The sequence below is a fragment of the Achromobacter sp. K91 genome (assembly GCF_003576205.1).
Taxonomy (GTDB): Bacteria; Pseudomonadota; Gammaproteobacteria; order Burkholderiales; family Burkholderiaceae_B; genus Achromobacter; species Achromobacter aegrifaciens.
On sequence record NZ_QWFB01000030.1, the window covers coordinates 55,967 to 111,161 of the forward strand.

Here is a 55,195-nt window from a genome sequence, read left to right on the forward strand (position 1 = left end):
TAGATCTGCGTGGTGGAGATGTTGGCGTGGCCCAGCATTTCCTGCACCGCGCGCAGGTCCTGCGCGGATTGCAGCACGTGGCTGGCGAAGCTGTGGCGCAGCACGTGCGGGTGCACGTGCGTGGGCACGCCGGCCTGCTGCGCGATGCGCGCGAGCTGCAGTTGCACCACGCGCGGCGAGATGCGCCGACCGCGCGCGCCCAGGAACAACGCGGCTGCGTCCTCGGGCTGCGCCGTGAAGGGCGTGAGCTGCGGGCGCGCCGCGATCCATTTGCGCAGGGCGGCCAGAGCCGCCTGGCCCACCGGCACCGAGCGGCGCTTGCCGCCCTTGCCCAGCACGATGACCTCGGCCTCTTCCAGGCTCAGCCAGCCGCGCGATTCGTAATTGCCGGAGCGTTCATAGCGCAGGTCCAGCCCGACCAGCTCCGACAGCCGCAGGCCGCTGGAATAGAGCAGTTCGAACATGGCCTGGTCGCGCAGCGCCGCGGGTTCGTTCGCCACTTGCGCGGGCGCGCGGTCCAGCAAGGCCTGGGTCTGCTCCACGGACAGGGCCTTGGGCAGGCCGCGCGGCGCCTTGGGGGCGCGCACGCCGGCCACCGGATTGCCGGCCAGCTCGATGGCCGGGGCCCACCATTGATAGAAGCCACGCCAGGCCGCCAGCGTGCGCGCCAGGCTGCGGGGCCCGCGGCCCTGGGCATGCAGGCGCGCCACGAACTGGCGGATGTGGCCGTTGCCGATCTTGTCCAGCGGCAGCTTGGCCTGCTCGGCAAGTTCGCGCAGGAAATGCAGTTCGCGGCGATAGCCGTCCAGTGTGTGGGGCGAGTAGCGCCGGTTGGTTTCCAGATGGCGCAGCCAGGCGCTCATGGCGTCCGGCAGGGGAGTATCGGGCGGGGCCGCGTCTTGCGCTTGCGTGGCTGTCGGCATGGCGTCCGCCCGTGTCACCGCTAGGCCTTGGGCGAGGCCGGATTCAGGCGATGCAGCGCCGCGGAAGCCAGCTGGCCGATGGATTCCAGGAAGGTCGTGCCCATTTCAGGCGTGAAGCGCTCGGCGTCGTCCGAACCCAGCACCAGCAGGCCGACGGCGGGGCCGTCCGCTTCCAGGCGCAGCGGCACCAGCGCCAGCGACTTGGGCTTGGCATCCAGCCAGCCTGCCGCTTCGAATTCGGTGTCGGTGCCGCAGTACGGCGTCTTCAGGCTGTCGGTAAAGGTGCGTACGTCCTGCGTGACGGGTTCGCCGTAGCCGGTTGCGGGTAGCTCCGACAGGTCCCACAGGCGCAGCGCCACATGGTTCAGCTCGAATTGTTCGGCCAGCCCCAGGGCGATTTCGCCTGGTACATGCTGCGGATCGCATTCGGACAGCAGGCGGCAGCACCACTTGGCCACATGGGTGCCGATGCTTTCGTTGGCGGTGGCATTGCGCACGAGTTCGTTCAGGCGCCATTCGAGTTCGCGGTTGCGCTCGCGCAGCGTCAGGATCTGGCGTTCGCCCAGCGAAATGGCGCGCGAGCCATGCGGATGCGGCACCTGCAACGTGGCGAAGACGTCAGCGTGATCGTCGAAGAAGCCGGGGTTCTCTTGCAGGAAATCAGCGACGTCCTGAGCGGTAATAGCGGTATCAGTCATGGCTTATCGGTTCAGCCCCATGGAGAAGACGAGCTTGTCGATATCGACCTGCCCCGTGAAGACGGACTCGGCAGGGCCGGTCATGCGCAATTGCTCGCCGTTCCAGGCGACGGTCAGCACGCCGCCGCGCGCTTGCACGCGCACCGGCGAGTCCAGCAGGCCGCGGCGGATGCCGGCCGCGACGGCGGCGCAGGCGCCCGTGCCGCAGGCCAGGGTTTCGCCGGCGCCGCGTTCGAACACGCGCAGGCGGATGTTGTTGCGATCCACGATCTGCATGAAGCCGGCGTTGACGCGGCGCGGGAAGCGCGGATGGGTTTCGATCAGGGGACCGAGAACGGACACGGGCGCGGTGTCGACGTCGTCCACCACCTGCACGGCGTGCGGATTGGAAATCGCCACGGCGGACAGCGCAACGGTGCGCGGCAGGCCGGCGGGCGCGTCCAGTTCCAGTTCCCACAGCGTGTCCTGGCCTTCGACCCGCGAGGCGAGGCCAGCGGTGTCGAACGGCAGCGCGGCGGGCTCGAAGCGCGTGCTGCCCATGTCGACGGTGACCTGCTCGTCGTCGCCCTGATCCAGCACCAGGATGCCGGTGGCGATTTCGGCGCGCAGCGGGTTGCGGTCGGACAGGCCCTGCTCGTGCACGAAGCGCACGAAGCAGCGCGCGCCATTGCCGCAGTGCTCGACCTCGCTGCCGTCGGAATTGAAAATGCGGTAACGGAAATCGGCATCGGGCCGGGTCGCGGGTTCGACCAGGAGGATCTGGTCGGCGCCGATGCCGAAATGCCGGTCGCCCAAGGCGCGGGCGCGCTCGGGCGTCATTTCGATGGTCTGGCGGACCCCGTCGAGCACGACGAAATCGTTGCCCGCGCCATGCATTTTGGTGAAGTTCCAGTTCATCACTGAATTATCGCCCATATTGGGGCGCGAGCTGCGGACTCAGTAGAGTTTGGGTTCGCCCGGCGGACGGGTCTTGAAGCGGCGATGGACCCAGTAGTACTGGCTGGGGCAGCGGCGCACCCAGGATTCCAGCTCGCGGTTCAGGCGCGCGGTGGCGTCTTCCAGCGATTCGGTCCCGGGGAAGTCGGCCAGCGGCGGCAGCACTTCGACGTGGTAGCGCCCGGTATCCGGGTTCCAGAAGTCCAGGATGGGCAGCACGGCGGCATCCCATTTCTTGGCCAGCTGGGCGGTGGCGAGCAACGTCGCCGCAGGCACGCCGAAGAACGGCGCGAAGGTGGCGCCCTGGCGGCCGAAGTCCATGTCCGGCAGGTAGTAGACGGGGCGGGGCTCACGCAGGTGGCGGATCAGGTCGCGCACGCCGTCCTTGCGGCTGACCAGAAAGACCTCGTTGAAGCGCTTGCGGCCGGCGGCCACGATGGCGTCGACCTGGGGGTCGCTTTGGGGCGTGTACATGGTGGCGGCGCTGGGCACCTCCATGGTGAGCCGCGTCGCGGCCGCGTCCAGCCCGATGAAATGGGGCGCCAGCAGGATGACCGGGCGGCCCTGCGCGGTCAGCGCGTTGATGCGGTCCGCGCCAGTTTGCGTAACCATGTCTTTGATGGCTTCGGGCGTGCCGTACCAGAGCACGCCGCGGTCGACGATGGATTGCGCCAGCGCGCGGAAATGGTCCGCGACCCACTGTTCGCGCACGTGTTCCGGCTGGTCGGGAAAGCACAGTTCCAGATTGCGGCGCACGATGCGGGCGCGCGACTTGGCCAGCCGCGGGGCCAGCCAGCCGAGGGTTGCGCCGATGCGCTGCCGGGTCGACGGCTTGATGCGGCCGAACCATTTCAACAGGGATGTCAGCGCGCGCGTTTTGAAATCAGTCATGGTCGGTAATAGGGAGCGGACAGGGCGCGGCGGTTCAGCTTGCCGGAGTAGCAGCGTCGGCGGCGGGAGCCGGCGGCGCGCCGCGCGGCGTCTTGTAGCGGTTGTAGCTCCAGAGGTATTGCTCCGGGCAGCGGCGGATCAGCGTTTCCATGGCGGCGTTGAGCAGCGCGGCCTGCTCGGCGGCGTCGGCGGGCAGCGGCTCGGGCACGCGCACATAGTGGATGCGCCAGCCCCGGCCTCCCGGCAGTCGTTCGCCTGCGGTCAGGATGATGGGTACGCCCGTCTGCGTGGCCAGCTTGCCGGGCAGCGTCATGGTGTAGGCCATGCGCCCGAAGAACGGCGCCCAGACGCCGTCGCCCACGCTGGGCGCCTGGTCGGGCAGCATGCCGACGGATTCGCCGCGGCGCAGGGCGCGCACGAATTCGCGCACCCCCTGCATGGTGGCCGGCACGGCGTTGACGGCCGAGGTGTTGCGCGCGGTTTCCAGCAGCGGGGCCAGGACGTCCTTGCGCGGCGGCCGGAACATGACGGTCATGGGCATCTGGCGGGCCAGGTAGCGCGCGGTGATCTCGAAGCAGCCCAGATGCGGCGTCAGGAACAGGATGCCGCGGTTCTCGGCGCGGGCCGCGCTGACCACGTCGTTGTCGTCCGAGATCACCTGGGCCAGGCTTTGTTCATTGCGGAACCAGACCCGCGGGCTCTCCAGGATCATGGCGCCGATTTCGCCCGCCGCGCGTCGCGCGAAGGCCGGATCGGGGTAGCCGGCCTGGGCCGCGTTGGCCTGCAGCCGCCGGCGGTACTTGCCCGGCCAGGCGTAGATCGCACGCCCGGCCAGCCGCCCCACGGCGTGCGCGACGGAAAGGGGCAGGGCGGCGAATGATCTGAACAGGAAGAGCAGCATGCGGCAGAAAAATGGGACGGACAGAAAGTGCGCCTGGGTCTGGGGCTATATGCATACGTCCCCCAGCTTTGGCGGCAGAACCGCATTTTCGCTTAAAATAGCGCAGTCGCCGAGTTAACCGACAACTTGCGGGGCGACGGCAAGGGTACAGCGCTTTGCGCGCCTCTTGCCAAATCCGCTAAAGCGTCGCGCCCAGATTTGCGTATGTCTTGCGGTCAGGGGTGCAACGCGCCTCGTGAACCTATGCGCCGGCAACGCCGGCCACCAAGGACGCATCTGTGGCCAACAACGACTTTCTCTTTACTTCCGAATCCGTCTCCGAAGGGCACCCCGACAAGGTTGCCGACCAGATCTCCGACTCGATCCTGGACGCGATCTTCACGCAGGACCCGAATGCGCGCGTCGCAGCCGAGACCCTCTGCAACACTGGTCTGGTAGTGCTGGCTGGCGAAATCACCACCACCGCCAACGTCGACTACATCCAGGTCGCGCGCGACACGATCCGCCGCATCGGCTACGACAACACCGAATACGGCATCGACTACAAGGGCTGCGCGGTGCTGGTCGCCTACGACAAGCAGTCGCCGGATATCGCCCAGGGCGTGGACCGCAGCTCCGAGGACTACCTGAACCAGGGCGCGGGCGACCAGGGCCTGATGTTCGGCTATGCCTGCGACGAAACCCCCGACCTGATGCCGGCCCCGATCTGGTACGCGCACCGCCTGGTGCAGCGCCAGAGCGAACTGCGCAAGGACGGCCGTCTGCCGTGGCTGCGTCCCGACGCCAAGTCGCAGGTGACGTTCCGGTACATCGACGGCCGCCCGGCTGAAGTCGACACCGTTGTGCTGTCGACCCAACACGCGCCCGAGGTCTCGCAAGAGACCATCCGCGAAGCGGTGATCGAAGACATCATCAAGCCCAGCTTCCCCGAAGGCCTGATCACGCCGCAAACGAAGTTCCTGGTCAACCCGACCGGCCGCTTCGTCATCGGCGGTCCGCAAGGCGATTGCGGCCTGACCGGCCGCAAGATCATCGTCGACACCTACGGCGGCGCATGCCCGCACGGCGGCGGCGCGTTCTCGGGCAAGGATCCTTCCAAGGTCGACCGCTCGGCCGCCTACGCCGCCCGCTACGTGGCCAAGAACATTGTGGCCGCCGGCCTGGCGCGCCAGTGCCAGGTGCAGGTCAGCTACGCCATCGGCGTGGCCGAGCCCATCAACATCACCGTCTACACGGAAGGCACGGGCGTCATCCCCGACGACCAGATCGCCAAGCTGGTGCGCGAGCACTTCGATCTGCGTCCGAAGGGCATCGTCAACATGCTGGATCTGCTGCGCCCGATCTACGCCAAGACCGCGGCCTATGGCCACTTCGGCCGTTCCGAGCCGGAATTCTCGTGGGAAGCCACGGACAAGGTGCAGGCGCTGAAGAAGAGCGCGTAACCTTCCTGGCGCTTGAATAAGAAAAGCCCCCGCGAAAAAACGCGGGGGCTTTTTCATTGCGGCAGGGACCTTACAGTCCCCAGGCCGACAGGTCGGGACGGCGCAGCTTTGGCGCCAGCACCGGCTCCAGCGCCGCGGCGCAATCCAGCATGGCAGCGTCGCCGCCTGCCGGCGCCAGCAACTGCACCGCCATGGGCATGCCTTCGGCATCGATGCCCACGGGCAGCGAGATGGCGGCCGCGCCCAGGAAGTTGGCGGGACGCAGCAGCTTGCCCAGTCCGGCGTGGCGCGTATCGTCGGCGTCCAGCGCTTGCGCGGCCTGGTCGCAGGCAGGCATCAGCAGGGCGTCCAGGCCTTGCATCGCTTGCGCGAACGCGGCCATGTCGGCGGCGCGGCGTTGCAGCGCGGCTTCGTAGTCGGCCTGCGCGATCCGGCCGCCGGCCGCGATGCGCTTGCGCACCACTTCCCACAGCGGCGTGGCCGGGTCTTCGGCCAGCGCGCCGTAATAGCGGTAGGCCTCATAGGCCAGCACCAGCGAGTTGTCGTCGGCCATGCGGGCAAAGGACAGGGCCGCGGGCGGATGCCAGGGCGTGGGCGTGTAGCCGGCCCGCGCCAGGTTTTCCTCGGCTTCGCGCCAGGCCCGCAGGCCGGCGTCGGCCAAGGAAGCGGGCCAGGCGTCGGGCGCCAGCACCGCCACCGGACCGGGGGCGCGCGCGGCGGGCTGGCGCAAGGCGGCGATGGCGCTTGCGGGAAATTCCAGCGTGGCCGCGTCGCCGATGTCGGGGCCGGCCAGCAGTCGGGTGAGCAGCCGGGCATCCGCCACCGTGCGTGTGATCGGACCCAGTACGTCCAGCGTGTCCGACAAGGGCAGACAGCCGGCGCGGCTGATCACGCCGGTGGACGGCTTGTAGCCCACCAGGCCATTCAGAGCCGCCGGCGCGCGCACCGAGCCGCCGGTGTCGCCACCCAGCGCCAGCGGCGCCAGGCCCGCGGCCACGGCCACGCCGGCGCCGCTGGACGAGCCGCCCGGCGCGCGCGCCGTCTGCGCGTCCCAAGGGTTGCGCGCCGTGCCTTGGGTGGGGTTCTGGCCCGACAGGCCAAAGGCGAACTCGGTCATGCGGGTCTTGCCCAGCACCACCATGCCCTGGGCGGCCAGCTTGTGCAGCGGCACCGCCGTTTCACCGCTGATCCGGCCTTGCAAGGCAAGCGAACCCAGGCTGGCGCTGACGCCGTCCCATTGCACGCTGTCCTTCACCGCCACGGGCACGCCGTGCAGGGGACCCAGCACAATGCCCGCGGCCAGCAGGCGGTCGGCGGCGTCGGCCTGGGCCAGCGCGCGCTCGGCCGTGACTTCACTGTAGGCGGCCAGCGCGGGGGCGCGCTCGATGCGGTCCAGGAAGTGGGTGGTGACCTGGCGCGAACTCAGTTCGCGCCGGCGGATGGCGCCGGCCAGGGCCTGGGCGTCTTGGAAGTGCAGGGCGGTGTCTAGTGCTGGCATGGGTCTCATCGGAAAAGAAAAAGCTTTCCGGTCCCGCGGGAACCGGAAAGCGCTATTGCGTGACGTTCGTTCTCTCTGCTTACTTCAGGCTCTGGCCCTTGGTTTCCGGCATGCGGATGAAGGTGATCAGGGTGATCACGGCGCCCGCCAGCACGTAGTAGAAGAACCAGCGCTCCATGCCCTTGCTTTGCAGCCAGGTCAGCAGGTAGGGCGTGGTGCCGCCTAGCAGGGCCACTACCAGGTTGTACGGCGTGCCGATGCCGACGGCGCGCACGCTGGTGGGGAACTGTTCCGACATGATGGCCGGCGCGATCGAGGTGTACATGGCGTACAGCACCAGGCCGAACAGCTCCACCGCCAGGATCGAACCGAACGACGGGCCCAGCGTGGTCATCAGCGGATAGAAGAACACCAGGTAGCCGGCGGCGAAGAAGATCAGCTGCGGCTTGCGGCCGATGCGGTCGGACAGGATGCCGAACAGCGGCTGCACCAGCATGAACACGATCAGCGCGACGGTGTTGGCGGCGAACGCGGTCTTTGGGTCGGCATGCACCTGGCGGATGGCGTAGGTGGGCACGTAGGCCACGAAGATGTAGAACGCGAACGTGGTCAGGATGGAGAAGCCCACGATGCGCAGCACTTCACGCGGATGGTCGCGCAGCAGCGTGCGCAGCGGCTGCTTTTCGACGCCAACCTTCTTGGCGTGCGAGAACGCTTCGGTCTCCGGGATCGAGCGGCGGATCCACATGCCGGCCAGGCCGCCCAGCGCGCCCAGGAAGAACGGAATGCGCCAGCCCCAGGCGGCCATCTCGACCTTGGTCAAGGTCGAGGTCAGCACCCAGCCGATGGCCGAGGCGGCCAGGATGCCCACGGCGGCGCTGAAGAACACGAAGCTGGAATAGAAGCCGCGCTTGTTGGGCGGCGCCATTTCCGCCAGGAAGGTCGTGGCCGAGGCATACTCTCCGCCCAGCGACAGGCCTTGCAAGAGGCGCGCAGCGGTCAGCAGCAACGGAGCGGCCAGGCCGATGGAGGCGTAGGTGGGGGTGACGGCGATGATCAGCGAGCCGCCGGCCATCATCAGGATGGTCAGGCCCAGCGCGGCCTTGCGGCCGTAGCGGTCGGAGAAGATGCCCAGCAGCCAGCCGCCGACTGGACGCATGAAGAAGCCCACCGCGAAAATGCCGAAGGTCGCCAGCAGGGCCGTGGTTTCATTGCCTTCGGGGAAGAACTGGCTGGAGAAGAAGATGGCGAAGGACGCGTAGATGGTCCAGTCGAACCATTCGACGGCATTGCCTACACTACCGGCCAGAATGGTGCGCGAGCGGGAAACGGGCGCGGTGCCGGCCGAGGCGGCTGCCCCCTGCGGCTTGCGCAGGGGCGCTGAAGTGCTGCTCATGAAAACCTCAAATAAGAATTTATTTTTGGTCAAAAAGACCGTTTAATTTTGTGTTTTTATCAATGCGCGAACGTTAATTTAATGAATATGGACACGTCAAGTAAGGGTAAGCCCCTAGCTCCGGGGCTGGACGACACCGATCTCGCCTGTCTCATCGCGCTGCAGGCGGACCCGCGCGCGTCCTGGCGCGAGTTGGGAGCCGCCACCGGCATTCCCGAGCGCACTGTCGCGCGCCGCATCAAGCGCCTGATGGATGCCGATGCCCTGCGTGTCATCGCGGAACCCGATCCCCTGGCCACCGGCCGCGGCGTGGTGCTGCACGCCTGGGTGCGCTGCCGGTCGGGCCGCGTGCCCGAGGTGGCCGATCAGCTGGCGCGGCTGGACCTGAGCCAGCTGGTGGTCACGCTGGCCGGTTCGGCCGACCTGATGGCCGAGCTGACGCTGGCGGACGCGGCCGACATGCCGGACGTGGTCACGCGTGTGCTGCCGTCCATCGACGGGGTGGAGCACGTGGAGGCGCGGCTGGTGCTGCGGCCGTTCCGGCGCGCCGGCCAGTGGCGCATCCAGGCCTTGCCCGACGCAGCGGCGGCCGAGTCCGCCATGGCGCAGCCGCCCGCGGCGTTGACGGACGCCGAGCAGCGCATAGTGGCCTGGCTGATGCGTGATGGCCGCGCCAGCCTGGCCGAACTGGCCGAGCAGGCTGGCGTCAGCGAGCCCACCGCGCAGCGTCTCTTGCACAACATGGTGGAGCGCCGCGCGCTGAGTTTCCGTGTGGAAGTGGAGCCGGCGCTGGTCGGCTTTCCGGTGGAGGCGGTTATCTCCGTGCAAGTGCGCCCTCAAGCCGTGGACGCGCTGGCCGCGCATCTGGCGCTGGATCCCAACACCCGCTGCCTGTTCGGCACCAGCGGCGCGTCGCAGCTGTTCTGGCACGTGCTGTGCCGCGACAGCCTGCACTTGTGGGACGTGGTGACGCGCCGCCTGGGCGAGCTGGATGGCGTGTTGAACAGCGAAGTCGGCGTGGTGATGCGGGCGCACAAGCGCTGCGGCATCGTGCGCGCCGGCGCGCGGCTGGGGGTGGACGCGTAGCGTTGCGTCCCCGTCAGTGCGGAATATGACGCGGCGTGTTCACCAGACCGCGTCGTCCGAACCCGGCGCGCGCAGATGCCGGGCGAAGCGCTGCGACAGGAACTCCACGAAAGCGATCGTCTTGGCCGGCAGGTTCAGGCGTTCGGGATACAGCGCGTGGATGTCCGCGGGCGGCGTGCGCCAGTCGGCCAGCACCGCGCGCAGGCGGCCGGCGCGCAGGTGCTCGGCCGTTTCCCATTCCGAACGCATGACGATGCCGTGACCGTCCAGCGCCCATTCCAGGGCGCTTTGCCCGTCGTTGGAACTGAGCGGACCGCGCACTTTCACGGTCTCCGCGCGCTGGCCCGATTCCAGCCGCCAGGTGCCGTAGGCCACGTCGTTCTCGCGCACCACGATGCAGCGGTGGCGTTGCAGGTCGCCCGGCGCGCGCGGCTCGCCATGGATTTCGAGGTAGCGCGGCGACGCGCACAGCAGCCGCCGATTGGAGGCGATCTTGCGCGCGGTCAGGCGCGCATCGGGCAGGTCGCCAAAGCGCACCGCCACGTCGAAGCCTTCCTCGATCAGGTTCAGCGGCCTGTCGGTCAGCCGCATCTGCACTTCCACTTCCGGGTACTGGCGGGCGAAGTCCGACACGGCGGGCACGATGTGGGCGCGGCCGAAGCCGAACGTGGCGTTCAGCCGCAGCAGCCCTTGGGGACGGGCGCGGGCGCTCGATACGGAACGTTCCAGCGCCTCCAGGTCCGTCAGGATGCGTGCGCCCTCGGCCAGATAAAGCTCACCTTCCTGCGTGACGCTGACCCGGCGGGTGGTGCGGTTCAGCAACCGCACGCCCAGGCGCTGCTCCAGCTTGGCCAGGCGCGTGCTGACCGCGGGCGGCGTCAGGCCCAGTTCGCGGGCGGTGGCGGACAGATTGCCGTGCTTCACTACCAGTGAGAAGAAGGCGAGATCGGAGAGGGCGTCCATGCGCTTATTTATAAACTGAATTTAATAAAGCTTTATCTGGATTAGCAATTATAAGAAGAAGACCCGCTTATACACTGGCCTCACCACTAAAGAGCCGCCTGCGCGGCCAACCGAGGAGACCAGGAATGAAGATCAACAAAGCGGCCGGCGTTCTATGCGCGGCCATTGCCGCATCCTGTTGGACCCAACCGGCCGCCGCCGCCGACGCCTTTCCCCAGCGCGCCGTGACGCTCATCGTGCCGTTCGCGCCCGGCGGCAGCGTGGATATCGCCGCGCGACTGATTTCGGACGCCTGGGGCCGCGCCCTGGGGCAGAGTGTCGTGGTGGAGAATCGCGCTGGCGCTTCCGGCAACATCGGCATGGCCGCAGTGGCGCGCGCCGAGCCCAACGGCTACACGCTGGCCGTCAACACCATGTCGCTGGCGATCAACCCGGCGCTGTTCCAGAACATGCCGTTCGACACAGCCAAGGACCTGCGTTCGGTCGGCACGATAGGAACGTCGCAGCATGTGCTCACGGTGACCAACCAGTTGCCCGTGGCCAATGTGAGCGAGCTGCTGGCCTATGTGCGCGCGCGGCCAGCCAACGACCTGAGCTTCGGTTCGGCAGGCACGGGCAGCACGTTCCACATGGCCGCGGAACTGTTCAAGTCGGTGTCCAAGACCCAGATCCTGCACGTGCCCTACAAGGGCGGCGGCCCGGCCATGGTGGACACCATCAGCGGCCAGGTGCAGATGAGCTTTCCGGTGCTGTCCGCAGCCAAGCCACAGGTCGACGGCAAGAAGCTCAAGGCGTTGGGCGTGACCGGCACCACGCGTTCGCCGCTCTTGCCCGACGTGCCCACCATCGCCGAGTCCGGGCTGCCCGGCTACGAGTTCAACACCTGGTTCGTGATCAGCGCGCCCGCGGGCACGCCGCAAGCCGTGATCGACACGCTGAACGCCAAGCTCGAACAGGCCCTGCGTTCGCCGGAGCTGGCGCAGCGCATGGGCCGCGAGGGCTTCGATCCGCTGATTTCCTCGCCCGCCAAGACGGACGCCATGGTAGCCGCCGAGATGACGCGCTGGGCCGGCATCGTCAAGGACGCCGGCATCCAGGCCAACTGACCGGGCCGCAAGACCCAACTACGAAGGACGCAAGACATGCCCGGCAAGACGCTGTACGACAAACTGGTGGCCAGCCATGAGGTGGCCCGGATCGACGACGAGCACATCCTGCTCTACGTCGACCTGCACATCATGAACGAATACACCAGCCCGCAGGCCTTCAGCGGCCTGGCCGCGCGCGGGCGCGGCGTACTGCGCCCCGGACAGCAGATGGCGGTGGTGGACCACATCATCCCCACGCATCCGGTGCCGGCGGCACTGCGCGTGATCGCCGACGACGCTTCGTCGCGCCAGGCGCTGAACCTCAAGCGCAATTGCGACGAGCAGGGCATCGCGCTGTTCGACACCACCGATCCGCTGCAAGGCATCGAACACGTGATCGCGCCCGAACATGGCATGGTGCTGCCGGGCATGGTGGTGCTGTGCGGTGACAGCCACACCACCACCTATGGCGCGCTGGGCGCGCTGGGCTTCGGCATCGGCACGTCCGAGGTCGAACACATATTGGCCACGCAGACGCTGGCGTACCGCGTGGCGCGCAACATGCGCATTCGCGTCGATGGCGCGCTGCCGGCCGGCGTCACCGCCAAGGACCTGGTGATCTGCGTCGTGCACCGCATCGGCGCGCAAGGCGCGCGCGGCCATGCGGTGGAGTTCTGCGGCGAGGCCATCGCCGCGCTGTCCGCCGAGGCCCGCATGACCTTGTGCAACATGACGGTGGAAGCCGGCGCCCGTGCCGCGCTGATCGCGCCGGACTCCACCACCGAGGCCTACGTCGCCGCGCATGCGCCCGAACTTCAAGGCGAGACGCTGGCCCAGGCCCGCGCCTATTGGGCCACGCTGCGCTCGGACGGGGACGCCGTGTTCGATGCCGAGCACGTGCTGGATGCCGCCGCGATCGCGCCCTTCGTCACCTGGGGCACCAGCCCGGACCAGGCCATGCCGGTGGATGGCGTGGTGCCGGACCCGCAGGCCGAGCCCGACGCGTTGGCCCGCCTGGCGCTGGAGAAGGCCATGGACTACATCGGCCTGGCGCCGGGTACGCCGATAGCCGGCGTGCCGATAGACCGCGTGTTCATCGGCTCCTGCACCAACGGACGCATCGAGGATCTGCGCGCGGCGGCAGCCGTGGTGCGCGGCCGCAAGGTAGCGGCCGGCGTGCGGGCCATGGTGGTGCCCGGATCGGGTGCGGTGCGCGCACAGGCCGAGGCCGAAGGCATTGCGGCGCAATTGATCGAGGCCGGCTTCGAATGGCGCCAGCCTGGCTGTTCCATGTGCCTGGCCATGAACGACGACGTGCTCAGCCCGGGCGAGCGCTGCGCCTCCACCACCAACCGCAATTTCGAAGGCCGGCAGGGGCGCGCGGGCCGCACGCACCTGATGTCTCCGGCGATGGCCGCCGCCGCCGCGCTGGCCGGCCGCATTGTCGACGTCCGCGTCTGGGAGCAACACGCATGACCGCAACCATCGAGGGCGTTGCCGCGCCGCTGCCTTTTTCCAATCTGGACACCGACCAGATCATGCCCAAGCAGTTTCTGCGCATCATCGACAAGGCAGGGCTGGACCGCGGCCTGCTGCATGACCTGCGCTTTGATGCGGGCGGCGCGCCCAGGCCCGATTTCGTGCTGAACCAGCCCGCCTATGCCGGGGCGTCCATCGTGGTCGCGGGGCCGAATTTCGGCTGCGGCTCCAGTCGCGAGCATGCGGTGTGGGGCTTGCAGCAGTTCGGCATCCGCGCGGTGATCGCGCCCAGCTTCGGCGAGATCTTCTACTTCAATGCCGTAAACAACGGCCTGCTGCTGATCAGCCTGGCGCCGGCCGAGATCGACGCCTTGCTCGCCAGGGTGTCCAATACGGCCACCAACCGCGTCAGCATCGATGTGGCGGCAGGGAGCGTCACCGCCATGGACGGCTGGACAGCGGCGTTCACGCTGCCAGAACGTCACCGCCGCATGTACGTGCAGGGGCAGGACATGGTGGGCGCCTCATTGCAGCAGCTGGACGAGGTGGAACGTTTCGAGGCCGGGCATTGGGCGCGGCACCCCTGGATGAAAGACCTGGCGCGCCGCGTGCGCGACCGCCTGGACCGAGAGGCCATATGACCGCATTCTTCGACCTGCCCGTGCGCCGCATCGCGGCCAACGGCATCGAGATCGCAGCCCGCGTCGACGGCGCTGGCCCGCCGTTGCTGTTGCTGCACGGCCATCCCCAGACCCACGCCATCTGGCATCGCGTCTGGCCGGAACTGACGCGCCACCGCACTTGCGTGGCGGCGGACCTGCGCGGCTACGGCGATAGCGACAAGCCTGCCGCATCGCCGGACCATTCTGCCCATTCCAAGCGCGAGATGGCGGCCGACATGATCGAGCTGATGCGCGCCCTGGGCTACGAGCGCTTCGAGGTGCTGGCGCACGACCGCGGCGCGCGCGTGGCGCACCGGCTGGCGCTGGACCATCCCGCCGCCGTCAGCCGCATGATGCTGCTGGACATCGCGCCCACGCTGGACATGTACGAAGGCACCACGCGCGCCTTCGCCCAGGCCTATTTCCACTGGTTCTGGCTGATCCAGCCGGCGCCGCTGCCCGAAACCATGATCCAGCGCGACCCGGTGTTCTACCTGCGTTCCGTGATGGGCGGACGGCCTGGCGGGCTGGCGCACTTTTCCGCCGAGGCCATGGCCGAGTACGAACGCGCGGCGCAACTGCCCGGCTGGGCCACGGGCATCTGCGAGGACTACCGCGCCTCCGCCACGCTGGACCTGGAGCACGACCGCGCCGGCCGGGAGGCCGGCGAACGCCTGCGCATGCCACTGCGTGCGTTGTGGGGCGAGCGCGGCGCGGTCGGCCGGAACTTCGACGTGCTGGCGCTGTGGCGCGCGATCGCCGACGAGGTGTCCGGAGGCCCGTTGCCGGGCGCGCACTATCTTGCGGAAGAGTGCCCGGACGCGCTGCTGGCGCAGGCCGGAGAGTTCTTCGGCTGGCGCTAGCGGCAGGGCTCGGCCCGCATGTAGCACCCCGCGCGCGGACAGGCATTTAAGTCCGGGCGGGGCATAGGGCCTTCTAAAAGGGGACGCACTGCCGGTGTTAACCTACGCCCGATGAATCAGCACCACGTCGACCTCTCCAAACTCCCCGACGCCGAAGACGCGCAACGCGCCTTCAAGGCTTCGGATTCGCCCTGCGTGGCCGTCTGCTCCACGCTGTTTGACGACATCTGCCGCGGCTGCGGCCGCACCGCCATGGAAGTCGCCAACTGGGTGTTCATGACGGAAGAGGAAAAGCGCGAAGTCTGGGTGCGCATCACGGCGCAAGGGTATCCCCGCCGCAACAACTAGCCGGCGGCCGCGCAGGCCGTCTTGGGCATGTCACATGGCGCGGGCTAAATCGCGCTATTGCCCACTTCCGGCTCCATCATGCGCATCGTCCTGGTCACGGATGCCTGGCATCCGCAAGTCAATGGCGTCGTCCGCACCTGGACGACCATGCAGCAGATCCTCGGAGAATGGGGCCACGAGCTGATCGTGGTGAACCCGCAGGGCAGCCGCACCGTGCCGGCGCCTTCGGAGCCCGACCTGCGGCTGTGTCTGCAGCCCGGCCGGCAATTGCGCCGCATCCTGGGCGACCTCGTGCCCGACGCCCTGCATATCGCCACCGAAGGTCCGCTGGGACTGGCCGCCCGCCGCATGGCGCTGGCGCGGGGCTGGCGCTTCACGACTTCGTTCCACACCATGTTCCCGGACTACCTGCAGGCGCGCATGGGCATCCCGGCGGCCTTGCCCTGGCGCTATCTGCGCTGGTTTCACCGGCCCTCGCAGCGGGTGCTGGTGCCGACGCCCACGGTGCGCGACGTGCTGGCGCGGCGCGGCCTCGCCAACCTGCAGATCTGGTCGCGCGGGGTGGACCCGCGCAAGTTCCAGCCGGGGGCGGGCCAGGCCTTCCCGGACCTGCCCCGTCCCGTATTCCTGAGCGTGGGCCGCGTGGCGCGCGAGAAGAATCTGGACGCCTTCCTGTCGCTGGACCTGCCGGGCAGCAAGGTAGTGGTGGGGGCGGGGCCGGATGAGGCGCGGCTGAAGAAGCGCTTTCCCGACGCGATTTTCCTGGGCCTGCGGCAAGACGAAGCGCTGCCGGCGCTCTACGGGTCGGCCGACGCCTTCGTCTTCCCCAGCCTGACGGACACCTTCGGTCTGGTCATGCTGGAGGCCATGGCCTGCGGCACGCCGGTGGCCGCTTTCCGCAGCGAAGCGCCGCTGGCGGTGGTGACCCAGGGCGTCACCGGTTTCCTGGACGAAGACCTGGCCCATGCCTGCCGCTCGGCCCTGTCGCTGGACCGCCATGCGGTGCGCGAACATGCCCTGACGCGCAGCTGGGACTCGGTGGCCGCGACCCTGCTGGCTGCACTGGTGCCGCTGGATGGGAGCGCCCGCGGCGCGGAACATGCCGAGGCGTCGTGCGTCCCTGAAGGGGCCATGCTTGCGCGGCGGCCGGGTGGCGAAATGCCCGCCAGGGAGCCAGGGGTTTGATCCCTGGCGCACGGTTCCCGGGTACAATGCCCGGCAATCCTGAGGAGCGTTGCGACGACCCTGCGGTTCCCGCCAGCCGGCACGGCAAGCGGAGCCAGGCTCGCCAGGCTCAGGAATCCTTGTTCAAGCGGCGCGCCTTGCGCGGCGCTACAGCAACGGCGCTCACCTTTGTCGCATATGGCGGGAAAGGCGAGCACTCGACCTTCGTGGTGCCTTCGCGTTGTCCGGCCATATCCTGCGCCGTTCGTATTTCACGTGGAGCCTACACACCATGAACGCTGTGACCGATAAATCCTTCTCCGACTACCTCGTCGCCGACATGTCGCTGGCCGGCTGGGGCCGCCGCGAACTCGCCATCGCCGAAACTGAAATGCCCGGCCTGATGGCCATCCGCGAGGAATTCGCCGCCAAGCAGCCGCTCAAGGGCGCGCGCATCGCCGGCAGCCTGCACATGACCATCCAGACCGGCGTGCTGATCGAAACGCTGGTGGCCCTGGGCGCCGAAGTGCGCTGGGCCTCGTGCAACATCTTCTCCACGCAGGACCACGCCGCCGCCGCCATCGCCGCGTCGGGCACCCCGGTCTTCGCCGTCAAGGGCGAAACGCTGGAAGAGTACTGGCAGTACACCCACAAGATCTTCGAATGGCCCAATGGCGAAAACGCCAACATGATCCTCGACGACGGCGGCGACGCCACCTTGATGCTGCACCTGGGCACCAAGGCCGAGAAGGACATCTCGGTGCTGGCCAACCCGGGCAGCGACGAAGAGCGCATCCTGTTCGCCGCCATCAAGGAAACCCTCAAGCGCGATCCCAAGTGGTATTCGACCCGCCTGGCCCTGATCAAGGGCGTGACGGAAGAAACCACCACCGGCGTGCATCGCCTGTACCAGATGTCGCAAAAGGGCGAGCTGGCCTTTGCCGCCATCAACGTCAACGACTCGGTCACCAAGTCCAAGTTCGACAACCTGTACGGCTGCCGTGAATCGCTGGTCGACGGCATCAAGCGCGCCACCGACGTGATGGTCGCCGGCAAGGTTGCCGTCGTGGCCGGCTACGGCGACGTGGGCAAGGGCTGCGCCCAGGCGCTGGTCGCGCTGCGCGCCCAGGTCTGGGTCACCGAAGTCGATCCGATCTGCGCCCTGCAAGCCGCCATGGAAGGCTTCAAGGTCGTGACCATGGAAGAAGCCGCCGCGCACGGCGACATCTTCGTCACCGCCACCGGCAACTACCACGTCATCACGCGTGAGCACATGAATGCCATGAAGGACCAGGCCATCGTGTGCAACATCGGCCACTTCGACAACGAAATCGACGTCGCCAGCCTGGCCGACTGCAAGTGGGAAGAGATCAAGCCGCAAGTCGACCACGTCATCTTCCCGGACGGCAAGCGCATCATCCTGCTGGCCCAGGGCCGCCTGGTGAACCTGGGTTGCGCCACCGGCCACCCGTCGTTCGTGATGTCGTCCTCGTTCGCCAACCAGACCATCGCCCAGATCGAGCTGTTCACGCGCAACGAAGCCTACCAGTCGGGTCAGGTCTACGTGCTGCCCAAGCACCTGGACGAGAAGGTCGCCCGCCTGCACCTGAAGAAGCTGGGCGTGAAGCTCACGACGCTGCGCCAGGATCAGGCCGACTACATCAACGTGCCGGTCGAAGGCCCCTACAAGCCCGAGCACTACCGCTATTGATGGTTGTAGCAAAATAGGAAAGTGCCGCGCCATGCCGGCGCGGGCTTTCCGGTCCGCAGGACCCCTGTCGCGTACGTATCGCCGCGGCAGGGCCGGCGGGCTCACAACAGGAGATCGAACATGGCATTGATACTCGTCTGGATCCTGAACGCGGTGGCCCTGCTGGCCGTGGCCTACCTGCTGCCCGGCATCACCGTGGCCAGCTTCGGATCGGCGCTCATCGCCGCGCTGGTGCTGGGCCTGGTGAACATGCTGGTCAAACCGGTGCTGGTGCTGCTGACACTGCCCATCACGATCGTCACTCTCGGTCTCTTCCTCATCGTCATCAACGCCTTGTTGTTCTGGTTCGTCGGCTCCGTGCTGAAGGGCTTCCAGGTCAACGGGTTCTGGTGGGCCGTGGGCGGTGCGATCCTGTACAGCATCATCTCTGGCCTGCTCACGAAGCTGATCCCCTAATGTCTGACTCGACTACTCCCGCTTTCAGTCTGGAATTCTTCCCTCCGCGCGACCTGGCCGGCCAGGAGCGGCTGGTGCGCGCGGCCAAGCAGATGCTGGCCATCCAGCCCAAGTACGTCAGCGTGACCTTCGGCGCGGGCGGCTCCACCCGCGCCGGCACGGCGGACGCCGTGCGCACGCTGCGCAACCTGGGCTGCGAGGCGGCGCCGCACCTGTCGTGCGTCGGCGCCACGCGCCAGGATCTGCGGGACATCCTCCAGGCCTACAAGAACGAGGGCGTGCGGCGCGTGGTGGCCCTGCGCGGCGACCTGCCCTCGGGCATGGGCGGCGATGCGGGCGAACTGCGCTACGCCAACGAGCTGGTGTCGTTCATCCGCGAGGAAACGGGCGACTGGTTCCACATCGAAGTGGCGGCCTATCCCGAAATGCATCCCCAGGCGGCCAATCCCTCCGCCGACCTGAACCATTTCGTGAACAAGGTGAAAGCCGGCGCCGACGCCGCGATCACGCAGTACTTCTTCAACGCCGACGCCTACTTCGACTTCGTCGACCGGGCCCAGGCCAAGGGCGTGAACGTGCCCATCGTGCCGGGCATCATGCCCATCACGAACCACACGCAGCTGCTGCGCTTCTCGGAAATGTGCGGCGCGGAAGTGCCGCGCTGGATCCGCCTGCGCCTGGCCGAGTTCGGCGACGACAAGGCCTCCATCCGCGCCTTCGGCGTGGACGTGGTGACCGAACTGTGCCAGACGTTGCTGGACAACGGCGCGCCGGGCCTGCATTTCTACACCTTGAACCACGCGGAAGCGCCGCTGGCGGTGTGGAAGGAGCTAGCGGTGCAGGCGTAACAGGCTGCACTCGCCATAAAGGCCAAGCCCACCCGCGAGGGTGGGCTTTTCTTTGGGCAGCCCGCTGCTTACTCGGGTTGGATTCCCGCCTGCCGGATCTGCTGACCCCAGGCGTCGTACTGGCCGCGCACGAATTGCTGCAAGGGATCACCCGTGGCCAGGTCGGGCTCCATGCCCATGGCGCGCAGTTTTTCCTGGATCGCAGGCTCGCGCATCGTGGCCGTCAGTTGCTCGGACCACCACTTCGCCGCCTCGGGCGCGAGGCCGCCGGGGCCGGCCACGCCGATCCAGCCGGTCAGGTCCAGGCTGCCCATGCCAAGTTCCTGGGCGGTGGGAACGGAGGGCAGGATGGTCGAGCGCTTGTTGGAAACCAGGGCCACGGCGTTCAGGTTCTTGGCGCGGATCTGCGGCAGCACGGCCCCCAGGTCGGCCGCCACGAAATCGATGCGCCCGCCCAGCAGGTCGGTGATGGCGGCCGGTTGGCCCTTATAGGGCACCGCCAGCACCTCGGCGCCGGCTGCGCGGCTGAACGCCGCCGCCACCACCTGGCCCGTGCCGGAGCCATAGCCGCTGGTCACCGAGTTCGGCTTTTCCTTGGCTGTCGCCACCAGTTGGCGCGCGTCGCCATGCTGGCCTGCGGCGCGCGTGACGATGACCACGTCGAAGCGCACCACACGTCCGACCTGGGTGAAGTCCTTCATGGCGTCATAGCGCTGGAAGGCCTTGGACAGGTAGGGGCCGGACGAGCTGGTGGCGCTGGAACTCGGCATCATGGTGTAGCCGTCGGGCGCGGCCCGCGCCACCGTGTCCACGCCCAGCACGCCCAGCGCGCCGGGCTTGTTCTCGACGATGATCTGCGCGCCGGTGCGGGCGCGGATATCGTCCACCACCACGCGCGAGACGTTGTCGATGGTGCTGCCGGCAGGAAAGCCGACCACGAAATGGATGGGCTTGTCCGCCTGCGGATAGCCGGGGGCTGCGCCTGTCAGGGATGGCAGGCACAGCGCGGCGGCGATCAGGGCGGATCGGATGTTGTTTTTCATGTCTGTCTCCTCGTGCTTTGGGACCTTAGGACGTCCGGCCGGCCTGGGCTTCCGCCAGGATCTCGGCTGTGTGTTCGCCCAGGCCGGGCGGATGCCGCCGGATCTCTGCCGGCGTGCGGCTGAAGCGGACGGGCAGGCCCGCCTGGATCAGGCGCCCTTCGGTGGGGTGCTCGGATTCATGCCAGAAGCCGGTGGCCCGCAAGTGCGGGTCGGCCAGCAGTTCCTCGAAGCCGTTGACCGGCGCATAGGGGATGTCGGCGGTCGCCAGCAGTTCGATCCATTGCGCGGTGGTGCGCTTGCCCAGCACGCCTTCGACGTAGCTGTATAGCTCGGGAAAATGCTTGCTGCGGCTGTTGAGCGTCAGGTAGCGCGGGTCCTGCGCCATCTCGGGGTTGCCGGCCAGCGCAAAGAAGCGCTGCCATTGCGGCGTGGTGTAAGGCACCACGCTCATGTAGCCGTCCTGCGTGCGGAACGGGCGGCGGTACTCATTGAGCAGGCGCGTATAGCCCGCCGGCCCTTCGGGCGGCACGAAGGTCAGCCCCGCCAGATGTTCCGGCGCCAGGAAGGCCACCATGCATTCGAACATCGGCACTTCCACGGCCTGGCCGCCCGCGCCGCGCTCGCGCGCCAATAGGGCGCTGGTGACGGCGTTGGCCACGTACAGCGCCACCACCTTGTCGGCGACCACGGAATTGACATAGCGCGGCGCCTGCTCGCCCGCGCCGCCCTGCAGCCAGGCCATGCCCGACGCGGCCTGGATGGTGTCGTCGATGGCGGCGCGTCCCGCATAAGGGCCTTGCTCCGAATAGCCATAGCAGGCGCAATAGACCAGTTCGGGAAAACGGGGCTGCAGCGTCGCGTAATCCAGGCCCAGGCGGCGCATCGCCGGGGCGCGCATGTTGGAGATGAAGACGTCGGCGCCGCCGATCAGCGCGTCCAGTTGCGCACGGCCTTCGGGGGTCTTGGCATCGATCACCGCGCTGCGCTTATTGCGGTTCAGGTTCAGATGGGTATGGCTCATGGCGGCATGGCGCTGGGGGGTGACGTGACGGAATACGTCGCCCTCGGCGGATTCCACCTTGATGACGTCGGCGCCCATGTCGCCCAGCATCTGGGTGGCCATGGGCCCCATGCCGACGCTGGTCATGTCGACGACGCGTATGCCGTGCAGTGGTCCGGGCATGTTCAGTCCTCCCCCAGCAGGCGGCGCGCCAGGCGCAGGTGCGGGCGGTCGATCATCTTGCCGTCCAGCCGCAAGGTGCCCGCGCCCGGGTTGGCGGCGAAGGCGGCAATGACGGCGCGGGCCCATTGCAATTGGCCGTCGTCCGGGCTCAGCGCCGCGTTGACCGCGGCTACGTGGCGCGGATGGATGGCCATCTTGCCGACGAAGCCATCGCGAAAGGCTTCGCCGGCCTCGGCTGCCAGAACCTCGGGCGCGTCCAGGTCGACGCAGACCGTGTCGATGGCGCGCACGCCGGCCGCGGCGGCCGACATCAGGCACAGCGAGCGCGCCAGACGGAAGGGCTCCGTGTAGCGGCCCGCCTCGCGGTTGCGCAGCGCGCCGACGTCGGCGGCCAGGTCTTCCGCACCCCAGGACAGCCCCCACAGCCGCGGCGTGGCGTCGCGGTAGTCGTGCAGGCTGAATAGGGACTGCGCAGTCTCGGTGACGATGGCGAGGATGCGTGTGACGCCTGGGGCCGTGCCGGCCGTGGCCTCGAAGGCGTCAAGATAGTGCGACAGGTGCAGGAGACCATCGCGGCCGGCGCATTTGGGCAGCACGATGCCGTAGGGGGTGGCGGGCATCACGGCGGCCAGATCGGCCAGGGCGTCGCCGCCCTCCAGCGCGTTGATGCGCACCCATAGTTGTTTGCCTGCCGCGCCGCGTTCCAGCATGGCGCGGACTTCCTTGCGCGCAGCAGGCTTCTGGTCCGGGGCGACGGAGTCTTCCAGGTCCAGGATCAGGGCATCGGCGGCGCTGGCGGCCGCGTGATCGAACTTGCGCCCGGAATCGCCGGGCACGAACAGCAGGGAGCGGGTCATCGTGGTCCTCCTGGACGGCGGCAAGCTCAGGCCGGACGCTTGCGCATCAAGGCCGAACGCTTGCACGTGGCCACGACTTCGTCGCGATGGTTCAGCGCGGTGTGCTCGAACTCGACGATGCCCGCGTTGGGGCGCGATTTGCTCTCGCGCACCGACAGCACGCGGGTGTGCACATGCAAGGTGTCGCCAGCGAAAACCGGCTTGGGGAAGTTCACGTCGGTCATGCCCAGATTGGCCACGGTAGTGCCCAGGGTGGTGTCGTTGACCGTCATGCCGATCAGCAGGCCCAGCGTGAACAGGCTGTTGACCAGGGGCTTGCCGAACTCCGTCTGCGCGGCGAAATGCGCGTCCAGATGCAGCGGCTGCACGTTCATCGTCAGGGAACTGAACAGCACGTTGTCCATTTCGGTCAGGGTGCGGGTCCAGGCATGCTCGAACGCCTGCCCGGGCGAAAACTGTTCGTAATAAAGGCCAGCCATTTTCTTTCCTTCATGTAGAGAGCGCCGGGGTATTGGCCCGGAATTCGAGCGGCCGCTACCGGTAATCCCGATCCGCGTTCTTACTCTTGAACAAAAGTTTATATTCATGAACGAAGGCGGGCAATGGTTTTGCCTAGTCGTAAACCCGCAGGAGCCTGCGCAGCCGCAGAGGACGCAGGCGCGCGCCGCCAGCGCGGGTGACGCGGCGGAAAGCAGGAAGGGGAGGTAAAGGCGCGGCCGCCAGGCGCCTCTCGGGGCAGCCAGGCGGCCGGAGCGGCGAAAGCCCTTTTAGGGGCTGGCCTTAGTAGGCAGTCACGGCGGGCGCCGGGCTGTCCAGGCGTTGCGTGAGTTCGCGGCCGGCGGCACGCAAGGTCTGGCCGATGAGGTCGGCGCGGGAGGCGGAACGGTCCAGCGGAGCGCCCACGACCAGCGCCAGCACGGCGCCGTACAACACCAGCGGCGCGGCAACCGACAGGGTATCGGCCTGATGCTCCGCCAGATTGACGTGCCAGCCGCGCCGGGCTTCGGAATCGATCAGCTGCAGCAGTTGCTTGTGGGTCTTGACCGTCTTGCTGGTATAGCGGTCCAGGGGCAGGCGCGCGACCAGCGCCTCGCGTTCGGCAGGCGGCATGGCGCCCAGCAGGGCACGCCCGGAGGCCGATGCATGCAGCGGTTTTTGCTGGCCGACCCTGGCCGTGAAGCGCACGATGCGTTCGGGCTCGGCCACGTCCAGGTAGACCACCTGGTCGCCCGACCGTTGCGCCAGGATCAGGGTCTCGTCCAATTCGTCGCGCAGCGCCTCCAGCGTGGGCCGGATGCGTGTGGTCAGCTGGTCATGCTCGGCCACTGTGCGGGCCTCGTTCAGCCAGCGGCGAGTGAGGTAATAACGGCCCGCAGTCTGATGCGCGTAGCCGTCGCCTTCCAGCGTGTCCAGCAAGGCCAGGCAGCTGGACTTGGGGATGCCCAGTCCGGCCGAAAGCTGCGACAGCGTGGCCGGCGCCCGCGTCGCGGCGAAGAATTGCAGGATGTCCAGGACTCGCCTGGCGCTTTTTACGTCGTTCGTACTCATGCACGCGAATATATATTCATGAACGGGCAGCAGCAACCGCGGCCGCCCGCCGCGCCATCAGTCGGCGTACACCCCCGCCTTGCGGATGATGCCGCCCCATTTGTCGACCTCGGATTGCAGCCAGGTCTGCAGGCCCTGCGGCGTCTGCTTGGATTCCGGCACGATCTCGGCGCCCAGTTCCGCCATCTTCTGCGTGAAGGCAGGATCCTTCAGCGCGGCGCGCAGGGCCTCGTTGAACTTCGCGACGGCTTCTGGCGGCGTGCCCTTGGGCGCGTAGACGCCATGCCACACCTTGACCTCGAAGCCCTTCAGGCCGTTCTCCTGCAGGGTCGGCGCATCAGGCAGCGTCTTGATGCGCTCCAGCGTGGTGACGCCGTACAGCTTCACGCGGTCGGCCTTGATCTGCGGAATGGTCTGGGTGGTCTGATCGCACAGCACGTCCACCTGGCCGCCCAGCAGCGCGGTCATCGCCGGCGCCGTGCCGGCATAGGGCACGGTGGTGAACTGCACGCCCAGCGATTCCTGCAGCAGCATGCCGCAGAGCTGCGACACCGCGCCCAGGCCGGCGTTGGCCAGGTTGATCTTGTTGCCGTTTTCCTTGGCGTACTTGATGAAGTCCTTCATGCCGTCCGCGGGCAGGTCCTTGCGGCCCAGCAGCGTCATGGGGACGTCGGCCACCTGGCCGACATAGGCGAAGTCCGTCAGCGGGTTGAACGACAGCTTGCGGTACAGCGCCGGCGCGGTGGCCATGCCGTTGTGGTGAATCAGGAAGGTGTAGCCATCGGGCGCGGCGCGCGCCACGTGCTGGGACGCCAGCGTGCCGCCCGCACCGGTGCGGTTCTCGATGATGATGCTTTGGCCCAGCGTCTTGGACATGGACGCGCCCAGGCTGCGCGCCACGACATCGGTCGGCCCGCCCGCTGCGAACGGCACGACCAGCGAAATGGGATGGTTGGGATAGGCGCCTTGCGCGCCGGCGGTGCCAGAAACCAGGCAGGACAGGGCCAGCATGGGCCATGCTGCACGCTTGAGGGCGCGCGCGTAGATAGGGGGCATGTCTCGCTCCTTGTGGTGTTGTCGGGGCCCCCAAGGCAAAGCATGACGGCCGGACACCAGTGTGGCGCGACAGCGCCCGGATGAGAATTCGCGGTTCCGCAAGCCGGGTTTCGGCTGCTGGAAAGGAGGGTTTACGCGGAAGGCGATATGAGCGGGGGATTTTCCTGCTCTTCCTGCGAACCGAGTCCGCTGCACGGGAGGGCTGCGGCTTGCACGCGGTCATGAAAGTAACGGTGAAAAATCTCCCAGTCCCTGTACTGCGCGGACGCCACCTGGAAGGCGCACAGCCGGCCCACCAAGCTGCAGATCCAGTCAGCACATTGAAGGGTCTGGAACAGGTGGCTCTCACCTTGAATCAGCGGCTCGACCAGCGTTCTGCATCGGTCGGTGGCATCTTCGAACATCGCCAGCGTGCAGGCTTCGACATTCATTTCGCGCCATCGGCTGCCCGCCTGTTGCTCGTCGATAAAAAGCATGAAGGTGGCCTGCCTTGCCGAGAAAAAGCGATCCGCGCGCCGGACTATGCGTAGCAATTGCTGCTTGAAGATCTCCGCGGGTTGATGCGATGCCGCGTCGGTTGTCTTTTGCTCGCCGCTGTAAATCACGTGTCCGCCAATCTGTCTGATCCGGTTCAGCAAACGCCCCGTTGCGGTCCGCAACTGCTGGTACTTTTCAACATTCCGGACGGTATAGAGTTGCGCGCCCTTCTTTTCCCAGCGGTACGCAGGTTGGTCTTGCCGTTCCAGTTCGAACTTCAATAGATGGCATTTCAGTTTGTAGAAGTAGATGGCGAATTCGCGCACGGATTCAACAGGCAGGACCACCCCCCGAAGCCGAACACCGGGCTTGTCCGGTGCTTGTCGTGATCACGAGAGCCGAATGGGCCAATGTGGCCGAACTCGTCCAGATACATGACGTAATGCATGACGTAACCCTTTGTCCGACACGTGGCTTGCATACGAATCGAAGCAGTGTAGGGCGCGGGAGACGGCTGGCTTTCCTTCAGTGAATGGAAAGATCGCACCCAAATTCAAAATGGCAACGATTCATGCCGCACAAAAACACGAAAGCCCGCAGCAATGAATTGCGCGGGCCTCGGAAGGTGGGCATATGGCGTGCATATACGTTGAAGAAACTGTAAAGCAGATTCCGGTCGTGCTGCAAGGGATCAAGGCGTCCGGAACACATAAATGCGCGCGGAAGCCTGCGGTATCAGACGGAGTCCCGGGTTCTGGCCTGGGAGGCTTGGCATGTTCCTGCCGGAAACCGCCCCTAGTTCGCCTGATCCTTCCCCGGATCTTCCGCCAACACCTGCGGCGCCGGATAGTTCGACACGGGCGCATCCATCGGCTCCGCGCGCAGCGGCTGGTGCACGCGGCTGGGAGGGACCAGCGAATCGGGCGAGTCGGGATTGGTCCACAGCGGGTCCGGGATCTCGGCGAAGACCTGGCGCAGGCGTTCGCCCCAGGTGCCGCGGATCATGCGGAAATACTCATTGTGCTCGTCGATGCTGGCAAAGTGCGTGACGCGCAGCGAGTGCGTGTCGTAGACCAGCAGGTCCAGCGGCAGGCCCACCGAGATATTGGAGCGCAGCGTGGAGTCCATGGAGATCAGGGCGCACTTGGCCGCTTCGTCCAGCGAGGTGTCGGGACGCAGCACGCGGTCCAGGATGGGCTTGCCGTATTTGGCTTCGCCGATCTGGAAGTACGGGCATTCCTGGCCGGCTTCGATGAAGTTGCCGGCCGAATACACCTGGAACAGGCGGCAGCGTTCGGCGCCGATCTGGCCGCCGAAGATCAGGTTGACGTTGAAGTCCACGCCCTGCTCGCGCAGGGCCGGGGCTTCGTGGTGATAGACCGACCGCACCGCGGCGCCGACGCGGCGGGTGGCCTCGAACATGTCGGGCGCGTTCCAGACGGTTTCGCCGCCTTCGTCGTGCTGGCGCGCCAGCGCGTTCAGCACCGCCTGGCTGACCGCCAGGTTGCCCGAACTCATCAGCACCATGACGCGGTCGCCCGGGCGCTCGAACACGGTCATTTTGCGGAAGACGCTGATCTGGTCGACTCCGGCGTTGGTGCGGGAGTCGGCCAGGAATACCAGGCCGGAATCAAGGCGGGCTGCGACGCAGTAGGTCATGATCAGAATTAGGGAAAACCACGCCGCATTGTATTGCGGCGCGGCTGGCGGGATGTTACTGCTGGGCGCTGGTCTGGACCTGCACGCTGACCTCCATGGATTCCTGGCCGCCGCCGCTGCGCACGCCGCGCACCGGCGAAGCCGAGTCATAGTCCCGCGCCACCGCCAGCCGGCAATGGCAGTCCGAGGCGAACTGGCGGTTGGTGATGTCCACGCTGGTCCAGCCCACGTCGGGCAGCCAGACGTCGGCCCAGGCGTGGCTGGCGGCGTGTTCGGCGGTGGTGTACAGGTAGCCGCTGACGTAGCGCGCGGGCACGCCCAGGCCGCGCACGCAGGCCAGGAAGAGGTGGGCATGGTCCTGGCAGACGCCGTGGCCCATGGCCAGCACCTGGTTGGCGGCGGTGGTGACATCGGTGGTGCCGGGCTCGTAGGCAACGCGGTCGCTGACCGCGGTGGCCAGGGCCAGCACGTCGTCCGGCGTATGCAGACCGCCCGGCAGCGCGTCGCGCACGAAGGCCATGACGGTGTCGTCGGCCTGGGTCAGCGGCGTCTGCACGCAATAGGCGTGCACCGGCAGGCGGCTGTCCTCGCTGCCCAGCAGGCCGCGTTCCAGCGGCGCCACCAGCACCTGCCCGACCACGCGCAACTCGATGTCGGTGTGCGGCTGGTTGAGCGTCAGCGTGTGCGTGATGTTGCCGTAGGCATCCACCTGCTTGTCCAGTTCGCCGGGGGCTTCGATATGCCAGCGCAGCACGCGCTGGTGCTCGTCGTCGCGCGGGGTCAGGCGCAAGGTCTGGATGCTGTAGGTGACCGGGGCGGTGTAGCGGTAGTGAGTGACGTGGGTGATGATCTGTTTCATTCCGGTCTCCGGTCTAGGCCGACAGCGGCACCAGGAAATCCTGGCTGATCCGGTTGCCCAGATCGTTGATGCGGTCGAGGAAGTGCTCCAGGTATTGATGCAGGCCGCTGTCCAGGATGTCCTCGACGCGACCGTATTGCAGTTCCGCGCACAGCATGCCGGCGCGCCTCTCGGTTTCGGTCGAGCGTTGGTTGGAGACACGCGCCAGGTCGTCGGCCACCGCGCGCATCGAGGCCAGCAGCGAGCGCGGCATGTCGCCGTGCAGGATCAGCAGCTCGGCCACGCGGTCGGGGGTGATGACGTCGCGATATACCTTGCGGTAAATCTCCAGGCCGGACACCGAGCTGAGCAGCGCCGACCAGCGGTAGAACTCGCTTTGCAGCGCCGCCGCGCCGGCGCCCTCGGTTCGGCCATCGTGGCCGTTGGACCCGCGTTCATGGAACTTCACGTCCAGCATGCGCGCGGTGTTGTCGGCGCGTTCCAGGTGCATGCCGATGCGTAGGAAGTACAGGGCCTCGTCCTCCAGCATGGTGCCGATGGTGACGCCGCGCGCCAGGTGCGAACGGAACTTGACCCATTCGAAGAACTCGCCCGGGTTGCGTTCCAGCAAGCCCGTGTGCAGGTGCTTGAGCAGTTCCAGCCAGGTGGTGTTGTAGGTTTCCCAGACCTCGGTGGTGAGGCTGCCGCGCACGGCGCGCGCGTTCTCGCGGGCGGCGCGCATGCAGGAATAGATGGACGAGGGGTTCTCGGGATCGCGCACCATGTACTGCAGCACGTCGTGCGGCGAGATGGAGGCGTACTTGCTCTGGTACAGGCCTTGCAGCTCGGAGATGCGCAGCACGCCCAGCCACGAGCCTTCGCGCCGCTGCGCGTCCTGCGGCAGCAGCGACATCTGCAGGTTCACGTCCAGCATGCGGGCGGTGTTTTCGGCGCGTTCGGTGTAGCGGCACATCCAGAACAGATTGTCGGCGGTTCGGCTCAGCATGTTCAGTCCTCCTCCAGCACCCAGGTGTCCTTGGTGCCGCCGCCCTGGCTGCTGTTGACCACCAGCGAGCCCTCGGTCAGCGCCACGCGGCACAGGCCGCCCGGCACGGTGCGGATGTCCTTGCCGCACAGCACGTAGGGGCGCAGGTCCACATGGCGCGGCGCCACGCCCGATTCCACGTAGGTCGGCACGGTGGACAGCGCCAGCGTGGGCTGCGCGATGTAATTGGCGGGGTTGGCGCGCACGCGGTCCTTGAAGGCCTCGACCTCGGCGCGCGAGGCCGACGGCCCCACCAGCATGCCGTAGCCGCCCGAGCCATGGACTTCCTTCACCACCAGTTCGTGCATGTGGGCCAGCACGTGCGACAGTTCGTCCGGCCGGTTGCAGCGCCAGGTGGGGACGTTGGACAGTATCGGCTCCTCGCCCAGATAGAAGCGGATCATGTCCGGCACGTAGAGATAGGTGGACTTGTCGTCGGCGATGCCGGTGCCGATGGCATTGGCCAGCGTTACGCGTCCGGCTCGGTACACCGACAGCAGACCCGGCACGCCCAGCGCGGAGTCGGCGCGGAATGACAGCGGATCGAGGAAGTCGTCGTCCAGGCGGCGGTAGATCACGTCGACCTTGCGCGGCCCCTGCGTGGTGCGCATGTAGACGGTGTTCTGTTCGACGAACAGGTCCTGGCCTTCGACGAGTTCCACGCCCATCTGCTGCGCCAGGAAGGCGTGTTCGAAGTAGGCCGAGTTGTACATGCCGGGCGTCAGCACCACCACGGTGGGATCGTCGCCGCCATGCGGCGCGACTTCGCGCAGGTTGTCCAGCAGCAGGTCCGGGTAGTGCGCCACCGGTTCCACCTTGATGCGGCTGAAGGCGTCGGGCATCAGCCGCATCGACATCTTGCGGTTCTCCAGCATGTAGGACACGCCGGATGGCACCCGCAGATTGTCTTCCAGCACATAGAACTCGCCCGCGCCCGCGCGCACGATGTCCACCCCGGCGATGTGGCAGTAGATGTCCTCGGCCACGTCCACGTCCTGCATCTCGGGGCGGTACTGGGCGTTCAGGAATACCTGCTCGGCGGGCACCACGTCCGCGCGCACGATGTCGTGCCCGTGATAGATGTCGTGGATGAACATGTTGAGCGCGCGTACCCGCTGCTTCAGGCCGGCTTCCAGCAGACGCCATTCGGCGGCGGGGATGACGCGCGGGATCAGGTCGAAGGGGATCAGGCGTTCGGTGCCGGCCGCGTCGCCCGCCACCGAAAACGTGATGCCGACCCGGCGAAAGCTCAGGTCCGCTTCCAGGCGGCGCGCGGCCATGGCCTGCGCGGACTGCTCGTCATGCCAGCGCTCGAAAGCCTGGTAGTGGGAGCGTATGCCGCCGGCGCTGTCGCGCATTTCGTCATAGGCGGCGGGACGGGATGATCTGTCCTTCATGGCTCCTCCGGTACAGGTGCTGGCAGCCGGCTCGCGCACGGCCGCCGTCCGGCCAATGTCCGGCCGGTTGCAATGGATTAAGCAACCCGCATGCCAGCCTGGCCGGCACGCGCGGGGGGCGCCCCTGAGGACCAATATCCTCCGAAGGGCGTTGCGGCGCCATCGCCGCGGCGGCTGAGGCCAGGGGATGGCGTGGGCGCCAGGCGCGGATTGGCCGGGGCTGGCGGGTGGATCGGGGTCAGCGGGGCTGGCGCGGAAATGCTTGGCCAGGGGAACGGGTGGGGCGGCGCTGCCGAAGAAAGCGCCCGGAAGTGCGCGGGCGCTGCGTGCTGCGGCCGGGGTCTGGGCTAGGCCCGGCAGCAGTCCCTATGATAGGTCGTGCACCGTATTGGTGCAAACTGGTGGAGCAGAACTGGTGCGTCAGTTCATGCGGAAGCTGTGCAGCGTGGTGCCGCTGGTGCCGCCTTGTTCCAGCGGCGCCTGGGGCACCCAGCCGTCCTGGGTCAGTACCGCGTCCAGCGGGAAGTCGTGGGCGGCGGGTTCATAACCGGCGTCCAGCTCGCCGCAGCTCCAGGCGATGCCGATGGCGATGAACGGGTGGCCGCGGTCGCGCAGCGCGGCCAGGGTGCGGTCGTAATAGCCGCCGCCATAGCCCAGGCGGTCGCCCTGTTCGGTGTAGCCCAGGGTGGGGACCAGCACCACGTCGGGCAGCAGTTCGGCGCCGGCGACGGGTTCCTGGATGCCGTAGGGGCCGGCACGCAATTCGGCATCCGGCGTCCAGGGCAGGAAGGCCAGCGGGGCATTGCGTTCGCGCACCACGGGCAGGGCCACGGTCACGCCGTTTTCGACCCATTGTTCTAGCAGCGGGCGCAGGTCCGGTTCGTCGGCCATGGGCCAGAAGGCGGCCACGGTAGCGGGCGCGGGGCGGCCCGCGCGCACGGCCTCATCGCGCGCCACATTCAGCCAGGTGAACAGGCGCGCGCGCATGAGCAGGCCGCCGCGGCTACGCTGGTCTTCCGGCAGTTCGGCGCGCAGTTTCCGCAATCGCGCGCGTAGCGGTACTGCGGTATCCTCTGGAGTATTTTGCGTAGTCATGCGGTGGCTGTAAGAGGGATGGACAAATGATGGCGAATGTGCGGACGCATGCGGACGAACAGGTGGATTGCCGGCATGCTGGCGTACGGCAAGGCCAGTGTATGAGGGACAGGGCATGACACAGACTCTGCAACCCGGACGGTATCAGAAAACCGCGCGGAAATCCGGGTCCGCCGCCGCCACCGAGGCCGCTCCCGGCCTGCGCCGCTGGCTGCCGCTTCTGGCGCTGTTCACCGCGGCCTGTGCACCGGTGGACGCGCAGCAGCGCAGCGCGTCGGTCAACACCCAGCCCCAGCCTCAGCCAGCCGTTCAGGCCGCGCAACCCGCCATTTCCGTGCCGCCCGCGGTGCTGGCCGGCCTGCCGCCGACCTCCCAGACGCCCGCGCTGGCCGCCGTGGTTGCCGCGCGCGAAGCCATGAACCGCAAGCAGTGGTCCGTGCTGGGTGCGCTGGTGCCGCAGGCCAAGCCGGATCCGCTGGGCATGTACCCCGAATACTGGCTGCTGCGCTACCAGTTGTGGACGCCTCCCGCCACCGGCCGGCCCACCGCCGACCTGCAGAAGTTCATCAGCGGCAATTCCGACGCCTACCTGGCCGATCGCCTGCGCGGCGACTGGTTGCTGGCCGCGGCCCGCAGCGGAGACTTCGAAACCGTGCGCAAGCTCGCGCCCGTGAAGAACAGCAATGCGCAGATCGAGTGCGCCATCCTCGATGCCAAGCACATGACCGGGCAGCGCGCCACGGCGGCGCAGGCCGCGGCCGTGTTCGCGCCGGGCGGCGCCTGCTGGGCGCTGTACGACCAGCTGGTCGCCGACGGCATCATGGGTTGGGAGCAATTGGAACCCCAGCTGCGCGACGCCATCGAAGCCAACAAGACCGCCGACGCGCGGAAGTTCGCGCAGTACATGTTCGAGCCGGGCGACCTGAAAACCTATGACCAGCTCATGAAGGACCCCATGAAGTGGCTGACGCGCCAGAGCCGTCAACCCGTGGGCCGCAACGAGAAGGAACTGGTGACGATCGCCTTGGCGCGCCTGGCGCGTTCCGACGTCAGTGTGGCGGATTCCTACCTGCGCCGCGAATGGGGCAAGTCCGGGGACTGGTCCAAGTCCATGGCCAAGTCGAACCTGGCCTGGGTCCGCGGCCAATACGCGCTGGTTGCCGCGCTGAATCTCGACAGCCGCGCCGACGACTGGTACCACGAGGCCGGCCACATCCGCATGACGGAATACAACGCCGCCTGGAAGGTGCGCGCCGCCTTGCGCCAGCCCAAGATCGACTGGAAATGGGTCATGGAATCCATCGACCAGATGCCCGCCTCGCAGCAGGCCGATTCGTCCTGGATCTACTGGAAGGCCCGCGGCCAGGCCGCGCGCGGCAACAAGGAACAGGCCGCCACCGCCTACGCCAGCATCGCCGACCGCTTCGACTTCTACGGCCAGCTGGCCGCCGAGGAACTGGGCCGCCGCATCACCGTGCCGCCGCGCCCCGCGCCCATCAGCGACCAGGAAATCACCGAGGCCCGCGCCAACCCCGGCCTGCGCCGGGCGATCCAGCTCTTCCGCCTGGGCTGGCGCGCCGAAGCCGTGCCGGAATGGAACTTCACGCTGCGCGGCATGAGCGACCGCCAGCTGATGGCCGCCGCCGAACTGGCGCGCGCCGAGAACATCTACGACCGCGTGGTCAACACCTCCGACCGCACGGAAAAAGAGTTCGACTTCAGCCAGCGCTTCATCGCGCCCTTCGAAGGCCGCGTCACCGCCAAGGCCAACGCCATCGCCCTGGATCCGGCCTGGGTCTATGGCCTGATCCGCCAGGAATCGCGCTTCATCATGGACGCGCGTTCGCACGTCGGCGCGTCCGGCCTGATGCAGCTGATGCCGGCCACGGCCAAGTGGGTCGCGGGCAAGATCGGCATGAGCAACTTCACGCCCGACAGCGTCAACGACTTCGACACCAACACCGAACTCGGCACCAACTATCTGAACATGGTGCTGCGTGACCTGAACGGTTCGCAGATGCTGGCCAGCGCAGGCTATAACGCCGGCCCGCGCCGTCCGCACAACTGGCGCTCGACCTTCACGCATCCAGTGGAAGGCGCGATCTTTGCCGAGACCATCCCGTTCAACGAGACGCGCACCTACGTCAAGAACGTGATGTCCAACTCGGTGTATTACGCCGCCATGTTCACCGGCCAGCCCCAGTCCCTGAAGGAACGCCTGGGCAACATCGTGCCGCTGGGCGCGGAAAGCACTTCGATCCCATGACGCGGGATCCGGCCACGGACGGCCTGCAGGTCTATATCGTGGGCGGAGCGGTGCGCGATGCGCTGCTCGGCCTCCCCCCCGGCGACCACGACTGGGTCGTGGTTGGCGCCACACCCGAGGACATGGCTCGCCGCGGCTTCGTGCCCGTGGGCGGCGATTTCCCCGTGTTCCTGCATCCGCGCAGCAAAGAGGAATACGCGCTGGCGCGCACCGAGCGCAAGTCGGGGCGGGGCTACAAGGGCTTCACGTTCTATACGGGCGCCGACGTCACGCTGGAAGAGGATCTGCGCCGTCGCGACCTGACCGTCAACGCCATCGCGCAGAAGCAGGACGGCGAGCTGGTTGATCCCCTGGGCGGGGCCGCCGACGTGCGCGACCGCATCTTCCGCCACGTTGGCGAGGCCTTCGAAGAGGATCCGGTACGCATTCTGCGGCTGGCCCGGTTCGCGGCGCGCTTTGCCGATTTTTCCGTGGCGCCCGAGACCCTGGCGCTGTGCCGCCGCATGGTCGAGGCCGGCGAGGCCGACGCGCTGGTGGCAGAACGGGTCTGGAAGGAATTGTCGCGCGGCCTGATGGCGGCGGCGCCGTCGCGCATGCTGGGCATCCTGCAGCAATGCGGCGCGCTGGCGCGCGTGATGCCCGAGCTGCAAGGGGTGGAACAGACCGCGGCCGACGTGGATCGCGCGGCCGCGCAGGGCCTGTCGCTGCCGGGCCGTTATGCCTTGCTGTGCCGGCTGACGCCTGAACGCGACGCCATGGGCCGCCGCCTGCGCGTGCCCACGGAATGCAACGATTACGCGCGGCTGTTGCCGGAAGTGTTGGCGGGGCTGGACGCGGTGGAGCAAGGCGCCGATCCCGCGGACGCGCAACTGGCGCTGATGGAGCGCGCCGATGCGCTGCGCAAGCCGGAACGCTTTCTGGATCTGCTGGATGCGGCGGCCGTGCTGCGCTCCGTGGACCGAGCGGCCTGGCAATCGCGCGTGGCAATCGTGCGCGGCGTGGACGCCGGAGCTATCGCCAAAGCTTGCGCCGGAGAGCCGGCGCGCATCAAGGAGCAGGTGCGCGCCGCGCGCCTGGAGCGCCTGCGGGCGCAGTGATTCCGCTATGGATCTGAAAACGTGGCGGCCATGCCTATGAGGCCGCCACGCGTTCCTACAGCTTGCCCAACCGGTCGCCGCGCGAGAACCCTGCCAGCGGTTCGGTGATGCCGCGTCCCACCGCCAATACCTTGAACAGTTCGCCCATCTCCGATTCGGACAAGAGCTTCTGCACGGGCGCCACGGCTTGCGCGTATTGCTGCACGTCGCTCGGATCCAGTTGCGCCAACAGATCCATCAGCCCCGCATTCATCAGGAAGCGGGCCTGCGAGGTATAGCCCAGGACTTGCATGCCGGCCTCGAGCGCGGCATCCGCCATGGCGGTGAAATCGACGTGCGCGGTGATGTCCTGCAGGCCCGGCGCGGTGAACGGATCGCCGTGGGCGTGATGGCGCAGGTGGCACATGAGCGTGCCGCCTGCCCGCTGCGGATGGTAGTACTCGCTGCGCGGAAAGCCGTAGTCCAGCAGCAGCGCCGCGCCGCGTTCCAGCCAGCCGCCCATGGCGGCGATCCAGGCTTCGCCTTGCAGGTTGATCTCGGACACGTAACCGGGCAGGGCCGGCATGCGGGCGGCGACAGCGGCGGCTAGCGCCGGCGGCGCCGGGCGGTCTTCCCAGACGAAGCCTTGCGCGGCGTCCACCGCCACGCCGCGCTCCAGCACCTCGCCCGTATCGCTCCAGCGGAAGATCGACACCGGCATCGCGTCCAGTACTTCGTTGGCCAGCACGCAGCCGGCAAAGCGCTGGGGCAGCGCGTCCAGCCATTGCACACGCTCGCCGAATGCCGCCAGCCTTTCAGCCTGGCGGGCGCGCAGGTCGGCCGACACTTCCAGGATCAGGTAGCGGGTTTGATCCAGGCCCATCGCATCCAGTTCGCGCAGCACGCCTTCGGCCAGGGCGCCGGTGCCGGCGCCGAATTCCAGCACGGCGTCGGTCTGCGTCTGGCGCAGCACCTGGGCGGCCTGGCGGGCCAGCGTGCGGGCGAACAGCGGCGTCAGCTGGGGCGCGGTGACGAAGTCGCCGGCAGGCGTGCGGACGTCGCCGTCGGCCTCGGCCAGCTTGACGTTGCCGGCCGCGTAATAGCCCAGCCCGGGCGCGTATAGAGCCTGCGCCATCCAGTGGTCGAACGACAGCCAGCCGCCATGGGCGGCGATGGTGGCGCGCAGATGCGCGGCAGCGGCTGCGCTGTGTTCCTCGGCGGCGGGAGTAAGGGCGGGCAGGTTGGCGGGGGCGGATCGTTGCATGGTCGGGCGGTGCGTGGACAAGCGGTCATTTTCCCAAAAAACAAACCCCGCGACAGGCGCGGGGTTTGTGTTGGGTTCAAGCGGGCGGATTAGCCGCGGCGGTCAGCCGACTTGCCGAAGCGCTTGGCGGGGCCGCCGGGGCGCTTGTCGAACGAGGGCTTGCCACGGAAACCGCCTTCCGGACGGTCGCCGCCGCGGAAGCCGCCTTCACGCTGCGGACGGTCGCCGAAGCTGGGACGGTCGCCAAAGCTCGGGCGGTCGCCAAAGCTGGCGCGGTCGTTGTAGCTGGGGCGCGAGTCGCGGTCGCCGCCACGGAAACCGCCTTCACGCGGGCCGCGCTCGCTGAACGGGCGGGCATCGCGCTGGGGGCGGTCGCCATAGCTGGGGCGGTCGCCGAAGCTGGGACGCGAATCGCGGTCGCCGCCGCGGAAGCCGCCTTCGCGCTGCGGACGGTCACCGAAGGGGCGGTTGCCCTGGTAGCCGCCTTCACGCTGCGGACGGTCGCCGAAGCTCGGACGATCGCTGAAGGAACGGGCCGGGCGGTCGCCGAACGGGCGATTGCCTTGGTAGCCGCCTTCGCGCGGGCCGCCCTCGCGGTTGCCTTGATAACCGCCTTCACGCGGCTTGAATTCGCCACGCGGGCCGCCGAAGGAACGGCCTTCGCGGTTGCCCTGGTAGCCGCCGCCGGGACGCTTGCCGAACGGCTTGCCGCCACGCGGGCCGGCGCCGCCAGCCGAGGGGCGCGGAGTGCGCTTGGGTTCCAGGCCGGCGATCACTTCGGGGGTGATCGATTGGCCGATGTAGTGCTCGATGCGGCGGACCTTATGGCGCTCGGAATGCGTTGCCAGCGTGAAGGCCAGGCCGCTGCGGCCGGCGCGGCCGGTACGGCCGATACGGTGCACGTAGTCTTCGGCTTGCATCGGCAGGTCGAAGTTGACGGCGTGGCTGATGCCTTGCACGTCGATGCCGCGGGCAGCCACGTCGGTGGCGACCAGGATGCGCAGTTGGCCGCGCTGCAGTTGCGACAGCGTGCGGGTGCGTTGGCGCTGGTTCATGTCGCCGTGCAGGGCGGCGGCGGCAAAGCCTTGGTCGGCCAGGCGGTCGGCCAGATCGTCGGCGCCGCGCTTGGTCGACGTGAAGACGATGGCCTGGTCCAGCGAGGCGTCGCGCAGCACGTGGTCCAGCAGCTGCATCTTGTGGCTGGCATCGTCCGCGTACAGCAGGCTTTGCGTGATGTTGGTGTGCTTTTCCTTGGCGCCGGCGATCTCGATGCGCTGCGGCTCGCGCATCATGCGCGAGGCCAGCTTGGCGACGGTGCCGTCCAGCGTGGCCGAGAACAGCAGCGTCTGGCGGCCTTCCGGCAGGCGGCTGACGATGGTCTCGATATCTTCGATGAAGCCCATGTCCAGCATGCGGTCGGCTTCGTCCAGCACCAGCGTGTGCACGGTGTTCAGTTTGACGCGGCCCGAGTTCAGATGGTCGATCAGGCGGCCGGGGGTGGCGACCAGCACGTCCACGCGGCGCGACAGCGCCTTGAGCTGCGCGCCGTAAGGCATGCCGCCGACGACGGTGGCGGTGCGCAGGTCGGCCAGCTTGCGGCCGTAGGTGGCGGTGGCGTCCGTGACTTGCAGGGCCAGTTCGCGGGTCGGGGTCAGCACCAGCACTTGCACGCCGACGCCCTTGTTGGCGGGCATCTGGGCGATGCGGTGCAGGGCCGGCAGCATGAAGGCCGCGGTCTTGCCGCTACCCGTCTGCGAGGACACCATCAGGTCGTGGCCAGCCAGCGCTTGCGGAATGGCCGAAGCTTGGACGGGAGTGGGGGAGGTGAAGCCAGCGTCTTGAATGGCCGACAACAGAGCGGGCGCAAGACCCAGGTTTTCGAAAGACATTACTTTCCCTTGCCGCAATCAATGCGACGCAGTGCTTGGTCGGGCCAGGGGATTAGGCGGCCGGATCCAGGCGACGGTTGATGGAGCATCGTGCCGACCGAATCAACCGTGCGCGTGGCGCGTTCTCGTGTACTGAGTGGAACGCAGGGCGAAAGGAAAGGAGGTCAGGAATCGATGATGTTCGGCATGGGGCCGGGGCTGTGTCACCCGGCAGACTGCGAAAATTTCCGCTAAATCAAGGCGGTAAATGCCGAACTCGTTTTGTGCAGTGCGGCGATCATAACCCGAATTCGCCCTGCATGGGAATTATTTTTTTGTCCAGCTCCCAATCAATAGGGTTTTTCCCTTGGTTGGTCAGCCACTGATTGGTGGCCAGGAAGTGGCCGCAGCCCAGGAAGGGTACTGGGGGCCTTCTGGCGGACAGGGGCGAGGGGTGGTTGGACATCAGGACCAGGTGGCCGCTGTTGTCCGGGAGCAACGCCCGCTTGGCCTGGGCATGCGCGCCCCACAGCATGAAAACCTTGGGCGACGGGTCGCGCGCGACCAGCGAGATCAACGCGTCCGTCACCGTTTCCCAACCGCGCTTGGCATGCGAGGCCGGCTGGCCGTCTTCCACGGTCAACGCGGTGTTCAGCAGCAGCACGCCCTGTTCCGCCCAAACGCTCAGGTCGTTGCCGGCCGGCACGCGGGTGCCCGGAAACTCCTGGGCGATTTCGTTGAAGATGTTGCGCAGGCTGGGCGGCCGCTTGCAGTCGTCCGGCACCGAGAAGGCCAGCCCCTGGGCCTGGCCCGGCCCGTGATAGGGATCCTGCCCCAGGATCACCACGCGCACGTCCGACGGCTCCAGGCCGTGCAGGGCGCGGAAAGGCGTGGCGGGATAGACGGTCGCGCCTTCGCTCAGCCGTTTTTCTATGTGGGCGGTCACGGCGGCCAGCGCGTCGGCCACGGGCTTGGCGGCAAAAGCCTCCTGCCAGGCGGCGGGCAGTTGCGCCGTCTGGGCGGCGAGGGCTAGGGGAGTCAGTTGGTTGTCGGTCGGCATGGGCGGGATTTTGGCATAGCCCGGACCGCGGGCCGGGGTGAGCCGACCCGTCTTGCTTCAAACCGGCCACCCATCCTGCCGATACGCCGAATCCCAGAACATCCATTCCAGCTGCGCGGCACGCGTATACGCCGCGTGCATCTGCTCCAGCGTTTCGGCGGACGCCTTTTCGGCGACGCGGTCGACCGTGGTGATGACTCGGCGCACCAGGGCGTGGAAGTCAACGCAGGCATAAGCCTCGATCCAGGCCGAATAGGGATTGGGCTGCGTCGCCCGCGCATGGATTTCGCGGCCGATTTCGGCGTAGATCCAGAAGCACGGCAGCAGGGCCGCCAGCGCTACCGGGTACGGCGCGCTCCAGGCGGTGGCGATCAGGTAGCTGGTGTAGTGGTGGCAGGCAGGCGTGAGCGGCGTGGCTTCGAAGGTGGCGTCATCAATGCCGAACTGCTTCAGGAAGCCCGCGTGCAGGGTGCGTTCGGCCACCACCGCGCCTTTGGCGGCGTCAGCAAATTGCACCACGCCGTCGGCGTCGTCGGCCTTGGCCGAAGCGATGGCCAGCGCGCGTCCGAAGGCCACCAGGTAGTGGGCGTCCTGGATCATGTAGTGCTTGAATGCGTTCTCGTCGAGCTGGCCGCTGGCCAGTTCGCGGTTGAACGGCATGTCGCGCGTGGTTTCGTAGAGTGCGGCGTTGCGCGCCCAGGCGTCGGAGCTGAAAGACATGGGATTCCTCAAGACAGACTGTCGGCGCGCGGTTGCGCGCCGGTCGATAAAAGCGGGCTAGGGTATCAAAGCATGCGGGGCGTCAGGCCTTGCGCTTGCGGTGATGCCGGACATAGTCCTGCAGGACCTCGCGCAGCACGATGGCCTGGTTGTGTTCGGTGTTGCGGGCGCCGTAGAGCAGGGTCAGCGGACGGTCGCCCGCCGCGTCCAGCAGGGCGGCCATGCGCGCCTGCTGTTCAGGTTCGGCCAGTTCGGCCTGGTAGCGTTGGCGGAATTCTTCCCAGCGTTCTTCGATGTGGCTGAACCATTTGCACAGCTCCTGGGTGGGCGCGATGTCGCGGGCCCATTCGTCCAGGTGCAGGTCCGCCTTGCGCAGTCCGCGCGGCCACATGCGGTCCACCAGCGCCCGGTAGCTGCCTTCCGGACCCAAGCCCTCGTAGACGCGTTGCACGGCGATGGCGGATGGTTTCATGGCGGCTCCAGGGAAGGGTGGCGGACCTCGCTACTTTAGCGCCCGCCGTCCCTATTCAACCGGCGCTCAAGGATTTTCCGCGGCGCCGGCGCGCGTGCCGCAGGCGCGCAGCACCAGGAAGCCGACCACGGCGGACGCCAGCGAGCCCGTCAGCACGCCGATCTTGGTGGCGTCGATGGCGGCCGGATCGCTGAATGCCAGGGCGCCGATGAACAGGCTCATGGTGAAGCCGATGCCGCAAAGCAGCGACACGCCGTACAGCTGCGCGTAGCTGGCGTGGCGCGGCAGGGTGGCAATGCCGCTCTTGATGGCCAACCAGGCAAAGCCGAACACGCCCAGCTGTTTGCCCAGGAACAGGCCCAGCGCCACGCCCAGGGGCACGGGCGCCGCCAGGCTGCCCAGGCCCATGCCGGCGAAAGACACGCCGGCATTGGCGAAGCCGAAGATGGGCACGATCAGTAGGGCGACCGGTTTGTGCAGCGCATGTTCCAGCGCATGCAGGGGCGAGTGCGCGCCGGGATGGCCCTGGTTCTGCGGGCGCAGCGGAATGGTCAGCGCCAGCGCCACGCCGGCCAGCGTGGCATGCACGCCGGACTTCAGGACGAAGTACCAGAGCACGGCGCCGATTAGCAGGTAGGGAGTCAGGCGCAGCACGCCGGCGCGGTTCAGACAGAACAGGCAGACCAGCAGGGCGCCCGCCATGCTCAGCGCGAATACATTGAGTTCGGCGGTATAGAACAAGGCGATGATGACGATGGCGCCTAGGTCGTCCAGGATGGCCAGCGCCGTCAGGAAGATCTTCAACGAGGTCGGCACGCGGCTGCCCAGCAGCGCCAGGATGCCCAGCGCAAAGGCGATGTCGGTCGCGGCCGGAATGGCCCACCCGCGCAGAGTGTCGGGGCTGCCAAAGTTGATCAGCACGTAGATCAGGGCGGGCAAGGCCATGCCGCCCAGGGCGGCGATGCCGGGCAGCACGATGCGGGCGGCGCCGCGCAGTTGGCCGTCCAGGACTTCACGCTTGATCTCAAGCCCGACCAGCAGGAAGAACACCGCCATCAGGCCGTCGTTGATCCAGTGCAGTACGGTTTCCTTGAGCACGACAGGCCCCGCCTGGAAGCCGAGCTTGGTCTCCAGCACGCTGAAATAGACGGGTGCGGCCGGGCTGTTGGCGACCACCAGCGCGACCAGCGCGGCCAGCATCAGGACATAGCCGCCCAGCGCCTCGGAACGGAGGAACGATTGCAGGAACGAGACCGGCTTTTGGGGAGGGACGGCCTGGAAACTCATGCAGTACCGCCCTTGCTTACGTTTTGATAAGATGCGCGTTTCATTCCTGAATTTTACCTGAATTCATCTTTCGGGATTCCTCTACGTCGTCGAACATCTTTCAATTATTCGAAAAAACAGCTTATCAGCGTCGAATTGTTGGCGTTGCTTGTCCGGCGACCAAACCCTTTCCCTCGAATCCCGACCAGTCCGTGGCCAGCAACGCCGCCTGGCGACTCTTGCTAGCCAAATGCCATTACGCCCTCTTACGGTATTGACCTACACGCCCGCCAAGCCGGGCGCCGCGAGCCGCCTGGTGGATGTTGGCGAAGCGCTCACGGCGCCCGCGGCCCAGAGTCCCCATGGCGTCTATCAGACCCGGCAACTGATTCCCAGCACACGCCTGTTGGGCTGGGCGCGGGCCGGTGCGCGCTTCGATCTGTCCCGCACCGGTTCCGTGCGCGTCTGGTCCGATGGCCGGCTGCACGCCGCCGAATGCCCGCGCGACTGCGCCAGCGCGGGCGCGGCGGCCCTGGAGCAGGAAGACATCGCCTACCTGGAAGCCTACCTGCTATCGCAGGGCCGTTGCTGGAGCGACGCGGACGCCTCGCAAGGCGGCCAGTCCTGATCATGCCGAATTCCATCGAATCCCTCCAGGGCCGGCCGGGCCCCGAAGCGCGCCTGCGCATCCTGCACACGGAAGCGGCCACCTCGTTCGGCGGCCAGGAGTTCTGCATCTACAAGGAAATGATAGCCATGCGCGAGCGCGGCCACCATCTGGAAGCGGTCTGCCAGCCGGAGGCGGAACTCGGCACGCGCTTGCGCGAGGCCGGCTTCACCGTGCACCTCATTCCCATGGATGGCCCGCTCAACTTCGTGCGCGGCGTCGCGTTCGTGCGCCGGCTGTTGCGCCGCGGGCGCTTTGACGTGGTCAATACGCATAGCCGCCGCGATACGGTCCTGGGTGCGTTTGCGGCGCGCCTGGCGGGCACGCCTCTCATCGTGCGCACGCGCCATCTGGCCAAGCCCATCAATTCCCTCTACGCCTATACGTGGCTGGCGCATCGCGTCATCGCCGTCAGCCGTTACGTGCGTGGCCAGTTGCTGGACGGCGGCGCGCGGCCGGAGGCCATCGCCACCATCCATTCGCCCGTGGTGCTGCCTCAGGTGCATGGCGGCGTCTGCGTCAGGCGCGAGCTTGGCCTGCCGGAGGATGCGCTGGTGGTCGGCTGCGTGGCCGTCATGAGGGCGGACAAAGGGCATTGCGACCTGATCGACGCTTTTCGCCGTATCGCCGCCACGTTTCCGCAGGCGCATCTGGTGCTGGTGGGCGAGGGACAGCCCATGGCGGGGCAGTTGCAGGCGCAGGTGGAGGCATTGGGCCTGGCGCACCGCGTGCATTTCACCGGCCGGCGCGACGACATCGGCAATGTCCTGACAGCCTTCGACGTGTTTGCGCTGCCGACGCTGCGCGAGGCGCTGGGCACTGTCTTCATCGAGGCCGCGGCCATGGGGGTGCCGGTCATCGGCACCGACGTGGGCGGCGTGCCGGAAACCATGCAGGCGGGCGTGACTGGCCTGTTGGTGCCGCCCGGCGATCCTGCGGCGCTGGCGGGAGCGCTGGAAAGCCTGCTGGCCGATCCGGCGCTGCGCCGCCGCATGGGCGATGCGGGCCGCGAGCTGATCCGCGGGCAAGGCCTGTTTTCCGCCGAGCGCACAGCCGGCCTGGTTGAACAGGCTTACGCCGGCTGGCTGGCGGAACTGCGGGGGCCTGCGCGCGCTGCCTGAGGCGGGCGGCGGCTCAGTGCCAGAGCAGGGCGTTCATGGCCTCGACCAGCCGGTCGCGGTAACGCGGCAGCAGCGCCTGCACGCGCGCCTGACGTTCCTTCCATTCGGCGGATTCCGCGCCGGCGGCGATGCGCGGCGGCGCCCAGATCGGGTCGGGGAAATGGCGGTCGCCGCGCCAGCGCGGGATCACGTGCCAGTGCAGGTGCGGCACCATGTTGCCCAGCGAGGCCAGGTTGATCTTGTCCGGTCCCAGGACCGATTGCTGCGCTTCTTCGACCACGTACACGGCGCGCATCAGCAGGTCGCGGCCGTGCGTGGACAGGCTGGTCATCTCGGCCAGATGGCCGTTCCAGATTACCCGCGTGAAGCCCGGATAGTCGGCGTCGTCGACCTCGACGATGCGCAGATGCGGGCCGCGCCACAGCAGCGTGCCGCCGTCTTCCTGGCACAGCGGACAGTTGGGGTCGCGTGCGCTCACGGCATCACCTTGCGGTACTGGATGAAGCCCGAGCGGTCGGCGATGCGGTCGTAGAGCTGGATGGCGGTGGCGTTGGTTTCATGCGTCAGCCAGTACACGCGCGCGCAATTGGCGGCGGCGGCTTGCGCGTACACGTGTTCGATCAGCTTGCGGCCGGCGCCGGTGCCGCGCACGTCCGGATCCACGTACAGGTCTTGCAGATAGCAGTAGTCGCCCGCGGTCCAGGTGGAGCGGTGGAAGATCCAGTGCACCATGCCGATGGCCCGGCCGCTTTCGTACGCCAGCGCCGCGTGCATGGGTTCGGCGGGGTCCAGGAAGCGCGCCCAGGTGTTGCGCGTGACGGCGTCGTCGATGTTGACGCGATAGAACTCCTGGTAGCCCTTCCATAGCGGCAGCCAGGCTTCGAAGTCGGCGGCGACGATGGGACGGATTTCTGCGGTACTCATGGCTTGCGGCCTCCAGGCGGGATTCAGAGTTGGTCTTCCATGGCTTCGACGATGTGTCGCAGCACTTGCAATCGAGCGTAGCGCTTGTCGTTGGCGGACACCAGATGCCACGGCGCATGCGCGAGGTCGGTGCGCGCCAGCATCTCGTTGGCGGCATCCGCGTAGTCCTTCCATTTGTCGCGATTGCGCCAGTCGTCGGGTGTGATCTTGAAGTTCTTGAAGGGCGAGTTCTCGCGCTCCTTGAAGCGCTCCAGCTGCACGTCCGGCGTCACCGCCAGCCAGAACTTCAGCACCAGCGCGCCGCTGGCGGCCAGTTGCCCCTCGAAGTCGTTGATCTCGGCGTAGGCGCGGCGCCAATTGGCGGGCGCGGTCAGCTTTTCGACGCGCTCGACCAGCACGCGGCCGTACCAGGAGCGGTCGAAGATGGCGATGCGGCCATGGCGCGGGACGTGGCGCCAGAAGCGCCACAGATAGGGCCGGGCCAGCTCTTCGCTGGTGGGGGCGGCGATGGGCGTGATGTCGAACTGCCGCGCATCCAGCGCATGCGTGACGCGCCGGATCGCGCCGCCCTTGCCGGCTGCGTCCTGGCCCTCGAACACCAGCACCAGCGAACGCTCCTGGAATTTCTTTGAACGCGCGGCGCGCGCCAGCCGGCCTTGCAGCAGGCCCAGTTCGGATTCGTAGTCGTCCTTGTCGGTCTTGGCGTCGTAGTCCAGTTCGCCCAGGCGGTCGACGACGCGCGTGGTCCTGGCATGCGCCACGAAGGCGGCCGGAATGCGCGGCACGCCGCGCTGGCGCATCGCGGCCAACACGGCTTCGGCGGTGCGCGCGGCGCGCATGTCTTCGTCCGCGCTGGGGATCACGACCCAGGGGGCGTGGCCGCAGTCCGTGCGGTTCAGCACCACCTGGCCGGCGTTGCGGATGCGGTCGTACTTTTTGTAGACCTTCAGGTCTATCGGGCTGACCTGCCAGGAGGTTTCCGGGCTGGCCAGCAGGCGCTCGGCCCGCTCTTTCTGTGCCTTGGCCGACAAATGGAACCAGAGCTTGACGATCTGCACTCCCTCGGCGGCGAGCATGGCCTCGAAGTGGCGGATCGCGGCGGCCTGCGCCTCGATGCTGTTCTGGTCGGGCTTCTTGCGCGTGGCCTCATACAGCAGCGATGCGTACCAGGAGCCGAACACGATGCCGGTGCTGCCCTTGGGCGGCAGGTCGTTCCAGTAGCGCCAGAACGGCGGACGCTCCAGCGCGGCGCCTTCGCGCGGGCCGTAGGCCAGCGTCTTGATGTGGCGCGGATCCATCCATTCGTTCAGCAGGTTGACGGTGGCGCCCTTGCCGGCGCCGTCTATGCCCGCGATGACCACCAGCAGCGTCTTGTCCGCTTTCTGCAGGCGCTGGTACTGCGCGTTCAGCAGCGCGACGCGCAGCTTCGCCTCCAATGGCTTGAACTCTTCCTTGGACAGGCTGGGGTCGGCTTCGGCTTCTGCAAACATGGGGGATCCGTCTGATCGGCAATTCTGCGATCGGACGATCTTGCGGGATAAGCCCCGGGCGCGCAAGCCCGGCGCGCGGCTCGGTCAGAGCGCGTCGACGGGGATCTTCAGGTAGCGCACGCCGTTGTCCTCGGGCGGCGGGAAATGGCCGGCGCGGATGTTCACCTGGATGGCGGGCAGGATCAGGGTGGGCATGGAGAGCGTGGCGTCGCGCCGCGTGCGCATGGCGACGAAGTCTGCTTCGGCGACGCCGTCGCGCACGTGGATATTGGCGCGGCGCTGTTCGGCTACCGTGGTCTGCCAGGAGGCATCGCGGCCGGCCGGCGGGTAGTCGTGGCACATGTACAGCCGCGTTTCGGCGGGCAGGCCCAGCAGGCGCTGGATGGAACGGTACAGCTGATGGGCGTCGCCGCCGGGGAAGTCGCAGCGCGCCGTGCCTACGTCCGGCATGAACAGCGTGTCGCCGACGAAGGCCGCGTCGCCGATCAGGTAGGCCATGTCAGCCGGCGTATGGCCAGGCACGTGGATGGCCTGCGCCGTCAGCGCGCCGATGCGGAAGGTTTCGCCGTCCTTGAACAGATGGCCGAATTGCGAGCCGTCCAGCTGGAACTCCGGCTCCAGGTTGAAGATCTTTTTGAACACGCCCTGCACGGTCTGGATGCTTTGGCCGATGGCAATGACGCCGCCAAGCTGTCGCTGCAAGTAGGGCGCGGCCGACAGATGGTCGGCATGGGCATGGGTTTCCAGCAGCCATTCGGTCTTCAGGCCATGCTGGCGTACGTAATCCGCCACCCGGTCGGCGCTGGCGGTGCTGCTGCGGCCGGACTTGGGGTCGTAGTCCAGCACCGAGTCGATGATGGCGCAGGCGCCGCCCGGCGCGGGCTCATGCACGACGTAGGTGACGGTGGCGGTGACGGGATCGAAAAAGGCCTGGATCTGGGGAGACATGGACGCTCGCATCGCAGCGAGTCGCTGCACGATGAAACACTATATATATTTCAATAATATTGTTGGATATTATATTGGTCAATATAATGATCAAACTCCATCTAGCCGATTGATACGCATCAAATGAATGACGCCCTGACCGAGTGCGAGGTCGCCGCCTTGCGCGAATCCGCCTCCCAGGCCTGCGCGCTCCTCAAGGCGCTGGCCAACGAAGACCGCCTGCTGCTGCTGTGCCAGCTGGTCCAGAACGAACGCAATGTGAGCGAACTCGAATCGCTCACCGGCATCCGCCAGCCCACCTTGTCCCAGCAACTGGGCGTGCTGCGCGACGAAGGCCTGGTCGCGACCCGGCGCGAGGGCAAGTACGTCTACTACCAGATGGCCAGTTTCGAGGTCAGCCAGGTGATGAAGACGCTTTCCAGTTTGTACTGCGGCCGGACCATGGAGTCACTGGAGTCGCTCAAATGAACATGGACTGGTCCGCCTTCACGCCTTGGTCCGCTGGTGCGGGCGGCCTGCTCATCGGCGCCGCAGCCGTGCTGCTGATGGCCGGGGCGGGGCGGATCGCGGGCATCAGCGGCATCCTGGGCGGCCTGCTGCCGCCCGAGCGCGGCGGCATGTGGCGGCTGGCCTTTCTGTTGGGCGTGTTCGCTGCGCCCTGGCTGTACCGCCTGGGCAGCGCCTTGCCGCCCATCGTGGTCGAAGCCGGCACGACGCGCCTGATCGTGGCGGGTCTGCTGGTGGGGATCGGCACCCGCTATGCCTCGGGTTGCACCAGCGGCCACGGCGTCTGCGGCGTGTCGCGCGGATCGCGCCGGTCGCTCACCGCCACCGCCTTGTTCATGGCCGCGGGTTTTGCCGTGGTCTACGTCACCCGCCATCTGGGGGGACTTTGACATGGTGGCATTGATCGCATTCGGGTCGGGCCTGGTGTTCGGGCTGGGCCTCATCATTTCCGGCATGGCCAATCCGGCCAAGGTGCTGGGTTTTCTGGACCTGGCCGGCGCCTGGGATCCGTCACTGGCCTTCGTGATGGGTGGCGCCGTGCTGGTCACGGCGGCGGGCTTCGCGCTCTTGCGGCGGCGTCGTGCCAGCTTGTCGGGCGAGCCGCTGCGCTGGCCCACGGCTACGCGCGTGGACGTGCGACTGGCCGTGGGCAGCCTGGCGTTCGGCGCGGGCTGGGGCCTGGCGGGCTTCTGCCCAGGGCCCGCGCTGGTGGCGGCATCCGCCGGCGTGTCCGAAGCGCTGATCTTCGTGGCCGCCATGGTTGCCGGCATGGCGATATTTTCAGTCCTGGAAAAATTCAAAAGCCGGTAGACCGGCGAGGAGACAAGCATGCCGACAGCAGAGGCGCAGTGCGATTTCGATGTGGTGGTGGTGGGCGGCGGATCGGCGGGCATAGGCGTCACCGCCAGTCTGCTGCGTCGCCGCCCGGACCTGCGCATCGGCGTCATCGAACCCAGCGACAAGCACTACTACCAGCCGGCCTGGACGCTGGTGGGCGGCGGCGCTTTCGACATCGCCAAGACCGTGCGCCCGACCCGCGACGTCATGCCCAGGCGCGCCACCTGGCTGCAGGCGGCAGCGGCGGGCTTCGAACCCGAGGCCAACCGCGTGCTGCTGTCCGACGGCCGGGCGGTGAGCTACCAGCAACTGATCGTCTGCCCCGGCCTGCGCCTGGTGTGGGACAAGGTCGAGGGCCTGGCCGACACGCTGGGCAAGAACGGCGTCAGCTCCAACTACCGCTATGACCTGGCGCCCTATACCTGGGAACTGGTGCGCGGGTTGAAGGGCGGGCGGGCGCTGTTCACGCAGCCGGCCATGCCCATCAAATGCGCCGGCGCGCCGCAAAAGGCCATGTACCTGGCCTGCGACCACTGGAAGCGCACCGGCGTGCTGGACCGCATCGACGTGGAGTTCGACCTGGCGGGCGCGGCGCTGTTCGGCGTGCCGACGTTCGTTCCGCCGCTGATGCGCTATGTCGAAAGCTATGGCATCGCGCTGGCCTTCAACTCGGCGCTGGTGGCGGTGGACGGCGCGGCGCGCAAGGCCTGGTTCGATCTCAAGAACGCCGACGGCGCGGTGACGCGCGTGGAGAAATCCTTCGACATGCTGCACGCGGTCCCGCCGCAGGTGCCGCATGACTTCCTGAAGAACAGTCCGCTGGCGGACGCCGCCGGCTGGTGCGAAGTGGACCCGTCCACGCTGTTGCACGTGCGCCATGGCAACGTGTTCGGGCTGGGCGACGGCATCTGCACCAGCAACGCCAAGACCGCCGCGGCCGCGCGCAAGCAGATCGTCACGGTGGCGGAAAACTTGCTGGCGCTGCGCGAAGGCCATGCCATGCCCGTCAAGTACGACGGCTATGGCTCCTGCCCGCTGACGGTGGAGCGCGGACGCATCGTGCTGGCCGAGTTCGGTTACGGCGGCAAGCTGCTGCCCACGTTCCCGCTGGACCCGACCGTGCCGCGCAAGAGCGCCTGGTTCCTCAAGGCGACGCTGCTGCCCTGGATCTACTGGAACGGCATGCTCAAGGGCCGCGAATGGCTGGCCCGCCCGTTGGGCAACTGAGCGTCTCATGATCGATACGGTATTGGCCGTCAGTGCGGCGCTGGGGGCGTGCGTCGGCCTGATACTCGGGCTGACCGGCGCGGGCGGCGCCATCATGGCGGTGCCTCTGCTGGTCTTCGGCCTGCATTTGCAGGTGTCGCAGGCTGCGCCCATCGCCTTGCTGGCGGTCGGGTTGTCGGCCGCGTTGGGCGCGGTGCTGGGCTTGCGCAAAGGGCAGGTGCGCTATCGCGCGGCGGGCTTCATGGCCGTTACCGGCATCCTGGTGTCGCCGCTGGGCTTGTGGGCGGCGCGGCGTCTGCCCAATGCGCCGTTGGCCATCATCTTCGCCGGCGTGCTGGGCATGGTGGCCTGGCGCATGTGGAACCAAGGCAACAAGCCGGCGGCGCAGGCCGCGCCGCGCACGCCGCCCTGCCAGCTCAACGCCAGCACCGGCCGACTGCGCTGGACCGCGCCCTGCGCGCGCGCCTTGACGGGGGCGGGGTTGATCGCCGGTTTCCTCTCCGGCCTCCTGGGCGTGGGGGGCGGCTTCGTCATCGTGCCCGCGCTGCGGCGCGCCACGGACCTCAGCATGCAGGCCATCGTCGGCACCTCGCTGGCAGTGATCGCGTTGGTGTCGGCCAGCGGCGTCGTGGCCGCGGCGGCGGGCGGGCATCTGGACTGGCGCATCGCCGCGCCTTTTACCGCGGCGGCGGTGTTGGGCATGCTGGGAGGGCGCAAGGTGGCCGACCGGTTTCCCCCGCGCCGTCTGCAGCAGAGTTTCGCGCTGTTCGCGGGCCTGGTGGCCGTGGCGATGCTGATGAAGGGTGTGCTGGCGCTGCTCGCGGCCGCATGAGGCCGTGAGCAGCGCGGTTTACTCGTAGGTGCGGATATCGTCGATGACCTTGCCGTCGTTCGGCAGGCCATCCGCATCCACCCACTCCACGTCGCTGCGCAGCTTGGTCACGTCGCGCACCGATTCGGCGATGCGCTTGCCGAGCTCTTCGCTGCGCACCCGCGATTCCACTTTGAGCACCATGCGGTCGGAACCCGTGCTGCCGCTGATCACCAGCCGCGCGCGCAGGATCTCGGGATGGCGGCGCGCCACGTCGGCTACCTGCGACGGATGCACGAACATGCCGCGCACCTTGGTGGTCTGGTCCGCGCGTCCCATCCAGCCTTTGATGCGGGTGTTGGTGCGTCCGCAGGGCGAGATGCCGGGCATGACGGCGGACAGGTCGCCGGTGCCGAAGCGCACCAGCGGATAGTCCGGGTTCAAGGTGGTGACCACGACCTCGCCGACTTCGCCGTCGGGCACGGGTTCGCCGGTGCCGGGGCGCACGATCTCGACGATGATGTCCTCACCCAGCACCAGGCCTTCACGCGCCGGCGTTTCAAACGCGACCATACCCAGGTCGGCGCTGCCGTAGGCCTGGTAGCCGTCGATACCGCGCGCGGCCAGCCAGTCGCGCAGGGATGGGGGGAATGCTTCGCCGGACACCAGCGCGCGGCGCAGCGAATCCAGCTTCACACCCAGTTCGTCGGCCTTTTCAAGGATGATCTTGAGGAAGCTGGGCGTGCCGGTATAGCCGGTGGGCGCCAGATCCTGGATCGCGCGCACCTGCTGTTCCGTCTGGCCGGTGCCGCCGGGAAACACGGTGCAGCCCACGGCATGCGCCGCGGTTTCCATCATGGAGCCCGCGGGTGTGAAGTGATAGGAAAAGCAGTTGTAGGCCAGCTCGCCGGCGCGAAATCCGGCCGCGTGCAGGGCGCGGGCAAAGCGCCAATAATCGCTGCGCGCGCTCTCCGGCTCATAGATGGGGCCGGGAGACGCGAACACCCGCATCGCCTCGCCCCAACCGATGGCGGAGAAGCCGCCGAAGGCTTTCTGCGGTCCGGCAGGCGCGGCCGCGTCGGCGCGGCTGTGCTGCTGGCGTTCCAGCAGTTCGTGCTTGCGCAGCACCGGCAGGGTCGCCAGCGCCGCGCGCGACGTGATGGTGGCGGGGTCGATGCCGCGCAGCTGCTCGGCGATGGCGGGCGCACGCGCAATGGCCCGCGCGATCGCGCCGGGCAGGGCGGCCATCAGCTCGCGCTCGCGTTGCTCGGGCGCTCTGGTTTCGAGAACATCGAAAAACTGGGACATGGGATCACACCCTCTCGTATGCCAGGAATCACGCCAGCCAGCGCTTGCGCCGGCGGTAGAACTTGTTGTCGCGGAAACTCTTGCGTTCGCCGCTGGATATGCCCAGATAGAACTCTTTCACGTCCTCGTTCTGGGCCAGGTCGGCCGCCGCGCCATCCATCATCACGCGGCCGTTTTCCAGGATGTAGCCGTAGTCGGCGTAGCGCAGCGCAATGTTGGTGTTCTGTTCGGCCAAGAGGAAGCTGACGCGCTCGCGCTGGTTCAGGTCGCGCACGATCTCGAAGATCTCCTCGACGATCTGCGGCGCCAGCCCCATGGAGGGCTCGTCCAGCAAGATCATGTTCGGGTTGGCCATCAGCGCGCGGCCGATGGCGGTCATCTGCTGTTCGCCGCCCGAGGTGTAGCCGGACTGGCTGGCGCGGCGCTGCTTCAGGCGGGGGAAATACTGGTAGACGCGGTCCAGCGCCGCCGCGGTATCGGCGCGGCTCATGCTGCGCGTGTAGGCGCCGGTCAGCAGGTTTTCCTCGATGGTCAGGTGGGCAAAGCAATGCCGGCCTTCCATCACCTGCACCACTCCGCGCTTGACCAATTCCGCCGGCGACAGCTTTTCGATGCGCTGGTTGCGGTACTGGATATGGCCCTTGGTGACGTCGCCGCGCTCGCCCTTGAGCAGGTTCGAGATGGCGCGCAAGGTGGTGGTCTTGCCCGCGCCGTTAGCGCCCAGCAAGGCCACGATCTTGCCTTCCGGCACTTGCAGGGAAACGCCCTTGAGCACCAGGATCACGTGGTTGTAGATCACCTCGATGCCGTTCACGTCGAGCAGCACCTTGGGGGTGTCTGTCGTGGCAGCAATATTGGCGTCGTTCATAAAGGTTCCTGCGGTGTGGCGACTGCCAGTCCCAAGGGACGGCAGCCGGTTCGTATCAACATCCTCTGCATCGGCGGTACCTGCGCCGCATGCAGCCGGCGCGGCTCAAGCGGGGCCGCCGCGGAGCCGGCTTTGCCGGTCCGCGCGCGGCGCCCCTTGGGGGGAGGCACCGCAGGTGCTTCGGGGGGACTACTCACACTTGCGGGGCGTGATGTTCTTTTCCTTCGCGTACTTGGCGGCGCCTTCCTTCACCATGGGGTCCAGGATGGTCTTGTCCGACTGATACCAGTCGGAGACCACCTTGAACTTCGCGCCGTCCCACTGCACGATGCGGGCCCAGTCGTCGCCCTTGTGGTTGCTGCACGAGGTCTTGACCGGACGCATGATCTGGCCGAAGCCCAGCTTGTCCAGCTTTTCCTGCGTCAGGTTCAGGTTCTCGAAGCCCCAGCGGACCTGCTCTGGCGTCAGCGCCTTGCCCTTGCCGAACTTTTCCTGCGCGGTGCGGATCGCTTCCACCTGCAGCATCGAGATCATCATGCCGCGGGTGTGGGCGATGGTGCCCAGCGTGGTCTTGCCGGTCTTGTCCGAACCCTGGCCCTTGTCGTAGACGAACTTCTTCAGGTCGTCGTAGACCTTGTCGTGCTCGGCGCCGCTGTTGTGGATGGTGATGGCGTTGTAGCCCTTGGCGACATCGCCCAGGTCCTTCACGTCGCCTTCAGAGCCGGCCCACCAGATGGCGTACATCTTGTCGCGCGGATAGCCGCTGGCCTGGGCTTCGCGGATGGCGGTCGGCGTCATGATGCCGGCGCTCCACAGCAGCACGTAGTTGGGGCGCGCCTGGCGGATCTGCAGCCAGGTGGACTTCTGTTCCACGCCGGGGGCGGTCACGGGATAGAGCACCAGCTCGAAGCCTTCCTTGGCCGCGCGCTTCTGCAGCAGGGGGATAGGTTCCTTGCCATATGGCGAGTCGTGGTAGACCAGGGCGATCTTCTTGCCCTTGAGCTTGTCCATGCCGCCTTCTTTCTTGGCGATGTCCTGGATCATCACGTCGGCCGCGGTCCAGTAGGTGCCCAGCAGCGGGAAGTTCCACTCGAACACGCTGCCATCGACCGACTGCGACAGGCCGTAGCCCATCGTTTCGACCGGGACCTTGTCGACCATGGCCTTGTCGCTGACGGCGAAGGTGATGCCGGTGGACTGGGTGTCGAAGCCCGATGCGCCGGTGCCCTTGCCCTTCAGGCGCTCGTAGCATTCCACGCCGCGGTCGGTGGCATAGGCGGTTTCGCATTCCTCGTACGTGATCTTGACGCCGTTGACGCCGCCATCGCGTTCGTTGACCAGCTTCAGATAGTCCAGCTTGCCGTCGGCCCAGGGAATGCCCAGGGGCGCGAAGGACCCGGTGCGATACACCAGCAACGGAACGAACTGCTCTTCCGCCGCCATTGCCGGCGTGGCCACGGCGCCTGCGGCGCCGGCTGCGGCCATCAAAGCTGCCGCCAACTTCAGGTTAAGACGCTTCATCTCCATTTACCTCCTGCGTGGTGTTTGGGTCAGTAAACCCTGGGACACCGGGATTGGCCCGGTCTTGAGCCGGGTATTCAGGATGCCGGTTGCAGCGCTCATGCCGCTACTGCCGACGGTGATCAAAACTTAGGCCACTCCATCCGGGCCGCGGCGGATCCGGCTTTGCCGGTCCCCAGCGGCGCCCCCTTGAGGGGGAAGCGCCGAAGGCGCTTCGGGGGTGGGTCTTATCCTTAATGCGGGAAGGGCCAGATGCGCAACTTCTCCTTGCCGATGCTCCACAGCCTGGCCAGCCCGTGCGGTTCGGCGATCAGGAAGAACACGATCAGCGCGCCGAACACCATGTGTTCGATGTGCGCGGCCGTGTCCACCGACAGCGGGATGCCCAGCGCATGCGGGATGTTGGACAGCGCCACCGGCACCAGCACGATGAAGGCCGCGCCGAAGAAGCTGCCGATGATCGAACCCAGCCCGCCGATGATGACCATGAACAGCAGCTGGAACGAACGCGTCAGGTCGAACGCCAGCGGTTCCCAGGACCCCAGGTGGATGTAGCCCCACAAGGCCCCGGCCACGCCGACGATGAACGAGCTGACCGCGAAGGCCGTGAGCTTGGCGTACATCGGGCGGATGCCGATGACGGAGGCCGCCACGTCCATGTCGCGGATCGCCATCCACTGCCGGCCGATGGCGCCGCGTACCAGGTTCTTGGCAAGCAGGCTGAAGATGACGACCAGGATCAGCACGAACAGGTACTTCTCCAGCGCGCTCTGCACCGGCAGGCCGAAGGCGGTCAGCGGCGGCACCGAGACGTTGCCGGACGACGAGTAGTTGGTGAAGAAGGGGATGCGCAGGAACGCCCAGTCCACGAAGAATTGCGCGGCCAGCGTCGCCACCGCCAGGTACAGGCCGCGGATGCGCAGGCTGGGTATGCCGAAGATCACGCCCACGATGGTGGCGAAGAAGCCGCCCAGCAGGATCTGAATGACCAGCGGCATGCCGGGAAAGCGCACGCCGAAGTTCCAGGCTGCATAGGCGCCCACCGCCATGAAGGCGCCCGTGCCCAGCGAGATCTGGCCGCAATAGCCCACCAGGATGTTCAAGCCCACGGCGGCCAGCGCCAGGATCAGGAACGGGATCAGGATGGCGCGCAGCAGGTAGTCGCTGGCCATGGCCGGGATGGCGATGAACGCCACCGCCAGCAGCAGCCAGATGAAGATGCGGTCCTGGCGGATCGGAAAGATCTGCTGGTCAGCGCGATAGCTGGTCTTGAATTGGCCGTTTTCGCGATAGAACATGTTTTTATCCTAGAGGGCCTGTGGGCTCAGACACGGTCGATGATCTTCTCGCCGAACAGCCCTTGCGGACGGAACAGCAGGAACACCAGCGCCAGCACATAGGCGAACCAGATTTCGATACCGCC

Annotated in this window: 55 protein-coding genes and 1 riboswitch (2 of these 56 cut by a window edge); of the genes, 20 read left to right on the forward strand and 35 right to left on the reverse strand. The window is 67.4% G+C overall.

Features of this window, described 5'->3' with window-relative positions; all coding sequences use genetic code 11:
- The 5 genes in view from xerC to DXK93_RS11840 are tightly spaced (at most 34 nt apart) and all read right to left on the reverse strand, a layout consistent with a single transcriptional unit that may run on beyond the window.
- On the reverse strand, positions 1-923 hold the 5' portion of the coding sequence (gene xerC, locus DXK93_RS11820) for a tyrosine recombinase XerC (protein ID WP_054457032.1). Its footprint begins 73 nt before the window's first position; the window shows 923 of its 996 coding nt (coding positions 1-923); it begins with the start codon at positions 921-923; the stop codon falls past the left edge of the window.
- Between the two features lie 20 nt (positions 924-943).
- Positions 944-1,621: a DUF484 family protein gene (locus DXK93_RS11825; protein WP_054457030.1), complete on the reverse strand. Its 678-nt coding sequence runs from the start codon at positions 1,619-1,621 to the stop codon at positions 944-946.
- Positions 1,622-1,624: 3 nt separating this feature from the next.
- Positions 1,625-2,536, reverse strand: coding sequence for a diaminopimelate epimerase (dapF, locus tag DXK93_RS11830; RefSeq protein WP_119450154.1), 912 nt, complete (start codon positions 2,534-2,536; stop codon positions 1,625-1,627).
- A gap of 21 nt (positions 2,537-2,557) precedes the next feature.
- The gene (locus DXK93_RS11835; protein ID WP_054457026.1) at positions 2,558-3,448 is read right to left on the reverse strand and encodes a lysophospholipid acyltransferase family protein; all 891 of its coding nucleotides are present in this window, start codon (positions 3,446-3,448) and stop codon (positions 2,558-2,560) included.
- A 34-nt stretch (positions 3,449-3,482) separates the two neighbouring features.
- Positions 3,483-4,349: a lysophospholipid acyltransferase family protein gene (locus DXK93_RS11840; protein ID WP_054457024.1), complete on the reverse strand. Its 867-nt coding sequence runs from the start codon at positions 4,347-4,349 to the stop codon at positions 3,483-3,485.
- 278 nt (positions 4,350-4,627) lie between these two features.
- Here DXK93_RS11840 and metK point away from each other — a divergent pair, with 278 nt between their 5' ends.
- Positions 4,628-5,791 (forward strand): methionine adenosyltransferase, encoded by a 1,164-nt coding sequence (metK, locus tag DXK93_RS11845; RefSeq protein WP_059374170.1) that lies wholly within the window; start codon positions 4,628-4,630, stop codon positions 5,789-5,791.
- Between the two features lie 70 nt (positions 5,792-5,861).
- On the opposite strand, the gene DXK93_RS11850 is transcribed toward metK, so the two are convergent.
- The gene (locus tag DXK93_RS11850) at positions 5,862-7,289 is read right to left on the reverse strand and encodes an amidase (protein WP_119450155.1); all 1,428 of its coding nucleotides are present in this window, start codon (positions 7,287-7,289) and stop codon (positions 5,862-5,864) included.
- A gap of 79 nt (positions 7,290-7,368) precedes the next feature.
- Complete coding sequence (locus DXK93_RS11855) at positions 7,369-8,685, reverse strand: MFS transporter (RefSeq protein WP_119450156.1); 1,317 nt, start codon at positions 8,683-8,685, stop codon at positions 7,369-7,371.
- Between the two features lie 81 nt (positions 8,686-8,766).
- Between DXK93_RS11855 and DXK93_RS11860 the strand changes: the two genes are divergently transcribed.
- The gene (locus DXK93_RS11860) at positions 8,767-9,771 is read left to right on the forward strand and encodes an Lrp/AsnC family transcriptional regulator (protein ID WP_054457015.1); all 1,005 of its coding nucleotides are present in this window, start codon (positions 8,767-8,769) and stop codon (positions 9,769-9,771) included.
- A gap of 39 nt (positions 9,772-9,810) precedes the next feature.
- Here the strand turns inward: DXK93_RS11860 and DXK93_RS11865 are convergent, their stop codons facing one another.
- Positions 9,811-10,734, reverse strand: coding sequence for a LysR family transcriptional regulator (locus tag DXK93_RS11865; RefSeq protein ID WP_054457013.1), 924 nt, complete (start codon positions 10,732-10,734; stop codon positions 9,811-9,813).
- A gap of 125 nt (positions 10,735-10,859) precedes the next feature.
- Between DXK93_RS11865 and DXK93_RS11870 the strand changes: the two genes are divergently transcribed.
- From DXK93_RS11870 to metF, 9 genes are all read left to right on the forward strand, one after another.
- Complete coding sequence (locus DXK93_RS11870) at positions 10,860-11,840, forward strand: tripartite tricarboxylate transporter substrate binding protein (RefSeq protein WP_054457011.1); 981 nt, start codon at positions 10,860-10,862, stop codon at positions 11,838-11,840.
- A gap of 36 nt (positions 11,841-11,876) precedes the next feature.
- Entirely contained in the window at positions 11,877-13,298 is a 1,422-nt protein-coding gene (gene leuC, locus DXK93_RS11875) for a 3-isopropylmalate dehydratase large subunit (protein ID WP_119450157.1), read from the forward strand.
- The gene (leuD, locus tag DXK93_RS11880; protein WP_054457007.1) at positions 13,295-13,942 is read left to right on the forward strand and encodes a 3-isopropylmalate dehydratase small subunit; all 648 of its coding nucleotides are present in this window, start codon (positions 13,295-13,297) and stop codon (positions 13,940-13,942) included. Before leuC ends, leuD begins: the two co-directional genes overlap by 4 nt.
- The gene (locus DXK93_RS11885; RefSeq protein ID WP_119450158.1) at positions 13,939-14,826 is read left to right on the forward strand and encodes an alpha/beta fold hydrolase; all 888 of its coding nucleotides are present in this window, start codon (positions 13,939-13,941) and stop codon (positions 14,824-14,826) included. The genes leuD and DXK93_RS11885 overlap by 4 nt, the downstream gene beginning before the upstream one ends.
- Before the next feature lie 111 nt (positions 14,827-14,937).
- Positions 14,938-15,174 carry a DUF1289 domain-containing protein gene (locus DXK93_RS11890; RefSeq protein WP_054457003.1) on the forward strand — a complete coding sequence of 79 codons (237 nt, stop codon included), beginning with the start codon at positions 14,938-14,940 and terminating at the stop codon, positions 15,172-15,174.
- Between the two features lie 78 nt (positions 15,175-15,252).
- Entirely contained in the window at positions 15,253-16,359 is a 1,107-nt protein-coding gene (locus DXK93_RS11895) for a glycosyltransferase family 1 protein (protein ID WP_119450296.1), read from the forward strand.
- A 35-nt stretch (positions 16,360-16,394) separates the two neighbouring features.
- Positions 16,395-16,530, forward strand: a riboswitch (S-adenosyl-L-homocysteine riboswitch).
- A 100-nt stretch (positions 16,531-16,630) separates the two neighbouring features.
- Complete coding sequence (ahcY, locus tag DXK93_RS11900; protein ID WP_054457001.1) at positions 16,631-18,049, forward strand: adenosylhomocysteinase; 1,419 nt, start codon at positions 16,631-16,633, stop codon at positions 18,047-18,049.
- A 120-nt stretch (positions 18,050-18,169) separates the two neighbouring features.
- Positions 18,170-18,505, forward strand: a complete 336-nt coding sequence (locus tag DXK93_RS11905) for a phage holin family protein (protein ID WP_006389784.1) — start codon at positions 18,170-18,172, stop codon at positions 18,503-18,505.
- Entirely contained in the window at positions 18,505-19,353 is an 849-nt protein-coding gene (gene metF, locus DXK93_RS11910; protein WP_119450159.1) for a methylenetetrahydrofolate reductase [NAD(P)H], read from the forward strand. Before DXK93_RS11905 ends, metF begins: the two co-directional genes overlap by 1 nt.
- Positions 19,354-19,421: 68 nt before the next feature.
- Here metF and DXK93_RS11915 read toward each other — a convergent pair whose 3' ends face one another.
- The 12 genes from DXK93_RS11915 to DXK93_RS11970 all read right to left on the reverse strand — a co-directional run bounded on the left by DXK93_RS11915 (position 19,422) and on the right by DXK93_RS11970 (position 31,551).
- Positions 19,422-20,396 (reverse strand): tripartite tricarboxylate transporter substrate binding protein, encoded by a 975-nt coding sequence (locus DXK93_RS11915; protein ID WP_119450160.1) that lies wholly within the window; start codon positions 20,394-20,396, stop codon positions 19,422-19,424.
- A gap of 25 nt (positions 20,397-20,421) precedes the next feature.
- Positions 20,422-21,579, reverse strand: a complete 1,158-nt coding sequence (locus DXK93_RS11920) for a CaiB/BaiF CoA-transferase family protein (protein WP_119450161.1) — start codon at positions 21,577-21,579, stop codon at positions 20,422-20,424.
- Between the two features lie 2 nt (positions 21,580-21,581).
- The gene (locus DXK93_RS11925) at positions 21,582-22,436 is read right to left on the reverse strand and encodes a CoA ester lyase (RefSeq protein ID WP_119450162.1); all 855 of its coding nucleotides are present in this window, start codon (positions 22,434-22,436) and stop codon (positions 21,582-21,584) included.
- A gap of 26 nt (positions 22,437-22,462) precedes the next feature.
- Positions 22,463-22,915 (reverse strand): MaoC family dehydratase, encoded by a 453-nt coding sequence (locus DXK93_RS11930; RefSeq protein WP_054456992.1) that lies wholly within the window; start codon positions 22,913-22,915, stop codon positions 22,463-22,465.
- Between the two features lie 301 nt (positions 22,916-23,216).
- Positions 23,217-23,984, reverse strand: coding sequence for an IclR family transcriptional regulator (locus DXK93_RS11935; RefSeq protein ID WP_119450163.1), 768 nt, complete (start codon positions 23,982-23,984; stop codon positions 23,217-23,219).
- A 57-nt stretch (positions 23,985-24,041) separates the two neighbouring features.
- Positions 24,042-25,040 carry a tripartite tricarboxylate transporter substrate-binding protein gene (locus tag DXK93_RS11940; protein ID WP_119450164.1) on the reverse strand — a complete coding sequence of 333 codons (999 nt, stop codon included), beginning with the start codon at positions 25,038-25,040 and terminating at the stop codon, positions 24,042-24,044.
- 131 nt (positions 25,041-25,171) lie between these two features.
- The gene (locus tag DXK93_RS11945) at positions 25,172-25,843 is read right to left on the reverse strand and encodes a DUF3800 domain-containing protein (protein WP_199728290.1); all 672 of its coding nucleotides are present in this window, start codon (positions 25,841-25,843) and stop codon (positions 25,172-25,174) included.
- Between the two features lie 469 nt (positions 25,844-26,312).
- A complete protein-coding gene (locus DXK93_RS11950; protein WP_054456984.1) occupies positions 26,313-27,176 on the reverse strand; it encodes a proteasome-type protease in 864 nt (287 codons plus the stop codon).
- Between the two features lie 55 nt (positions 27,177-27,231).
- Positions 27,232-28,035 (reverse strand): transglutaminase family protein, encoded by an 804-nt coding sequence (locus DXK93_RS11955; protein WP_054456981.1) that lies wholly within the window; start codon positions 28,033-28,035, stop codon positions 27,232-27,234.
- Positions 28,036-28,048: 13 nt separating this feature from the next.
- The gene (locus DXK93_RS11960) at positions 28,049-29,020 is read right to left on the reverse strand and encodes an alpha-E domain-containing protein (protein WP_054456979.1); all 972 of its coding nucleotides are present in this window, start codon (positions 29,018-29,020) and stop codon (positions 28,049-28,051) included.
- A 2-nt stretch (positions 29,021-29,022) separates the two neighbouring features.
- On the reverse strand, positions 29,023-30,456 hold the full coding sequence (locus DXK93_RS11965) for a circularly permuted type 2 ATP-grasp protein (RefSeq protein ID WP_119450165.1): 1,434 nt from the start codon (positions 30,454-30,456) through the stop codon (positions 29,023-29,025).
- A 420-nt stretch (positions 30,457-30,876) separates the two neighbouring features.
- Positions 30,877-31,551, reverse strand: coding sequence for a 5-formyltetrahydrofolate cyclo-ligase (locus DXK93_RS11970; protein WP_054456975.1), 675 nt, complete (start codon positions 31,549-31,551; stop codon positions 30,877-30,879).
- 115 nt (positions 31,552-31,666) lie between these two features.
- On the opposite strand from DXK93_RS11970, the gene DXK93_RS11975 reads away from it, so the two are divergent.
- Complete coding sequence (locus DXK93_RS11975; protein ID WP_119450166.1) at positions 31,667-33,817, forward strand: lytic transglycosylase domain-containing protein; 2,151 nt, start codon at positions 31,667-31,669, stop codon at positions 33,815-33,817.
- The gene (locus DXK93_RS11980; protein WP_119450167.1) at positions 33,814-34,914 is read left to right on the forward strand and encodes a CCA tRNA nucleotidyltransferase; all 1,101 of its coding nucleotides are present in this window, start codon (positions 33,814-33,816) and stop codon (positions 34,912-34,914) included. Before DXK93_RS11975 ends, DXK93_RS11980 begins: the two co-directional genes overlap by 4 nt.
- A gap of 55 nt (positions 34,915-34,969) precedes the next feature.
- Here DXK93_RS11980 and DXK93_RS11985 read toward each other — a convergent pair whose 3' ends face one another.
- The 6 genes from DXK93_RS11985 to nhaA all read right to left on the reverse strand — a co-directional run bounded on the left by DXK93_RS11985 (position 34,970) and on the right by nhaA (position 41,564).
- Positions 34,970-36,157: a class I SAM-dependent methyltransferase gene (locus tag DXK93_RS11985; RefSeq protein WP_054456968.1), complete on the reverse strand. Its 1,188-nt coding sequence runs from the start codon at positions 36,155-36,157 to the stop codon at positions 34,970-34,972.
- Between the two features lie 89 nt (positions 36,158-36,246).
- Positions 36,247-38,046 carry a DEAD/DEAH box helicase gene (locus DXK93_RS11990; RefSeq protein WP_054456966.1) on the reverse strand — a complete coding sequence of 600 codons (1,800 nt, stop codon included), beginning with the start codon at positions 38,044-38,046 and terminating at the stop codon, positions 36,247-36,249.
- A gap of 277 nt (positions 38,047-38,323) precedes the next feature.
- A complete protein-coding gene (locus DXK93_RS11995; protein WP_054456964.1) occupies positions 38,324-39,085 on the reverse strand; it encodes a uracil-DNA glycosylase in 762 nt (253 codons plus the stop codon).
- Between the two features lie 57 nt (positions 39,086-39,142).
- Positions 39,143-39,805, reverse strand: a complete 663-nt coding sequence (gene tenA, locus DXK93_RS12000) for a thiaminase II (RefSeq protein ID WP_119450168.1) — start codon at positions 39,803-39,805, stop codon at positions 39,143-39,145.
- An 82-nt stretch (positions 39,806-39,887) separates the two neighbouring features.
- A complete protein-coding gene (locus DXK93_RS12005; protein ID WP_119450169.1) occupies positions 39,888-40,277 on the reverse strand; it encodes a DUF488 domain-containing protein in 390 nt (129 codons plus the stop codon).
- Positions 40,278-40,343: 66 nt separating this feature from the next.
- Positions 40,344-41,564, reverse strand: a complete 1,221-nt coding sequence (gene nhaA, locus DXK93_RS12010) for a Na+/H+ antiporter NhaA (RefSeq protein ID WP_119450170.1) — start codon at positions 41,562-41,564, stop codon at positions 40,344-40,346.
- A 229-nt stretch (positions 41,565-41,793) separates the two neighbouring features.
- Here nhaA and DXK93_RS12015 point away from each other — a divergent pair, with 229 nt between their 5' ends.
- Both DXK93_RS12015 and DXK93_RS12020 read left to right on the forward strand, forming a co-directional pair.
- The gene (locus tag DXK93_RS12015; protein WP_054456956.1) at positions 41,794-42,171 is read left to right on the forward strand and encodes a hypothetical protein; all 378 of its coding nucleotides are present in this window, start codon (positions 41,794-41,796) and stop codon (positions 42,169-42,171) included.
- A 2-nt stretch (positions 42,172-42,173) separates the two neighbouring features.
- The gene (locus DXK93_RS12020) at positions 42,174-43,331 is read left to right on the forward strand and encodes a glycosyltransferase family 4 protein (protein WP_054456954.1); all 1,158 of its coding nucleotides are present in this window, start codon (positions 42,174-42,176) and stop codon (positions 43,329-43,331) included.
- Positions 43,332-43,344: 13 nt separating this feature from the next.
- On the opposite strand, the gene DXK93_RS12025 is transcribed toward DXK93_RS12020, so the two are convergent.
- The 4 genes from DXK93_RS12025 to DXK93_RS12040 all read right to left on the reverse strand — a co-directional run bounded on the left by DXK93_RS12025 (position 43,345) and on the right by DXK93_RS12040 (position 46,693).
- Complete coding sequence (locus tag DXK93_RS12025) at positions 43,345-43,809, reverse strand: HIT family protein (protein WP_119450171.1); 465 nt, start codon at positions 43,807-43,809, stop codon at positions 43,345-43,347.
- Positions 43,806-44,255 carry a GNAT family N-acetyltransferase gene (locus tag DXK93_RS12030; protein ID WP_054456950.1) on the reverse strand — a complete coding sequence of 150 codons (450 nt, stop codon included), beginning with the start codon at positions 44,253-44,255 and terminating at the stop codon, positions 43,806-43,808. The genes DXK93_RS12025 and DXK93_RS12030 overlap by 4 nt, the downstream gene beginning before the upstream one ends.
- Before the next feature lie 23 nt (positions 44,256-44,278).
- The gene (gene pap / locus DXK93_RS12035) at positions 44,279-45,745 is read right to left on the reverse strand and encodes a polyphosphate:AMP phosphotransferase (protein ID WP_119450172.1); all 1,467 of its coding nucleotides are present in this window, start codon (positions 45,743-45,745) and stop codon (positions 44,279-44,281) included.
- 84 nt (positions 45,746-45,829) lie between these two features.
- Entirely contained in the window at positions 45,830-46,693 is an 864-nt protein-coding gene (locus DXK93_RS12040; RefSeq protein WP_119450173.1) for an MBL fold metallo-hydrolase, read from the reverse strand.
- Between the two features lie 123 nt (positions 46,694-46,816).
- Between DXK93_RS12040 and DXK93_RS12045 the strand changes: the two genes are divergently transcribed.
- The 5 genes from DXK93_RS12045 to DXK93_RS12065 are packed head-to-tail and all read left to right on the forward strand — an operon-like array spanning position 46,817 to position 50,096.
- Positions 46,817-47,161 (forward strand): helix-turn-helix transcriptional regulator, encoded by a 345-nt coding sequence (locus DXK93_RS12045; protein ID WP_054456945.1) that lies wholly within the window; start codon positions 46,817-46,819, stop codon positions 47,159-47,161.
- Positions 47,158-47,589 carry a YeeE/YedE family protein gene (locus tag DXK93_RS12050; RefSeq protein WP_054456943.1) on the forward strand — a complete coding sequence of 144 codons (432 nt, stop codon included), beginning with the start codon at positions 47,158-47,160 and terminating at the stop codon, positions 47,587-47,589. The genes DXK93_RS12045 and DXK93_RS12050 overlap by 4 nt, the downstream gene beginning before the upstream one ends.
- 1 nt (position 47,590) lies before the next feature.
- Positions 47,591-48,010 (forward strand): DUF6691 family protein, encoded by a 420-nt coding sequence (locus tag DXK93_RS12055; RefSeq protein WP_054456941.1) that lies wholly within the window; start codon positions 47,591-47,593, stop codon positions 48,008-48,010.
- 18 nt (positions 48,011-48,028) lie between these two features.
- Positions 48,029-49,264: an FAD/NAD(P)-binding oxidoreductase gene (locus DXK93_RS12060; RefSeq protein WP_119450174.1), complete on the forward strand. Its 1,236-nt coding sequence runs from the start codon at positions 48,029-48,031 to the stop codon at positions 49,262-49,264.
- A 7-nt stretch (positions 49,265-49,271) separates the two neighbouring features.
- Positions 49,272-50,096, forward strand: a complete 825-nt coding sequence (locus tag DXK93_RS12065) for a sulfite exporter TauE/SafE family protein (RefSeq protein WP_119450175.1) — start codon at positions 49,272-49,274, stop codon at positions 50,094-50,096.
- Between the two features lie 18 nt (positions 50,097-50,114).
- On the opposite strand, the gene DXK93_RS12070 is transcribed toward DXK93_RS12065, so the two are convergent.
- The 5 genes from DXK93_RS12070 to DXK93_RS12090 all read right to left on the reverse strand — a co-directional run.
- Positions 50,115-51,383 carry a phenylacetate--CoA ligase family protein gene (locus DXK93_RS12070; protein ID WP_054456936.1) on the reverse strand — a complete coding sequence of 423 codons (1,269 nt, stop codon included), beginning with the start codon at positions 51,381-51,383 and terminating at the stop codon, positions 50,115-50,117.
- Between the two features lie 28 nt (positions 51,384-51,411).
- Complete coding sequence (locus tag DXK93_RS12075) at positions 51,412-52,251, reverse strand: ABC transporter ATP-binding protein (RefSeq protein WP_054456934.1); 840 nt, start codon at positions 52,249-52,251, stop codon at positions 51,412-51,414.
- A gap of 189 nt (positions 52,252-52,440) precedes the next feature.
- A complete protein-coding gene (locus DXK93_RS12080) occupies positions 52,441-53,778 on the reverse strand; it encodes an ABC transporter substrate-binding protein (protein ID WP_082401208.1) in 1,338 nt (445 codons plus the stop codon).
- A gap of 227 nt (positions 53,779-54,005) precedes the next feature.
- Complete coding sequence (locus tag DXK93_RS12085) at positions 54,006-55,070, reverse strand: branched-chain amino acid ABC transporter permease (RefSeq protein ID WP_054456932.1); 1,065 nt, start codon at positions 55,068-55,070, stop codon at positions 54,006-54,008.
- A gap of 26 nt (positions 55,071-55,096) precedes the next feature.
- On the reverse strand, positions 55,097-55,195 hold the final stretch of the coding sequence (locus tag DXK93_RS12090) for a branched-chain amino acid ABC transporter permease (protein WP_042796065.1). Its footprint extends 831 nt past the window's final position; the window shows 99 of its 930 coding nt (coding positions 832-930); the start codon falls outside the window, past its right edge; it ends in the stop codon at positions 55,097-55,099.

Bases quoted from the DNA above. Each gene is read 5' to 3' on its own strand.
- DXK93_RS11825 (WP_054457030.1), bottom strand. From the start codon at position 1,621: ATGACTGATACCGCTATTACCGCTCAGGACGTCGCTGATTTCCTGCAA.
- dapF (WP_119450154.1), bottom strand. From the start codon at position 2,536: ATGGGCGATAATTCAGTGATGAACTGGAACTTCACCAAAATGCATGGC.
- DXK93_RS11835 (WP_054457026.1), bottom strand. From the start codon at position 3,448: ATGACTGATTTCAAAACGCGCGCGCTGACATCCCTGTTGAAATGGTTC.
- DXK93_RS11840 (WP_054457024.1), bottom strand. From the start codon at position 4,349: ATGCTGCTCTTCCTGTTCAGATCATTCGCCGCCCTGCCCCTTTCCGTC.
- DXK93_RS11850 (WP_119450155.1), bottom strand. From the start codon at position 7,289: ATGCCAGCACTAGACACCGCCCTGCACTTCCAAGACGCCCAGGCCCTG.
- DXK93_RS11855 (WP_119450156.1), bottom strand. From the start codon at position 8,685: ATGAGCAGCACTTCAGCGCCCCTGCGCAAGCCGCAGGGGGCAGCCGCC.
- DXK93_RS11860 (WP_054457015.1), top strand. From the start codon at position 8,767: ATGAATATGGACACGTCAAGTAAGGGTAAGCCCCTAGCTCCGGGGCTG.
- DXK93_RS11865 (WP_054457013.1), bottom strand. From the start codon at position 10,734: ATGGACGCCCTCTCCGATCTCGCCTTCTTCTCACTGGTAGTGAAGCAC.
- DXK93_RS11870 (WP_054457011.1), top strand. From the start codon at position 10,860: ATGAAGATCAACAAAGCGGCCGGCGTTCTATGCGCGGCCATTGCCGCA.
- leuC (WP_119450157.1), top strand. From the start codon at position 11,877: ATGCCCGGCAAGACGCTGTACGACAAACTGGTGGCCAGCCATGAGGTG.
- leuD (WP_054457007.1), top strand. From the start codon at position 13,295: ATGACCGCAACCATCGAGGGCGTTGCCGCGCCGCTGCCTTTTTCCAAT.
- DXK93_RS11885 (WP_119450158.1), top strand. From the start codon at position 13,939: ATGACCGCATTCTTCGACCTGCCCGTGCGCCGCATCGCGGCCAACGGC.
- DXK93_RS11890 (WP_054457003.1), top strand. From the start codon at position 14,938: ATGAATCAGCACCACGTCGACCTCTCCAAACTCCCCGACGCCGAAGAC.
- DXK93_RS11895 (WP_119450296.1), top strand. From the start codon at position 15,253: ATGCGCATCGTCCTGGTCACGGATGCCTGGCATCCGCAAGTCAATGGC.
- ahcY (WP_054457001.1), top strand. From the start codon at position 16,631: ATGAACGCTGTGACCGATAAATCCTTCTCCGACTACCTCGTCGCCGAC.
- DXK93_RS11905 (WP_006389784.1), top strand. From the start codon at position 18,170: ATGGCATTGATACTCGTCTGGATCCTGAACGCGGTGGCCCTGCTGGCC.
- metF (WP_119450159.1), top strand. From the start codon at position 18,505: ATGTCTGACTCGACTACTCCCGCTTTCAGTCTGGAATTCTTCCCTCCG.
- DXK93_RS11915 (WP_119450160.1), bottom strand. From the start codon at position 20,396: ATGAAAAACAACATCCGATCCGCCCTGATCGCCGCCGCGCTGTGCCTG.
- DXK93_RS11920 (WP_119450161.1), bottom strand. From the start codon at position 21,579: ATGCCCGGACCACTGCACGGCATACGCGTCGTCGACATGACCAGCGTC.
- DXK93_RS11925 (WP_119450162.1), bottom strand. From the start codon at position 22,436: ATGACCCGCTCCCTGCTGTTCGTGCCCGGCGATTCCGGGCGCAAGTTC.
- DXK93_RS11930 (WP_054456992.1), bottom strand. From the start codon at position 22,915: ATGGCTGGCCTTTATTACGAACAGTTTTCGCCCGGGCAGGCGTTCGAG.
- DXK93_RS11935 (WP_119450163.1), bottom strand. From the start codon at position 23,984: ATGAGTACGAACGACGTAAAAAGCGCCAGGCGAGTCCTGGACATCCTG.
- DXK93_RS11940 (WP_119450164.1), bottom strand. From the start codon at position 25,040: ATGCCCCCTATCTACGCGCGCGCCCTCAAGCGTGCAGCATGGCCCATG.
- DXK93_RS11950 (WP_054456984.1), bottom strand. From the start codon at position 27,176: ATGACCTACTGCGTCGCAGCCCGCCTTGATTCCGGCCTGGTATTCCTG.
- DXK93_RS11955 (WP_054456981.1), bottom strand. From the start codon at position 28,035: ATGAAACAGATCATCACCCACGTCACTCACTACCGCTACACCGCCCCG.
- DXK93_RS11960 (WP_054456979.1), bottom strand. From the start codon at position 29,020: ATGCTGAGCCGAACCGCCGACAATCTGTTCTGGATGTGCCGCTACACC.
- DXK93_RS11965 (WP_119450165.1), bottom strand. From the start codon at position 30,456: ATGAAGGACAGATCATCCCGTCCCGCCGCCTATGACGAAATGCGCGAC.
- DXK93_RS11970 (WP_054456975.1), bottom strand. From the start codon at position 31,551: ATGACTACGCAAAATACTCCAGAGGATACCGCAGTACCGCTACGCGCG.
- DXK93_RS11975 (WP_119450166.1), top strand. From the start codon at position 31,667: ATGACACAGACTCTGCAACCCGGACGGTATCAGAAAACCGCGCGGAAA.
- DXK93_RS11980 (WP_119450167.1), top strand. From the start codon at position 33,814: ATGACGCGGGATCCGGCCACGGACGGCCTGCAGGTCTATATCGTGGGC.
- DXK93_RS11985 (WP_054456968.1), bottom strand. From the start codon at position 36,157: ATGCAACGATCCGCCCCCGCCAACCTGCCCGCCCTTACTCCCGCCGCC.
- DXK93_RS11990 (WP_054456966.1), bottom strand. From the start codon at position 38,046: ATGTCTTTCGAAAACCTGGGTCTTGCGCCCGCTCTGTTGTCGGCCATT.
- DXK93_RS11995 (WP_054456964.1), bottom strand. From the start codon at position 39,085: ATGCCGACCGACAACCAACTGACTCCCCTAGCCCTCGCCGCCCAGACG.
- tenA (WP_119450168.1), bottom strand. From the start codon at position 39,805: ATGTCTTTCAGCTCCGACGCCTGGGCGCGCAACGCCGCACTCTACGAA.
- DXK93_RS12005 (WP_119450169.1), bottom strand. From the start codon at position 40,277: ATGAAACCATCCGCCATCGCCGTGCAACGCGTCTACGAGGGCTTGGGT.
- nhaA (WP_119450170.1), bottom strand. From the start codon at position 41,564: ATGAGTTTCCAGGCCGTCCCTCCCCAAAAGCCGGTCTCGTTCCTGCAA.
- DXK93_RS12015 (WP_054456956.1), top strand. From the start codon at position 41,794: ATGCCATTACGCCCTCTTACGGTATTGACCTACACGCCCGCCAAGCCG.
- DXK93_RS12020 (WP_054456954.1), top strand. From the start codon at position 42,174: ATGCCGAATTCCATCGAATCCCTCCAGGGCCGGCCGGGCCCCGAAGCG.
- DXK93_RS12030 (WP_054456950.1), bottom strand. From the start codon at position 44,255: ATGAGTACCGCAGAAATCCGTCCCATCGTCGCCGCCGACTTCGAAGCC.
- pap (WP_119450172.1), bottom strand. From the start codon at position 45,745: ATGTTTGCAGAAGCCGAAGCCGACCCCAGCCTGTCCAAGGAAGAGTTC.
- DXK93_RS12040 (WP_119450173.1), bottom strand. From the start codon at position 46,693: ATGTCTCCCCAGATCCAGGCCTTTTTCGATCCCGTCACCGCCACCGTC.
- DXK93_RS12045 (WP_054456945.1), top strand. From the start codon at position 46,817: ATGAATGACGCCCTGACCGAGTGCGAGGTCGCCGCCTTGCGCGAATCC.
- DXK93_RS12050 (WP_054456943.1), top strand. From the start codon at position 47,158: ATGAACATGGACTGGTCCGCCTTCACGCCTTGGTCCGCTGGTGCGGGC.
- DXK93_RS12055 (WP_054456941.1), top strand. From the start codon at position 47,591: ATGGTGGCATTGATCGCATTCGGGTCGGGCCTGGTGTTCGGGCTGGGC.
- DXK93_RS12060 (WP_119450174.1), top strand. From the start codon at position 48,029: ATGCCGACAGCAGAGGCGCAGTGCGATTTCGATGTGGTGGTGGTGGGC.
- DXK93_RS12065 (WP_119450175.1), top strand. From the start codon at position 49,272: ATGATCGATACGGTATTGGCCGTCAGTGCGGCGCTGGGGGCGTGCGTC.
- DXK93_RS12070 (WP_054456936.1), bottom strand. From the start codon at position 51,383: ATGTCCCAGTTTTTCGATGTTCTCGAAACCAGAGCGCCCGAGCAACGC.
- DXK93_RS12075 (WP_054456934.1), bottom strand. From the start codon at position 52,251: ATGAACGACGCCAATATTGCTGCCACGACAGACACCCCCAAGGTGCTG.
- DXK93_RS12080 (WP_082401208.1), bottom strand. From the start codon at position 53,778: ATGGAGATGAAGCGTCTTAACCTGAAGTTGGCGGCAGCTTTGATGGCC.
- DXK93_RS12085 (WP_054456932.1), bottom strand. From the start codon at position 55,070: ATGTTCTATCGCGAAAACGGCCAATTCAAGACCAGCTATCGCGCTGAC.